The organism is Streptomyces sp. NBC_01092, assembly GCF_045039535.1.
Lineage (GTDB): Bacteria > Actinomycetota > Actinomycetes > Streptomycetales > Streptomycetaceae > Streptomyces.
Genome location: NZ_CP108659.1, coordinates 3301990 through 3359660 on the forward strand (window position 1 = coordinate 3301990; position 57671 = coordinate 3359660).

Sequence of the window (57671 nt, forward strand, 5' to 3'; positions counted from 1 at the left end):
CTCGAAGGCATCGACAAAATTACTCTTCCCTGCTCCATTCGCTCCGACCAGGACGGTGAGCGATCCCAGGCCAAGGTCGACCCTCTTGATCGACTTATAGCCTTCAACCACAATGCGCTGAACGTTTACTGCCATGACTACAACCTAGGAGATTCCGGGAGGCGTCCCCGCAGGACACGAACGGGTCGGGCCGGGGCAGTGGTCACTTCGTCGCCTCGGGGTGGCGGGGGCCGTGGCCGGGCGGTGGGGTGAGGGGGGACGTGTAGGTATCGCCATCGATCAATGGAGTGTCGAGCGAGACGCCAGCCGGAGCCATACGGTCGTACTCCGCGAGGACCAGGTCCTTGGTGCGGTACGTGCCGTACTTGGCGATCTCGTTGTTCTTCAGGCCGCCGGTGTCGGACTGGAAGGTCTCCAGAATGTAGTCGGCGTCGTCGCGACTGATTCCGTATAGGTGGAAGAAGTAGGCGTCGAGTTCGGCTCGGATCTGAGCGCGGCGGGATTCGCCCCACTGAAAGGGGGCGCCGTCGTCGTCCAGGTCGCGGGCGAGGGGGATCATGTCGTGGGCGGTGTAAACGAGTTCGAGGATGCGGGGGGTCAGGAAGGGGGTGTGGGGCCGCAGGGTGTCGGGCGCTGGTACGGGGAGCTGTTTCCACGTCATCAGGGCCATGTGGATGCCGCCGATCTTCTGGCGACCAACGAAGTCGAAGATCAATGAACTCTGGGTGGCTACCAGAGCTGCGCTGAGATCGGGGGTGACCTGCGGGAACATCAGCGGGAGTGTGTGGATGGCCGCCGCACGCGGGAGCAGGGCAGGGATCGCCGTTCGTTCATCCGTGGCGCGGCATACGTCACGCCAACCGAGCAGCCAGCGCTGTCGCCAGTTCGCACTGTGCAGGCGGGTAGCGACGCCCGGTTTCTTCGTCTGGTTGCCGCGCCTGTCGAGCTTTTCCATGGGGATATCGGCATCGGAGACCCAATAGCGAGGCAGGGCCAACACCTCAGGGTCCTGTTTTTCCGCAAGGTCGAGACGGCGACGGTCTTCGTTTCCTGTGCCGGTGTAGTGGTTCCACCGGTGGTCGAAGAGATGAACCAGTTTGCCTTCATACAGTGGCAGCATCAGCCGGCCATCGAGTTCGAAGGTGTTGCCGGTCAGGGTCCATCCTTCGGACTCCAGATCAGCGCGAGTGCGGAGGAGATCGCCATCGTTGGCGTTCCGAAAGAGATATTTGAAATCGATTTGCCATGGATTTCCATTCCGTGCAGCGTCATTGACCAGGACCGGAAGGCGCCTGCAGATGGAGAGTGTGAGATCGGCGTCGCGGCGAGAACGGAAAATGGGCAGAGAGCCAGTGTTGGGGCTGATGAGAGCAATCTCTTCGGGGCTGAGCTTGAAGACATTGTCGGCGTTGTCCAGATCGATGGTGTCCGTAAGGAAGAACGCGAAGCGGGCGGCCGGTTCGTGAAGGCCTCTGCCTACCAGGGACAGCAGGCAAAACTTGTAGCTTGAGTGCACGCCTTCGAAAAGAGGTTGACGGTTCTCGAAGTCGTACAACGTCTTAATCATGCCGCGTTGCGTGAACTTCTGGAAGAGGAACTGGGCACCAGCACCGGTCGCAATAGCCGTGGGGATGATCGCCCCGAACCGGCCCTCGGGAGCAACGATCGATGAGAAAAGCTCGGTGAAGAGCTGATCCACCTGCAACTTTGTCACGCCGCCTGCAGTGAGGCCCTTTTGGCAGAGCGGGAATGCTCCAGACCCTCCTGTGAAGATGAACGTGGACTTCACCGCGCGGCGGGCCGCCCGGTAGCGCTCGCTGCTCTCAGGGTTGCCTTTCTCCCACGTGGCGATGCGGGCGCTCCTGGCCGCTCCCGCAGCTGCCGCGATGGATGGTTCGACGACACTGAAGTACTTCGGATCTTCGAACTCGAGCCTGTCCCACGGCGGATTCCCCACCACGCACGAGAAGCCCCCGGCCCACCCCGTCACCGAGTCGGCATCAAGCGCCGTCTCACCCTCGCCCTCCGGAACCGCGAAAACCTCCGGAAACTCCAAGTGCCAATGGAAGAAGTTGTATTCACGCTTCAGCCGCACCACATGCTCATGCGTGGCATTCGACGCAGCCGTCCCCGCCGGATCCTGCAACCCACGGAACACCTCATCGGTGATGGCAGGCGGCGCCTCCTTCGTCTTCTCCCATACGAACGCCGCACACCACGCATCGGCGATGTGTAGCGCCCGGACGTATTCGGTGGACTGCGCCCACCCGTCGTACGCGGCCGCCTGAGCCCGGACCTCCCTCAGTCCGTCCGACGGCGCCGAAATGATCCTCCGCAGCCCGTCCGCGAAGACCGCGTTGGAGACCTGCAACCCGGCCTCCGTGTCGAACATGCTGATCTGCTGGCCGCGCTGCAGCGCATTGCGCTTTCCCAACTGCCGGGCAAACGCCGGATCATCACCCTCAACCGGCTTGAACGCCTCGTCCGGGATGCCACCCTTCAGCAGTGCCGGCGTCGCCCCGATCAGCCCGTTGCCCAGCTTGACGTGTGCGTCGAGGAAGCTCAGCGCCTTCCCGGGCTCAAGCGCCTCCAGCCACAGCGAAACCTTTGCCAGCTCCACAGCCATTGGGTTGAGGTCGACACCGAACACACACCGGGCGATGACCTCATGCAGCGCATGCCGCACCGCCACCGGAGTCGGCTCCGGGTTGCTCTCCCGAACTGCCGCCACCTGCTTGGCGATTCGGCGCGCCGCCGCGACAAGAAAGTGGCCGGAACCGCACGCCGGGTCGCAAACCGTCAGTGCCAACAGCTCAGCCACGACGGACTCCGTCGCGTCCACCTCGCCCGACGCCGTCCCCTTCTCCTCGCCCCGCTTCAACGCATCTGTGATGACCGGATCGAGCGTCGAGTCGAGCAGCGTCTCGATCAACGACGTCGGCGTGTAATACGAGCCGGTCTTCTTGCGGTCGTTGCCGAGGCGGTTGACGAGTTCGAAGGTGCGGTCCGACGCGCTGTGCTTGGGAACGAGTTCGAGCAACGACTCGTAGATGGAGCCGAGTTCTTCGGAACCCATGTTGCGGTAGTCGACGGGACGCCAGCGCGACGAGCCCTCGTCACGGATGCGGGAGAGGTGACGTACCGCCTCCAGGAGGTACGCGTTCGACAGGGACCGGCCGCGCAGCGGCGCATCCGCGTCCGTGTCGTCGAAGAGGCCGCCGAGGCCGGGCAGTCCTAGCTCCGGGCGGCCGTCCACGTCGCCGAGCGCGCCGAGGGTGATGTTCAGCGCAGCGTGAAGGTCCGTGTGTGCGGTGCCCCGGCGGCGGTTCGCCTGTTGCCGCAATCGCGCTGTCGAGAAGTACTTCGCGTACCGCAGCCGCGCCTGCTCTGTCGCCTCCGGCGGGTGAAGAGCGTCCCGGTCCTCGGCGACGAACAGGAAGATCAGCCGGTAGGCCATCCTCAGCAGCGCCGCGTGGAAGTCGTCGACGTCAAGGTCGCGGCGTAGCTCTGCGTTGTCGGGGTGTTTCAGGAACCCCGTGCCGAGTGTGGTGATGGCCTTCTGGACGCCGTCACGGTGGTGGTCGAGGGCCCGCGTGCCCGACGCGATCGCCTCCGTACGCCACTTCTCCAGCCAGCAGCTCGACGCCGCCGCGCCGTCCTCCACCTCGAACCGTGAGACGTGCAGGAGCCGGTAGAGGAGGACGAACTCGCTGAAGAGTTCGCCGTCGAAGATCGCTTCGAGGTCGAACTCGACGTACGAGGCGGTGGCGAGGGCGCTGGAGTCGCGCAGCAGGCGCAGTTGGCGGCCGTTGGTGAGGACCGCCCACAGGTGCTCCTCGGTACGGTTGAGGCATTCCTGGACCAGGGAGTGCGGCGGGACCGTGCCCGCACCGCCGGGGCGCTTGTCGAGGGAGGCGTTCCAGGGGGCCATGTGGACCGGCACATGCTGCCAGCTGTGAGTCACCTCGAAGGTCTTGGTGCCGTCGTCGGCGCTGATGCCGAGCGGGCCGACCGTCGCCAGGCGGCCGAAGCCCAGCTCGTTGAAGAGCGGTTCGAGCCACTGGGCGGTGGCTAGGCCCGTCGGGTCGAGCGGGGTCTCCGCCTCGGGGGCGACGGGAAGGTGGGTGCGCAGTTCCAGCCAGACGGACTTCAGGTAGTCCCAGTGGCGTTCGGCCTCGTCGCGTACCGAACGGGCGCCGATGATCCGGTAGTCGGCGGGCTTCGAGCCCACGACATCCTTGCCCTCGGAGATGCGGACCAGCATGTCGGCGGGGATCAGACCGCCGATGGTGTGGACGGCGGAGAACACCTGGTTGCGGGTGGTGACGGACATCAGGCGGTCTCTCCGGTCGTCATGGCGGGCTCGGTAGTCCCGGCGGGCGCGTACGGAAGGTAGACGTAGGCGCCGAGGATGTCGGCGGGCTTCTGCACGCTCACCCGCAAACCCCGGATGATCTCGCCGGAGGCGGTGCGTACGCGGCGATGGGCGTCGAGGAGTTCGGCGGCCAGCTCCTCGCCGTACTCCTCCAAGTGCGGTTTGGTCGCGTCGAGCTGGGTGAGGATGCGGGTCATAGTGCGCTCGCCGAAGTGCGGGTCCGTGTTCTCCGCGGCCTCGGCCCTCGCCACATCGAGCGCGGTCTGCTGGGGGAGCCAGAGCGCGTTCCTCGGCGCGCCCTCGAAGGCGACCAGTCGGGCATCCTCGGCCACGAGCTGCTTCTCGCCCGACCGGGACGGCAGCGTGAGGTGGAAGCGGTAGCGGACCAGGAGAAGTGTGGTGCGGACGGCCACGGCCGTCGTCGTGATGACACCGCAGCGGCGGGCGGGGCGGGAGCCGTCCGCCTCCGTGTCCAGGGCGGTGTTGAGGACGTGTCCCGCGAGTGCGCCGACGACCGGGTCGGTGCGGACCAGGGCGGCCTCTCCGCGGGCCACCGCCGATGTCGTACGGAAGGGGATCGGCCTGCCCCGCTCCACCGCTTCGCCGCCCGCGACGGACGCGAGCGCGTCGCGCAGGCCGGCCGGGGTGCCGCTCACGTCGGAGGTGAAGTCGCCCGTGCCGTCGTTGACTTCGCGCTGGACCGCGCCGAGGGCGTGCAGTGAGTGACGTACGAAGGAATGGATCTCACCCGCGTCGCCGAGGGTGTCCCGGATGGCCGCCACCTCGCGGGCGACCTCTTCGGGGTGGATGGCGCGCTGGGCGAACTTGGAGCGGGAGGTCGTCTCGCGCTCGGCCGCGGAGTTCCAGTCGGCCTCCAGCTGCGCGGCCTTCGTGTCGAGAGTCTCCAGCGCGTCGAGTCCGAACAGGCCCTCCTGCTCGGGTTGTTGGCCGCGCATGAGGAGCCACTCGACGATGGCGTCCGTGACGCCGGAGGACATCTCGTCGGGGACCGAGACGGAGATGCCGAGGTCCTTTCGGATCTGGCGGTGCTTCTTGATGAGGACTTCGAGGACCTTGCCGTCGATGCCGTTGTCGTTGCCGTAGAGGGTGATGACGCGGACTTCGTCGCGCTTCTGGCCGTACCGGTCGACGCGGCCTTCGCGCTGGTCGTGCCGGGTGGGGTTCCATGCGAGGTCGTAGTGGACGACGGCGTCGAAGTAGTGCTGGAGGTTGACGCCCTCGGAGAGGCAGTCGGTGGCGATCAGAACCCGGCGGGCCGCCGGGTCGTCGCCCGCCTCGGTCGCCAACTCCTCGATGCGGCCGAGGCGTTGCTGCGGGGAGAGGGTGCCGGTGACCGACTTGACGACGGTCTTCTTGCCTAGCTTTCCCTCCAGGTGGGCGGCCACGTAGTCAGCCGTCGGGATGTAGCGGCAGAAGACGATGGGGTTGTAGCCGTCGGCGACCAGCGCCTTCAGGTGCCTGAGGAGGGCCTTGAGCTTCAGATCACCCGTCGGCCCCTCCAACGCCTTCGCACGGTCGGCGAGTTCGGCGAGACGTGCGCCCGCTTCGGACACCAGGCCGGTCTCCGCGCCTGGCGCGACGTCCTGGCCCTCCATCGTGTCGTTCTCCGTGGAGTCCTGGGTGACGTGCGCGCTCAGCTTGTCCGCCTCCGCGGCGGTCGTGGCGGCGGCCGCGGCTGATCGTGTACGCAGCGTCTGCGCCGCCGCGCGCGGCGAGGAGACCAGCGAGCGCAGCAGGGCGATCGCCGACCACCAGGCGATACGAGCCTCACGCTTGCCCTGCGCACCGGCCGCCTCCACACGCTCACCGGCGTACGCGATGGCGTCGTCGAGCAGGGCGCGGTATTCGGGCGAGAGCTTGTACGTCTCGTCCTTGAAGAAGCGGTCGGAGGGGAACGCCGTCTTCTCGGCGAGGCGGTCGTCGCTGAGTCCGTCCTCCTTCGTCAGGTACTCGCGCACGTCCGCGCGCTTGCGCTGCACGAAGTGCTGAGCGAGCAGTTCACGACCGGCTCGTGAGTCGAGGCTCGCGTGTGCCAGCTCCGGCTTGACCAGGGCGAGCAGGTTACGGAAGGCCGATTCCTTGCCGCTGTGCGGTGTCGCCGTGACGAGGAGCAGGTGGCGGTTCTCGTCGGCCGCGACCCGCTTCAGCAGCTCGTAACGCAGCTGGTTGAGCGTGGAGGTGTTCTCGTCGGCGGCCACACAGGTGTGTGCCTCGTCGACGATCACCAGATCGGGGCAGTGGCGTACGAAGTCGTCGCGGTGGCGTGTGGACTTGATGAAGTCCGTCGAGACGATCACGTTCGGGTACTTGTCGAAGAGCGACTGGCCGAGGTCGAGGCCGCGCTCAAGGCGGGAGACCGTCGATGCCAGGACGAGTTCCGCGTCGATGCCGAACTTGCCGCGCAGCTCCTCCTGCCACTGCTCGGCGAGGGCCGGCGAGCACAGCACGGCGAGCCCGCTCGCCTCGCCCTGAGCCAGCAACTCGCTTGCGATCAGGCCCGCTTCGACGGTCTTGCCGATACCGACGTCGTCGGAGATCAGCAGGCGTACGGTCTTCTGCCGCAGCGCCATGAGCAGCGGTACGAGCTGGTACGCGCGCGGCTCGACGGCGATGCCCGCCAGCGACCGGAACGGGCCCGCACCCGCACGGAACCCGATGCGCAGCGCCGAGCGCAGGAGTCCCGCCGCCTGGGCGTCCCCCAGGTCCGACGGCACGGGCGCCTCGAACTCCGCGTGCTTGACGTCCTCGAACGCGGGGAAGACGGCGGCGATGTCGTCGTCGGCCCCGCCCAGCGGGCGCAGGACCAGCATGTCGTCGGCGCTCTGGGGCAGCACGACCCAGTCGCGGCCACGGGCGGTGACCAGGGAACCGGTGGAGTACGTGGACGTCGTCATCGGGGGTTTCCTCGGGTTGTCGCGAGCGGTTCCACGGGTCAGTGCCCGGTCCCGGAGCCGGTACCAAAGTAGCGGGAGTGCTCGGCCGCGACCTCGGCCCAGTCGTCGTCGTAACGGAAGCGGATGACGTCCCAGCGCTGGTCGTACAGGCGCTCTTCCGCATCCTCGTCGCGATCGGCGACCGCGTCGTGGTCATGGACGGGGCCGTCGACGAAGACGGCGACGTTCACGCCGGGCAGCCGGTAGACGTAGTCGGGGCGGGCGAGCGCCTCGGTGACAAAGGTCTGTGCCTCGTCGGGCAGGCGCAGGCCGTTCTCCTTGAGCCAGCGCACGAAGTCCCGCTCAAGTGTGGACTCCGACTGCTCGGCCAGGCGTTCCAGCTGCTCCGTGCGGCTCTCTCCGCGGCCGGTGGTCTCCGCTTCGGCGGTGGCGAGGCGCAACAGCAGGTCACGTACGGAATGGCGGTCGATGGCGCCGTGGTTGAGCTGGTTGCCGTAGGTGAGCAAGCAGTCGTAGCAGCCGCGAGCGCAGGGGCGTGCCGTTCCGGGGAGCGCGAGGTCGTTGCCGTCCTCGTCGAAGTGGCAGATCTCCAGGGCACGACTGGCCGCCTTGGCCAGGGCCTTGCCCTCGGACTGGAGGCGGCGCAGGACGCCAGCGCCGCCCTCCGCGGCCTCGGTGAACAGGAGGCGGTCGCGTGGTCCGTCGTCCGGGGGCAGCAGTTCGCTGGTGAGTTCCGAGTCCTCCAGCTCGTATGCCGCCTCGATGCCGCGCTCCAGCGCGTACATGAGGGTGAGCGCGACGGGCTCGTCGAGCGGTTCGTCGAGGGTGGTGACGAGGATGTTGCGGCGGTCCTCGACGTAGGGGATGACGCGCTTCTTGCGGCGCTTCTCGTTGCCGTCGGCGTCGATCACCGGCATCTCACCGGAGTCGCCCGAGGCGTCCGAGGCGTCGCGCTCGTTCATCCAGCGGCCGTCGCCCGGGTCGAGCCAGAAGCCGTCCGGTTCATCCGGCTTGGCACGCAGACGGCCCAGGTTGGTGATGCGGACGGTCGCCGAATCACCGTAGGAGAGAGTCGCGAGCTGTCCGGTCCTGTCGCCGAGGAGGGCGTCCTGGCGGCCGGGGCGGGTGCCGTGGTCCTGGAAACGGTAGGAGGTGACCAGCCGGAATCCCGCCCTGCGCCGCTCCTCCTCGTCGGAGGAGATGCGCTCGCGACGCTGGGTGTAGACCGTGTGCAGCGCGAGGAGGCCGTAGGTCGGAGGGGACAGCGGCTGCTTGCACATCTGGCAGCGGTCGGCACGCTCGCCCATCTCGTGGTGGTAGCCGCAGCTTCCGCAGCGACGCGCCTCGCTGGTGGTGACGTCACCGGTCGCGTCCGCGTCCGGGGGCAGCTGGATGCGGGTGACCTGGTAGCGGGCGCCTTCGTGGTAGATGAGCGCGCCGGGGCCGAACTCGCGGATGGCGAGGAAGCGCGGGCGCTGGAGGTAGTCACCATCGCCGAAGCGGCGACCCGTGATCGGGATGTACGCGGCGAGCGGAAGGCGAGGGAAGGAGTAGCCGGGCAGGAAGCCCTCGGAGGCGAGGTAGCGGTAGGGGTTGAAGTCGGAGAGGACCGACTTGCTGTCCGGGGTCTCGTTCTTGAGGAGGTTGAGCTGTGTCTCGGCTTCCTTGCGGCGGCTGACCGCGATCCTGCGGTCGCGCTCCGAGAGGGAGTGGTCGAGGACACGCTTGTTCTGCACGTACTGGTCACCGAGGGCCGCCCTGAACAGGTCGCGCCAGCGGTCGAAGGCCCGGTTGAACCGCTCACCGGCCGCACGGACCTTGTCGTCGATCCAGGACTCGTCCCACCAGGTGGTCTTCGCGAACTCAGGCAGCAGCTCACCCAGGACCTGCCGCGCGGCGGCGACGGTACGGGCCTGTGCGCCCGTGTCGTGCAGGGCTGCGGCGATGTGTTCGTGCAGCGCGAGTGCGGGATCGGGGCGGCCCGTCCCCTCCACGTAGCCGATGTCGACGACCTCGGGAACGGCACGACCCAGCTTCAGTCCGGCCTCGGCCAGCCAGATGGCCTGGATGTGGGAACGTACGAGATCCTCGTTGGCTAGGTCCAGGCGCGGCGGGGCGACGGCACCCGCGACCATCCGCTCCGAACGGCGGAAGTAGTACTGGTCGTGGCTGTTGCCCGTCGCGCAGTACGTGGTGACAAGCGCGGGCTGACCACTACGGCCCGCGCGGCCGCTGCGCTGGGCGTAGTTGGCGGGCGTGGGCGGGACGTTGCGCATCAGCACCGCGTTGAGCGAGCGGATGTCCACTCCCAGCTCCATCGTGGGCGAGCAGTACAGGAGCTTCAACTTGGCCTTGCCGAAGTCCTCTTCGCGCTGTGCGCGCTCGGCCGGGTCGACCTGCGCGGTGTGTTCGCGGGCGAGGAGACCGGCGAGTTCGGAAGCGGCGTTCTGGTACAGGTTGCGGAAGAACTCGTTGACGCGGGGGCCGTCGCCGCTCGCGTAGGTACGGGTCAGCGGGTCGTGGGCGCCGGTCTCGCCCGTGCCCGCGTGCCAGACCAGGGAGGCCGCGGAGACCCGGTAGCCGGTGACGGAGGGCCCTGTGGAGCGGCGGTAGCGGGCGGCGGCGTACTGCGGTGTGGTTTCGACTTTGGTGACCAGCCCGGCCTTTTCGAGGACCTTCAGGAGCTCCTCGATGATCAACTGGATGTCCGTGGTGTCGAGATCGCCGAATCTGGCGCGGTCCACGCGGCGCAGGTACTTGCCGAACTTGCCGCGCGCGGACAGGAAGAGACCGGAGCGGTCCATGCCGGGGCGCGACGGTTGCGGGTAGGCGGTGCCGACCTTGGGGGCGTCGCTCTTGCCGAGCACCCAGGGGTCGACGAGCCGCTCCTCACTGGCGCGCTGCAGCGTGTCGAAATCGTCGCGGAAGTACTGGACGTCGACGGCGAGGGCGCGGCGCATCTCGTCGAGGAGCGCCTTCATGATCTCGGCGCGCAGGCCCGTGTCTGCGCTCTTCAGCGCGGCATGAGTACGTTCCCAGCGCTCATCGCGGCCTGCCACCCAGTCGAGGTCCGCGTAGCGGATCTCCAGGAGGCCGGTCTGCTCCAGGTTCGGCATGGTGATCCGCCAGCCGCGTTCCAGGTCCAGGTAGAGCCGGAAGGCGATGACGTCACGCAGCGTCTTGGCCGCGTTGCGCAGCATGTTGGGCGGGAGGTCGTCATTGCCGGTGTAGTCAACCGCGTCGAGGCCGAGCGCGCCCGCGACGCGCGAGGCGAGCTCCTCGTGTGTGATGCCCTCCTCGCCGGCCTGCGAAGCGGCCTGGTAAAGGGCACCCCGCAACTGTGTGACCTGCGCGAAGTCATTGAAGTGACCCGCCTGGAGTGAGGCGTCCTGGCGGTTGTCGACGAACGTGAGGAGCTTGCGTGCTTCCTTGTCCAGAGCCTCCTCGGGCACCGCCTTCAGGGATCGCACGATGGAGGCGGAGATCAGCGAGGTCGCCGAGGACCGGCCCTCCTGGTCGAGCGTGGCCAGCTTCGCGAAGTCCCGGCCGCGCGTCTGCTCGTAACTGACTCTGCAGTGCGGGCAGAAGAGGAAAGGCGAGGGAATGTACGCCGCCTTCAACTCGCCCTGTCCCTCGGTGCCGTAGGGGTCGACGGTGACGGCTCTCGGCAACCGGTCGCGGTAGGTCTTCTTGACGACTTCCTGGCCCTTGTCGTCGGCCTCCAGCCAGGACTCCGGCAACCGCCCCTCGGCGATGGCCTGTTCGGGAGAGGACGGCCAGGGGTTCTCGGGGTCGATGTACAGGTAGCCGTCGCCCGCCCGGCCGCCGGTGGCGGAGGTGTCGCGGCGCGGCTCGTAGAAGTAGTCGCCGTTCTTCTCCGAGCGCCACACCGTCAGATACTCCTGGCCGCACTCACGGCAGAAGGCCAGCGGCATGAGGACCTTGCCACCGGAGCCGGGCTGCTCGCGCTGGTAGTCGCGGGTGAGGTGGCGGTCGGACTTGCTCTCCAGGGTGACGTAGACGGTGTCGCCCTTGGAGAGGAACTGATGGAGGCGGAAGGCGAACAACGGACGCCCTGTGACAGGGTGTTCGGCCTGTGAGCCGGCCTCCAGGGTGGCGCGGATCGCGGAAGCGCACTGTTCCTCGGACAGTCCGCTTTCCGCAGCGAGTCGGGCCGCTGCCGTCTCGATCCGGGCCGGCTTCTGCCGCACGAGGTGACGCGTTCCCTCGTCGTCGGCCTCCTCCTCGACCAGACCGAAGTACGCCTCGATCCAGCGGGCGAGTGGGTCCTTCACCAGTTCGTTGTAGGCACGTGGGGCAGTGGCCGCCGTCAGCCGCTCGACGGGCACGGTCCGAGGGGGCTCGCCGGTGGCGCGCACAAGCGTCTCACCGATGACCTGCTCGGGGCGCACCGTCGTACCGAACAGTTTGGAGGCGACATCGGCAACCACCTCCTTCTGGTCCTCGGTCGTGCCCTCCGTGGACATGGTGGCCGAGGTTCCGATGCACTGAAGGTTCTCTGCCCTGCAGGCTTCCCGGACCCGGCGGATGAGCAGGGCGACATCCGCTCCCTGGCGGCCCCGGTAGGTGTGCAGTTCGTCGAAGACCAGGAACTCCAGCCCCTCCGCCATCTTGATGAGGGAGCGACGGTCGTCGGGCCGGGTGAGCATCAGCTCCAGCATCACGTAGTTGGTGAGGAGGATGTCGGGGCGCTGGTCGCGGATCTCCTTGCGCCGGGTGTCGTCCTCCTGACCGGTGTAACGGGCGAAGGTGACCGGCTCCCGGCCGTCCCCGTACCCGTCACGGAGAAACTTCTCCAGTTCCTTGAGCTGGCTGTTGGCCAGGGCGTTCATCGGGTAGACGATGATCGCTCGGACTCTCTTGCGGGCCTTCGGGCCTTCCTCCTCGCGCGCCTTCAGCACCCGGTCGACGATCGGGACGATGTACGAGAGGGACTTACCAGAGCCGGTCCCCGTGGTCAGGACATACGACCCGCGGGAGGCCGCGGCGTCGATCGCCTCACGCTGGTGCCGGTGGAAGGTGAGCGGGCGGCCGTCGCAGCTGGTGCCACCGGGAGTCTTGCCAGCTTGGAAGATCTTCGCGCATTCGTCGTGGAGCACCCCCTTGGCGGCCAGCTCCGTCACGGTGCCCGCGGACGCGAAGAACGGGTTCAGCGAGAGCCAGGGGTGTGGCCACTGGGACTTCGCGTTGAGGTCGTCCTGGACGAACGCGTTGATCCGTTCGTCACGGATGACCGTGCTGCCCTCGGTGAACTCACGGTATTCCTCGATCAGTTTGCGGTGCACTCCGAAGACGTCCATGCCGGAGCCGGAGGGACGAGCGCTCTCCTCAGGCTCCTCCTCCCCGGCCCTCGCTGTGCGCTGCTCGGCCTGCACGGCCGCCAGGTGACGTACGGGATCGAACTCGTCCCAGCCAGGGATGCGAGTCTCCCGGGAGTCCCGGACCGCGAACGGCCGCAGGGCGTCACGGACCGCGATGGCGTCGGCAGGCCGGTCTGCCGGGCTCTTGGCAAGCAGCCGTTCGACGAGCCGGGCGAGGCTTTCGGGAATGTCCTTGCGGATCAGCCGCAGAGGCGGCGGATCGTCGTTGACGTGCTTGGTGGCGAGCTCGAAGGCGCTCTGCTCGACGAAGGGCGGATGCCCGGTCAGCATCTCGTACAGGCCGCAGCCCAGCGCGTACAGATCAGCGGCCGGCGTGACCCTGCTGGCCTCGAACTGTTCGGGTGCCATGTAGCGCGCCGTTCCGACTGTGACGCCGGTGCTGGTGAGGTTGCCCGTGCCAGGATCGTCGATGAGCCGCCCCATGCCGAAGTCCAGAACCTTGACCACCCCGCCCCGGGTCAGCATCACGTTGCCCGGCTTCAGGTCCCGGTGGATGACGCCGACCTTGTGTGCTGCTGCGAGTCCTGCCGAGATCTGGGCTCCGATGGCCGCCACCCAGTCGACGGGCAGTTGCGGCTGTTCTGCGATGAGGTCGGACAGGGAGTGACCGTCGAGCAGTTCCATGGCCAAGTAGGGCAGTCCGTCGTTGCTCTCGTCGACTCCGCCGTCGATGATGCGAGGCAGATTGGGGTGATCGGTGAGCTTGCGCATGATCCGCACCTCGCGGTCGAAACGATCGACCGCCTTGGTGTCCGTACGAGTGTCGATACTGTCGCCGGACCGGCGGCGCAGGATGGTCTTGACCGCGACCTTTCGATCCGCGGCACCCTCGGGCGCCTGAAGATCCTCGGCGCTGTGGACCTCACCCATGTTGCCCCGGCCGATCATTCCCCCGAGGCGGAACCGACCCGCAACGTCCTCGCGCAGCACAAGCACTCCTTCTCCCCCATCGACACGCGTGGTGCCGAACGCACGGTCCTCTCTCTATGGTGACCGATGATCCGTTGTTTACCGCCCTGAAAGCTGGGGTGCTCACCTCTAGCGCAGCGCTCTCTCGACGGCAGCGAGACAAGCCAGCGGGGACGACACTTACGCATCGCTCAGGGTCGAGCGCCCTGCTCCGTATGGATTGCCATGCCCGACGCGAGCAGATGAGACCGAAACTCGGCGTGTTCGAAACACAAACAGGAGCATGGCCTAAACCCAAGGCACTGCGCCGGGTACCTCCTCGGGCAGAGCCAAAATGGCAGACGAGTCGGGCTGTACGCCGGGTTCTGTTCCCCCAGGTCCTCGCGGACCCGGAGGCGACGGCCATCCATCTAGGGCCGACGTTGCCGTCGGCCTCGTGCGGTCTACCCGCGGACTCGGGCGGGCAGCCCTCGAACGTCCGCGCAGAGCCGCCTGTCTCCAAGCGGCTCCTCTTGACCTTGCTCCGGGTGGGGTTTACCTAGCTGCCCAGGTCGCCCTGGGCACTGGTGGTCTCTTACACCACCGTTTCACCCTTACCCAGCGCCGAAGCGCTGGGCGGTTTGCTTTCTGTGGCACTGTCCCGCGGGTCACCCCGGGTGGCCGTTAGCCATCACCCTGCCCTGTGGAGCCCGGACGTTCCTCGGGAAGCCCCCTAAGGGGACTCCACGCGGCCGTCCGCCCGGCTCGTCTGCCGTGTCGACCATGGTACCGGGCGAGCGCCCTTCCTCGGCCCGCCACCCGTCTCCCCGCCCGCCGCCTTCGCCGGCCCGCCGCCCGTCGCCAGCACCGACCCCGCGAGGATCAGGGCGAAGGCCACCGCGATGCCCGCCGTGAGGGGCTCGTCCAGGAAGACGGCGCCCGCCGCGACCGCGACCGCCGGATTGACGTACGTGAAGACCGTCGCCCGCGTCGGGCCCACCTCCTTGATCAGCTCCAGGAAGGCTACGAAGGCGACCGCCGTGCAGATCGCGCCCAGAGCGGCGAGGGCTGTCAGTGCCTCGGCCGACGGCATCGCGGCGGGCCGGGTCAGCGCCGCCGCGGGGGCGTAGACCAGGGCCGCGAGCGTCAGGCAGGCCGCGGTGAGGTGGAGGGACGGGACGTCCTTGAGGTGCCTCGCCGCGATCAGGGGGGCGGTGGCGTAGCCCAGCACCGTCAGCAGCACCTCCGCCAGCGACCGGGCGTCGCCGCCCGTCAGGTGGGGGACGGTGAGGGTCGCCACGCCTGCCAGGCCCAGGGTGAGGCCGGTCAGGCGCCGGGCGCCCAGGTGCTCGGCGTTGCCGAAGAAGCGGGCAAGGGCGACGCCGACTATCGGTACGCCCGCGATGAGCAGGCCCGCCGTCGAGCTGGACAGGTGGCGTTCCGCGTCCGTCAGGGTCCACCACGGACCGATGATCTCTATGCATGCGAAGGCCAGCATCGGTCGCCAGTGCCGTCGTACCGTACCCGGCAGGCCTCCCTGGCGGATGGCGAACGGGAGCAGGAGGGCGGCGCCCAGGGCGCAGCGCGCGAACACCACCATCGACGGGGACACCGCGTCCACCGCCACCTTGATCATCAGATACGGGATGCCCCAGACCACGCTCATCAGGGCGAACAGAAACCAGCCACGTGCAGTCATGCGGGAAGTTTCGGCCGCCTCACACCCCGGTGTCTTGAACGCTGTTGCGGTACGCCGCCGGGGTGACGCCCAGGACCCGGCGGAACCAGCGCGTCAGGTGCGCCTGGTCCGCGAAGCCGACCAGACCCGCGACCTCCGCCGGGCGCAGGCCGGCCTCCAGCAGGCCGCGCGCCCTGCTCACCCGGTACTGGGCCAGCCAGGCGTACGGCGGCACCCCCATCGTCGTACGGAAGGCGCGCAGCAGCTGGTAACGGGAAAGGCCCAGGTCAGTGGCCAGGGACGCGAGGGAGGGCGGTGCCGTGAGCTCGTCGGCCAGGCGGTCGCGGACCGCCCTCGCTATGTGATCGGCCCCCGCGACCGTGTCGCTCGCCGCCCGGCTCGTGGAGTGGCGGCGGGCGAGGGCCGTGAGGAGCCAGGGGATACGGGACTCGGCCTCCAACGGGTCCGGGCAGGCAGCCAGTTCGGCGTGCGTGAGGCGCAGGGCCGTGGCCAGGTCGGGGTCGTCGAGGAGGGGCTCGCGGAAGTGCGGGGCGGCGGTGCCGAGGGTGCCGTCGGTCAGCAGGGAGGTGTCGGCGTACAAGGCTCGGTATGCATAGCCGCCGGTCTCGGCCGGGCCGCCTGTGTGCATCTCGCCCGGTGCCAGTACGACGATGGAGCCGGGGGTCGGGCGGATGCGGCCGCCCCGGTAGTCGATGATCTCGCTGCCCCCGACGCACACACCGATCGTGAACTCGTCATGGGCGTGGGGGGCGTAGACGTGCCGGTCGAAGCGGGCGGTGAGCAGATCGAGCGGCGGGCCGTCCCGGCCGAGCCTCGCCCTGGTCCACAGTGCCTGTTCCCTCACGCACACCACCTTGCGTCCTTGCCTGAGGGGGCAACACCTGGGAGCTCAGAGAAAGTCCTTCGTCTCGAGTGCGAAGCCGAAAGGCTCCGGGAGGGCGATCGGCCGGCCGAAGGCTACGGCGCGCAGCTCCTGGTAGTCACCGAGCTCCGGGGCGCTGAACAACGTGATCCACGAGGCCTCACGGTCGACGAGCAGGTAGAGGGGGATGCCGGCACGGGCGTAGCAGCGGCGCTTGATCTCAACGTCGGTTCGCGGCTTCGGGGACGTCACCTCAAGCACCATGGCGACTCCCTCACACGACATCCAGGGATCGGCTCCCCGGAAGAGGCGGAGCTCCTTGGGGGCGAATGTGCCGTCCGGGATCACGTGGTCCTGTGGGTAGCTGTCCGCGCTCTTGAGCTTCAGGCCCTTGTTTCCCGAGAACTGCGTGTCGGTCGCGGTCCGTCGGTACATCTGGCCCACGATCCTGCTGATGCAGTGCTCGTGGTGGCCGTCGGGCACCGGGGTCACGACGAGTTCCCCCTCGATGAGCTCCGCCCGGAGTCCCTCCGGGGTCTCCAGGTCGGCAAACCAGTCCAGCAGCAGCCTCTGCGTGATCGGATCCTGTGACATGGCGTCCATGGAACTCCCCCTCAGTGGCTGACCGGCACAGAACAGCGGCGGATCACCAGTACGGGAGTCCACCGGAGGCGTCGGCTTGACCTTGCCGCAACGTCAACGTCTCTACTGGTCCCATGCGGATCGGAGAACTCGCCGCCGCCGTCGGGGTCACCACCCGCACGGTGCGGCACTACCACCATCAGGGGCTGCTGCCCGAGCCGGAGCGGCGGCCGAACGGTTATCGGGAGTACACGCTGCGGCATGCCGTCGTGCTGGCGCGGATCCGGCGGCTGACGGAGCTGGGGCTCGGGCTCGCGGAGGTGCGGGACGTGCTCGCCGAGGACGCCGGGAAGGATCTTGTCGAGGTGCTCACCGAGCTCGACGAGGATCTCGCCCGGCAGGAGGACGCCATCCGGGAGCGGCGGGCGCGGCTGCGGGCGCTGCTGGAGACGGAGGGCGCGGTGACCGCCGAGGGGCCCGTGTCGCCCCAGCTCGCGGCGCTCTTCCAGGACATGGCGCATGTCTCCGACTCCCCCATGGCCGCCAAGGACCGCGAGATGCTCGCGCTGATCGAGACCACGGCGGATCCCGAGGGAAGGGAACAGCTCATGGGCGCGCTGGGGGACGCGTTCACCCGGCCGGGCGGCAAGGACCGGGCCCTGGCCGCCTACGCCTTTCTGGACGAGCTCGCCGACGCGGAGCCCACCGACCCGCGCGTGGACGAGGCGGCCCGCGCCCTCGCCGACTGCCTGCCCCGCGACCTGTTCCCGGACCCGGTGGACGTCGACCCCGACAACAGCTTCCTGCGCGCCTTCTACGCCGACTTCGCGCCGGCCCAGGCGGAGGCGATCCGCCGTACCCTGCACATCCTCATGGAAGGAGACGGACCGTGATGCGCACCGCGCTCGTCCTCGTCCGGCACGAGCTGCGGCTCCTCGCCGGGATCGGGCTGTGGGTGGCCGGGCGGCGCAACGGAGTCGGCTCGGGCACCGGCTTCGCGTACTCGCGCGGGCAGGGCCCGATGATGCTGGGCTTCGGGTTCGTGATCGTGATCGAGTCGATCATGATGTCCGTACTGCTGCGGAACCACCCGACCGTCCAACGGGTGTGGTTCACGGTGGACCTGTACACCCTCGTGCTCATCATCGGGATGCACGCCGCCTCCGTCGTACGCCCGCACGTCCTCGATGCCGGCCACCTGCGCGTCCGGCGTGCCGCGCACGTCGATCTGCGCATACCGCTGGAGAAGATCGCCCGAGCACGGCGCGAGCTGCGCACCACCCATGAGCGGACCGAGGGCGAACTGAACCTCGCCATCGGCTCGCAGACCACCGTGACGCTCGAACTCACCGAGCCCGTCGCCCACTTCACCTTCCTCGGCCGCCGTCAGGACATCCGTCTCGTGCGCTTCCACGCCGACGACGCCGACAGCCTCGTCAAGGCGATCGCACGGGCTCGAAGCGCACCTTCGCCGCTCCCGGATCCGACTGGGTCAGCCTGACCCGGATCCGCTCCCCCAGCGGCAGGGGGTCCCCGTCCGGGTTCTCGATCCGGCCGATGACCGCCGGGGACACCAACTGCACGGTCCCGACGGCGGGTCGGCGTTCCTCCACCTCCACCACGCAGCCGTCGAAGACCTCCCCCACCCGGTCCTTCAGCAGCGCCGCCTCCACGATGTCCAGGCACTCCCGCTCGACCGTGCCCGCGCGCCGGGCGCCGTCGGCCATCTGGGCGGGCAGGGTGTCCAGGGCGGCCGTCACCCAGTCGGGCACCGGCGTGCCTGCCGCGGCCGCGAGGCAGATCTCGGCGGTGTACCGGTCGGCCAGGCGGCGCAGCGGGGCCGTGCAGTGGGCGTAGGGGGCGGCCACCGCGGAGTGGGTGGTGATGGCCGGGAGGGCACCGCCTGTGAAGACCGTGTAGCCGGCGCCGCGCAGCAGCGTCGTGCACTCCTGGAGGAAGGCCGCGTGGTGCGGGCGGTGCGGGTCGAGGGAGCGGACGAGTTCGGCGTACGACACGTGGTGCGGCCAGTCGATGTGCAGGGCCTGCGCGGTGTGGCGCAGCCTGCCGACCGCGCCGTCGGGGGCGGCGGGGAGGGTGCGCAGGACGCCCGTGCCGAGGGCCAGCATCAGGTCGGCTGCCGCCATGCCGGTCAGCAGGGAGATCTGGGAGTTCCAGCCGTCGGCGGGCAGCGGTGCGCGGTAGGCGAGCTCGTAGGCGTGATCGCGCTCGACGATCTCCTGCTCGGGCACGCTCAGCGAGATCCCGCCCCGCTCCACCTCCAGCCGCTCGCGCAGCTCCCCGATCTCCTTCAGCAGCGCCAGCGGCTCCTCGGCGGTCCCGCCGTCGATCTCCTTCTGCACGCCCGCGTAGTCCAGCTTGGCCCGGCTGCGGACCAGGGCCCGTCGGACGTCGACGGCGAGCGTACGGCCGTCCGCGTCGAGGTCGATCGTCCACAGCACGGCGGGCCGGTCCTGGTCCGGCAGCAGGCTCGCCGCGCCCTCACTCAGCGACTCGGGGTGCAGCGGGACCCGTGTGTCCGGGAAGTAGAGCGTGGTCACCCGGCGGTGTGCCTCCCGGTCGAGCGCGCCCGACGGTACGACGAAGGCGGCGACGTCCGCGATGGCGTACCGGACGCGGTAGCCGGTGCCCTGCCGGGACAGGTGCATCGCCTGGTCGAGGTCGGTGGAGGTGGGCGGGTCGATGGTGAGGAAGGGGATGTCGGTGGCGTCGTAGGAGGGAGGGGCGGGAGCCTTCGCTGCTCGCTCGGCCTCCGCCAGGACCTCGGGCGGGAAGCCGCCTGGGACGCCGAGTTCGTTGCGCAGCGCGGTGAGGGCGGCCCGGAGGGGGGCCTCGGGGGCGCCGGTCACGCGGATGTGGCGGCGGGGCATGTGTCGAGCGTAGGGCGAGGGCCGCCGGGTGGCACGCCGTACGCTGTGGCGGAGTTCGAGTGAAGGAGTACGTGTGCTTGTCCTGTTGCCGCCGTCCGAAGGCAAGGCCGCGTCCGGTCGTGGTGCGCCGCTGAAGCTGGAGTCGCTGTCCCTGCCGGGGCTGGGCGAGGCCCGCGAGGCCGTGCTGAACGAGCTGGTGGAGCTGTGCGCGGCCGACGAGGACAAGGCGCGGGACGTGCTCGGGCTGAGCGAGGGGCTGCGGGGCGAGGTCGCCAAGAACGCCGGGCTGCCGTCCGCGGGGGCACGGCCGGCCGGGGAGATCTACACCGGGGTGCTGTACGACGCCCTGGACCTGGCCTCGCTGGACGCTGCCGCGAAGAAGCGGGCGACCCGGTCGCTGCTCGTCTTCTCGGGGCTGTGGGGTGCCGTGCGCGTCAATGACCGCATCCCCTCCTACCGCTGCTCGATGGGCGTGAAGCTGCCCGGCCTCGGGGCGCTCGGCACGCACTGGCGGGCGCCGATGGCTCAGGTGCTGCCGGAGGCGGCCGGGGACGGGCTGGTGCTGGATCTGCGGTCGTCGGCGTACACGGCGGCCTGGAAGCCGAAGGGCGAGGTGGCCGGGCGGACGGCGTCGGTACGGGTGCTGCACGCGCCGACGCGGAAGGTCGTCAGCCACTTCAACAAGGCGACCAAGGGACGGATCGTACGGAGCCTGCTGACGGAGGGCGCCGTGCCCAAGGGTCCGGCGGAGCTGGTGGAGGCGCTGCGGGACCTCGGGTACGAGGTGGAGGTCGAGGCGCCGGCCAGGGCCGGGAAGGCGTGGACGCTGGACGTGCTGGTGGCGGAGATCCACTAGCCCTGGGCCCAGACGTTGCAGTATGCGCAATGCCCTTTGCGCACACTGCACACCGTGGGCAGGATGACGCCATGACTCCCTCAGTCCTGGATCTCGCGCCCGTCGTCCCCGTGGTCGTGGTCGACGACCCCTCCGACGCCGTACCGCTCGCGCGGGCCCTGGTCGCGGGCGGGCTGCCCGCCATCGAGGTGACGCTGCGGACGCCGGCCGCGCTGGAGGCGATCCGGGCCGTCGCGGACGCCGTGCCGGAGGCGGTGGTCGGCGCGGGCACGGTGATCACGCCCGAGCAGGTGACGCGGGCGGTCACGGCGGGGGCGCGTTTCCTGGTCAGCCCGGGCTGGACGGACCTGCTGCTGGAGGCCATGCGGGCGTCCGGGGTGCCGTATCTGCCGGGGGTGTCGACCACGTCCGAGGTGGTGGCGCTGCTGGAGCGCGGGGTGCGGGAGATGAAGTTCTTCCCGGCCGAGGCGGCGGGCGGCACCGCCTATCTCAAGTCGCTGAACGGACCGCTGCCGCAGGCCCGGTTCTGGCCGACGGGCGGGATCGGTCCGGCGATCGCGCCCGACTATCTCGCCCTGCCCAACGTCGGCTGCGTGGGCGGCAGTTGGATGCTCCCGGCGGACGCGATCGCGGCGCGGGACTGGGGGCGGGTCGAGGCGCTGGCGCGGGAGGCGGCCGGCCTCGGACGCTCACGCGCGCAGGTGTGAGGTCTCGTTGAGGAGCCGCACGCTCGCGTTGCCGTCGGCGTAGTACGCCACCGCGGAGAGGGAGGCTGCCGAGAGTTCCATGCGGAACAGGGACTCGGGCGGGGCGCCCAGGGCGAGCCGGACGAACGTCTTGATCGGCGTGACGTGCGTGACGAGGAGAACCGTGCGGCCCGCGTACGCCGCGATCAGCTTGTCGCGGGTGGCGGCGATACGGGTGGCCGTGGCCCCGAAGCTCTCGCCGTCGCCGGTGGGACGGGCCTCGGGGTCGGCGAGCCAGGCGGTGAGGTCATCGGCGTAGCGCTCGCGGACCTCGCCGAAGGTGAGGCCCTCCCAGGCGCCGAAGTCGGTCTCGCGCAGGCCCTCCTCGACGGTCACGTCCAGGCCGAGGCGGGCGGCGACGATGCCGGCGGTCTCCCGGGTACGGGCGAGCGGTGACGCGACGATGTCCTGGATGGTGCCGCGCCGGGCGAGGGCGGCTCCGACGCGCTCGGCCTGGTCCCGGCCGACGTCGGACAGGGACGGGTCGGTGCCGCCGCTGCCGGAGAACCGCTTCTGGGGCGTGAGGGGCGTCTCGCCGTGCCGGAGCAGCACGAAGGTGGCGGGCGCCCCCATGTCGGCGGGACCCCAGCCGGTCGAGGGAGCGGCCACGGTACGCGCGGCCCTGACATCGGCGTCGGCCTTGGTGGGAGCTTCGGCCCTGGTGGGAGCTTCGGCCTTGGCGGCGGCAGCGGGTACCGAGGGAACCGCCTCGGCGGCCGCACGCGCGTCAGCCGCCTCCAGCTCCGCCGTGGAAGCCGACGCCTGCCACTGCTCCCCCCGCTTCCCGGCATCCATCGCCTCGTTGGCCAGCCGGTCCGCGTGCTTGTTCTGCTCGCGGGGGATCCACTCGTACGTCACCTGGGGCGCCGGGAAGACCCGCGCCGCCTCCGCCGCCAACGGCTTCATGTCCGGGTGCTTGATCTTCCAGCGGCCCGACATCTGCTCGACGACCAGCTTGGAGTCCATACGGACGTGGACCACGGCCGTCGGGTCGAGGTCGTACGCCGCGCGCAGGCCCGCGATCAGGCCCCGGTACTCGGCGACGTTGTTCGTGGCGATGCCGATGTACTCGGCCGCCTCGGCCAGCGTCTGCCCGGTCGCCGCGTCGATCACGACCGAGCCGTAGCCCGCGGGCCCCGGGTTGCCCCGTGACCCGCCGTCGGCCTCGACGATGAACTCCCGCACGGCGCAGCCTCCTAGAGGCCGGACTCGGCCGTACGCACCAGAATCCGGCGGCAGTTCTCGCAGCGCAGGACCGTGTCGGGCGCCGCCGCGCGGACCTCGCTCAGCTCGGTGATGGCGAGCTCCTGGCGGCAGCCCTGGCAGGTGCGCTGGTAGAGCTTGGCCGCGCCGATGCCGCCCTGCTGCTGGCGCAGCTTGTCGTAGAGCCCCAGCAGGTCCGCGGGGACCGACCCGGCGATGACCTCGCGCTCCTTGGTGACCGTGGCCACCTCGCCGTCGATCTCCTCGAACGCGGCGTCCCGGCGGGCGGTCGCGTCATCGACCTTCCCCTGCACGGCACCGACCCGCTCGGTCAGCTCGGCGACCCGCTCCTGCGCGGACTCGCGGCGCTCCATGACCTCCAGGACGACGTCCTCCAGGGCGCCCTGCCGCTTGGCGAGGGAGGCGATCTCGTGCTGGAGGTTCTCCAGGTCCTTCGGGGAGGTGACGGCGCCGGAGTCCAGGCGCTGCTGGTCGCGGACGGCGCGCTGGCGCACCTGGTCCACGTCCTGCTCGGCCTTGGTCTGCTCGCGGGCGCAGTCGCTCTCCTCGGTCTGCGCGGCCACGAGCAGGTCGCGCAGCTGGGTGTGGTCCTTGGTCAGCGACTCGATCTCGGCGTGCTCGGGCAGCGACCTCCGCTTGTGCGTGAGCTGCTGGAGGCGGACGTCGAGGGCCTGGACGTCGAGGAGTCGGATCTGGTCGGCGGGCGCGGCGTTCAGTTGGGGGCTCCAGATGTATCGGTGATGGCGGATGCCGCGTGGGCGGTCCAGGGGTCGGTGACCGTGTCGGAGACGTGGACGCGCAGGCCCCATCCGTTGCGGTCGGAGATCTCGTCGAGCTGGGCGGCGGCCAGCTCGCACCAGGGCCACTCGGTGGCCCAGTGCGCTGCGTCGAGCAGCGCGAGAGGACTGTGGGCGCGGGCCTCGGACGCCGGGTGGTGGCGCAGGTCCGCGGTGAGGAAGGCGTCGACGCCTGCGGCGCGTACGTCGTCGAAGAGGCCGTCGCCGGAGCCGCCGCTGACGGCGATCGTCCGTACGACCGCCTCGGGGTCGCCGGCGACGCGGATGCCCTGCGCGGTGGCGGGCAGGCGCTCGGCGGCCTTCAGAGCGAGCTCGCGCACGGTGAGCGGGTGGTCCAGCTCGCAGACACGGCCCAGCCCGCGGCGGCCAGACGGGTCCGTCGGGTCCGGCACCAGCGGTCCTACGACGCGCAGGTCCAGCGCGCCGGCGAGGGCGTCCGAGACACCCGGGTCGGCGGTGTCGGCGTTGGTGTGCGCGACGTGCAGGGCGATGTCGTTCTTGATCAGCGTGTGCACCACGCGGCCCTTGAAGGTGGAGGCCGCGACCGTCGTCGTACCGCGCAGGTAGAGCGGGTGGTGGGTGACCAGCAGGTCGGCGTCCAGCTTGACCGCCTCGTCCACGATCTCCTGGACCGGGTCGACGGCGAACAGGACCCGGGAGACCTCCTGGTCGGGGTCGCCCACGACGGTGCCGACCGCGTCCCAGGACTCGGCCCGCGCGGCGGGCCACAGGTTCTCCAGCGCGGCGATGACTTCAGACAGACGGGGCACGAGGGCAAGGCTACCTGGCTGGTCCCCACGGCTGTACCGGCGCGGAAGCGGCCCGATCGCCCCGCCGGCTCCCCGCGGTCAGGACCGGCTCCGCTCAGCACATCCACCCCTGTTTCCTCAGGCGAATCGTTCCTGGGCCACCCCTTTGTGTGAAGCGGAACGCCCTCGATCCCACGCCTGTGCGTGCGAAAACTAGCTTCGTGACCGGAGGTGACCGGACCATGACGGCCTGTGCCATCGAACCCGAGGCGGAGCATGAGGACGGCGACGTGCCTCGGGCGCAATGCTCCATCACGGCGGACGGTTCCTACGCCGCCCGCCTCGCGCTGGACGGCGAGAGCTGGTTCCCGGAGCGCTGGACCCTGGACGGGCCCGAGCCCTACGCCGTGCCGCTGCCCGCGCACCAGCCGGAGGAGCCCGGCACCGAGGTGCAGCCGATGGGCGACGGGCGGGTCCTCATCCGCCGCCCGACCGACGGACGGCACGTGTTCTCGCTGCTGTATCCGACCGGGCCCGGCACGGGCGAGCTGTCGCTGGGCGCGGTCCAGTGCCCGGAAGAGGGGACCCGGATGCGGATGCTGCCCCCGGCGCCGGGCGGCGAGAAGGCGTACGCCCTCGCGGTGGGCCGGTCCTCCAGCGCGGTGTGGCTGGTGGCGGGGGGCGCCTTCGGGCCGGAGCACGTCGCGCGGATCCCGGGGCGCTGCTCGGGCGGGGTGTGGCTGGACCGGGAGGGGCGGATGCTGGCCCTCGACCGTCTCGACCCGGAGTCCGGGGGCCGTACGAAGGCCGTCGTGGTCGATCTGGGGCGGGGCGGCGAGGTGTCGCCGTTGCTGCAGATCTCGGACGACAGCGACGACCGGGTGCTGCTGGCGGACCCGGACAGCGGGCTGCTGCTGATCCGCTCGGACGCGCCCTCGCCGGGGCGGGAAAGGCTGGGCTGGGGGGTGCTGGGCAGCACGCTGCCGGTGCGCTTCCCGGAGTGCGTGCGGATGCCCGAGTGCGTGGTGACGCCGTTCGCGATCCAGCCGGGGCAGGTGCTGACGCCGGAGAGCTGCGGGGTGGCGCTGCGCATCGACGGGCCGGTCGGCAGCTGGGTCGGGGTGTGGCGGCCCGCCGAGCGGGAGGTACGTCATCTCGCGGCGCCCGAGGGGTGGTTGGCGGGTGCCGGGCTGTGGACGCGGGACGGGGTGCTCCAACTGCCGTATGCCACGGCGGAGGTGCGGTGCGGGGTGGCTCGGGTGGGGGTGCCTTCCGCAGCGGAGGGGGTGGCCTCGGAAGCGGATCCGGCGCCCTGCGCACCGGTGGAAACGGACCCTCCGGATCCCGTCGTGGCCCGCCCTGTGCCCTTGCAGCAAGCCCCGTTGGGCGGTCTTGTAACGAAGTAGTGGCGGTTGGCGTGGCCGTCTGGATTCGTCCCGTGGTCGTCCGGTTAAACTCGCCCGGCTGTAAGAAAGATCATGTTGACGGGGTGAGTTTTCCGATGAGCAACGCCAGCACGACCCAGCCGGGGCCGGCCGACGTTCACGACGTTCAGAAGGCCTCCGGCCACGGCAGGCACCGGGGCCAGATCTCGGTCCACGACAGCGAGTCGGCCCCGCGCGGGCGGCACCGCAAGCCGGTCGAGGAAACCGAGACGGCAGCCTGACGCCACGCGCGGGCCACGGCGTACGGCCCTGTTCCTCAAGGAGGAACAGGGCCGTTGCTGTGTCTAGTCCCGCTTCAGGCCGAGCACCTCAGCGGCCGCGAACGTCTCGCCCGCCGGCCGGTCCGCGTAGTGCTGCGTGAGTACGGTGTCCAGCTCGTCGTAGGTGAAGGTGTCCTGCTTGCTGTCGAACTTGGCCTGCACTCGCGGCCGTTCGACGACGGCGACCATGCCGCCGTGCACGACGAGCAGCTGCCCGTTGACGCGGGCGGCGGCCGGTGACGCGAGGTAGCCGACGAGGGGGGCGACGTGTTCGGGGGCGAGGGGGTCGAGGCCGCCGTCGGGGACGTCGGTGAAGACGTCCTCGGTCATCCGGGTGCGGGCGCGCGGGCAGATGGCGTTGGCGGTCACGCCGTACTTGGCCAGGGCGAGGGCCGTCGATGTGGTGAGGCCGACGATTCCGCCTTTCGCGGCCGCGTAGTTGGGCTGCCCGGCGGACCCGGCGAGGAACGCCTCCGAGGAGGTGTTCACGATCCGCCCGTACACCGGCCCTCCGGCCGCCTTGGACCGCTCGCGCCAGTGCGCGGAGGCGAAGTGGGTGGTGTTGAAGTGGCCCTTGAGATGGACCCGGATCACCGAGTCCCACTCGTCCTCGGTCATGGAGAAGACCATACGGTCACGCAGGATGCCGGCGTTGTTGACGAGGATGTCCAGCTTGCCGAACTCGGCGACGGCCAACTCGACCAGCCCTCGCGCCTGTTGGTGGTCGGCGACATCGCCCGTGTGCGCGAGCGCGGTGCCGCCCGCCGCACGGATCTCGGCGGCGACCTCCCCTGCGGGTCCGGCGGAGGCCTCGCCCGAGCCGTCCCGGCCGGGTTGCCCGTAGTCGTTGACGACGACGGCCGCGCCGAGCCGGGCCAGCTCCAGCGCCTCGGCCCGGCCCAGGCCCCGGCCCGCACCCGTGACGATCGCCGACAGTCCTTCGAGTGGCAGTGACATCAGGCTCCTAAAGAAGCGGGGTCCTCAGATCTCTATGCAGGTGCGCAGGGCGGCTCCCGTGCGCATCTGGTCCAGGGCCTCGTTGATCTCGGCCAGCGGCACCCGGTGGGTGATCAGGCTTTCCAGGTCGATACGGCCGGCGCGCCAGAGCGCGATCGTCCGCTCGTAGGAGCGCAGGACGTCGCCGCCGCCGTACATGGACGGCAGGATGCGCTTCTCGTCGAAGAACAGCTCGAACATGTTGAGCTGGAGGAAGTCGTCCATGGCGCCCGCGCCCACGACGACGAGGGTGCCGCCGCGCCGGGTGTTCTCGTAGGCCGTGCGGGCGGTGGCGGACCTGCCGACGACCTCGAAGACGTAGTCGAAGCCCTCGCCGGCGGTGATGTGCTGCTTGGCGTCGGCCAGTTCGTCCGGTGAGACGGCCTTGGTGGCGCCGAATTTCAGCGCGGCCTCGCGGCGGGAGGCGACCGGGTCGACGGCGACGATCTCGGCGGCGCCCTTGAGCCGTGCGCCCTGGATCGCCGAGATGCCGACGCCCCCGCAACCGATGACGGCGACGGACGAACCGGCCTCCAGATCGGCGGTGTTGAGGGCGGCGCCGAGTCCGGTGGTGACGCCGCAGCCGATCAGGGCCGCGATGTCGAAGGGCACGTCGTCGGGGATCGGCACGGCGCAGCCCGCGTCGACCACCACCTCCTCGGTGAAGGTGCCGGTGCCGGCGAAGCCGAAGAGGTCACCGCCGGGGCGCTTGAAGTTGGGGGCGCCGGCGTTCATGAACCCGGCCAGGCACAGCTGGGTCTGGCCGCGCTTGCACGCGGGGCACGCGCCGCAGGCGGGCAGCCAGCACAGCACGACCCGGTCGCCCGGCTTGAGGTTCCTTACGCCCTCCCCGACCTCCAGGATCTCCCCGGCGCCCTCGTGCCCGGGGACGAAGGGCGCCGGCTGGGGCAGGACGCCGTTCATCGCGGACAGGTCCGAGTGGCACAGCCCGGTGGCCCGTACCCGGACCCTCACCTTCCCGGGGCCGAAGCCCACCGCCTCGACGTCGTCGAGGACCTCCAGCTTGTCCTGGCCGATCTCGTGCAGTACGGCTGCGCGCATGGTGCGGCTCCCCTCGTACGGCGTTGTAGGACTCATGTGTGTTCGACGACGGTGTCGGCGAGGACGGGCGCGTCGTCCCGCTCGATCGCACTCACGGCGACCCGCACGCTGCCCTCCCCCGCCCACATACGGATCCGCAGGGTCTCCCCCGGGTACACGACCCCGGCGAAGCGGGTGACGTACGAGCGCACCCGGGTCACATCGCCGCCGAGCAGCGTGTCGACGACCGCCTTGAGGGTCACCCCGTAGGTACACAGCCCGTGCAGGATGGGCCGCTCGAACCCGGCGACCTTGGCGAACTCCGGGTCGGCGTGCAGCGGGTTCCAGTCTCCGGAGAGGCGGTAGAGCAGGGCCTGGTCCTCGCGGATGGGCCGTTCGACGATCCGGGCGGGCTCGCCGGCAGGGGGGTCGAGGCGGGCGGAGGGGCCGCGGTCACCGCCGAAGCCGCCTTCCCCGCGGATGAAGATCTGGGAGTCGTTCGTCCACAACGGGCCCTCGGCGTCGGCGACTTCGGTGCGCAGCACGAGGACGGCCGCCTTGCCCTTGTCGTACACGGCGGCGATGCGATGGGTCGCGGTGGCCGTGCCGGTCGCCGGGATGGGCCGCTGGAGCACGACGCTCTGGCCGCCGTGCAGGACCCGGGCGAGGTCGACCTCGATGCCGGGCATGGACAGGCCGCTGATCACGCCGGGCGAGCCGGAGCCCGCGACGGTGGCGAAGCTCGGCAGGACGTGCAGCCGGGACTCCAGGGTGTAGCGCAGTTCGTCGGGGTCGGTGGCGGGGCTGTCCTTGTCGGGGTTCGCGCCGGCGCCGATGCCGAGGTGGTACAGCTGGACGTCCTTGGAGTTCCAGGAGATCTCGCCGGTCCGGGGCTGCGCGGCGAGGGCCTTGGCTGCGTCGATGGGCATACGGCTCCTGACAGTGGCGGGAGTCTGGGCAGTGGCGGGCAAAGACCTCGGTACGGCCGTCCGCACCGTCGGCCGCACCGAGGTCGTCACGGGCCGTTCTAGAACGCGTTCCAGTCCGGCGCCCTCTGTATAGCCGAGCGCACCGCAGTTGTGAAGGCTCCTGACGCTGCATCAGATCCGGTTCGCCGGTTCGGCGTGCCGTGACATTTGTCCTGCCGAATCGCGTACGAGCACCTCTGCCGTGCGGCGGCGCGTGTCCGTACCGTCGGTGTCATCGGTTCGTACCCGACAGGGGGCAGGGGCATGGCCTGGTTGTTCAAGACCCGCAGGACCTCGTGCGAGCACTACAAGGACGAGCGGAGCCCCAACGGTTACAGCCTGCTGCCCTGGCTGCTGATGGGGATGGGCGCCTTCTCCAACCTCTTCCAGGGGGAGACCCCGGACCCGTGGATCGGCGGGCTCGGCCTGCTGACCTTCAACTCGCTCTACATCTACGTGGCGTTCCGCTCCTTCGTGAAGGAGCGGCGGGAGGAGACCTCGACCCGGGTGGCGCTGGTGCTGATGGGCCTGGTCACCTGCGCTCTGGCCGGGGCGTACGGCGGCAACTGGCTGCTGTTCTTCCCGCTGCTCGGGCTGGCCACGGGCGCGGCCGTGCGGATGCCGCAGCTGCGCACGGCCGGGCTGGTCGTGGGTGTGCTGGCCGGGGTCGTCTCCGTGGCCCACGACGGCTGGGGCGGCCTCGACATCGCCTACGCCACCTGGATCTCCACGATGGTGACGGCGGCGATCCTGTCCCTGTCGGAGGCGGTACGGGAACTGCGCGCCGCCCGCGAGGAGCTGGCCCGGCGCGCCGTCGAGCAGGAGCGCCTGCGCTTCTCCCGCGATCTGCACGACCTGCTCGGGCACACGCTGTCGGTGATCGTCGTGAAGTCGGAGGCGGCGCGGCGCCTGGCCGCCGGGGATGTGGCGGCGGCGCAGGACCAGCTGAACGACATCGAGGCGGTCGGCCGCCAGGCCCTCACGGAGATCCGCGAGGCCGTGACGGGGTACCGGACGGGCAGCCTGAGCACCGAGCTGGACCGCGCGGTCTCGGCACTGCGGGCCGCCGGAATCGAGCCCGTCGTACGCCGCTCGGGCCCGCCGCTCGTGCCGCAGACCGAGGTCCTGCTGGGCTGGGTGGTGCGGGAGGCCGTCACGAACGCCGTACGGCACAGCCGCGCGGACCGCTGCGAGATCGTCGTGTCGGGCAGCGGGGAACGGGTGGCGCTGACAGTGACGGACGACGGGGGCGGGTGCGGGGGCGAGCGGGCCGAGCAGTCGGGGATCGTCGGCGGTACGGGCCTGAAGGGGCTGGCGGAGCGGTTGTCCGCGGCCGGGGGCACCCTGACGGCGGGCCCCGGTCCGCGCAACGGATTCGTGGTGACGGCGGAACTGCCGGTGGAGCCGGCGTCCAGGGAGTTGGCGGTCGAGGAAATCCGGCTGCCCGTCGGATAGACCCGCCGGCGGAGCGGCGCGGGCACCCATGCCGCACACCTACGACCCCGAGTCCGGCCAGGCCTGGACCCGCCGCCGTGACCTCTACCTGGTCCACGACATGCTGGCCCAGTGGACGACCCTCCGCGCCAAGCTCATCACGGCCGCCTACCCCAACGGCCGACCGCTCAGCGGGCCTTGCGCGACGCCGGGCGACGCAGAGCTCTTCCGGTCGGCGGCCTGCGCCCCCGTCAGGCGCAGACCGCCACCACCCCTCGCGCGGCTCCTCGCGGAGCAACCCGCCCCAGGGCCCGGGGCCGGGCGGGCGCACCGCCGCGGCCCTCCGGCCGGACCACGACCGACGTGGCCATCGAGCCGGGTCCGCTTGCCCCGCGCGCCCTACTCTTGGCCCGTGAACGAGATGCCGCGGGACCATCGGCCCGCCAAGTCCATCCGGGTTCTGCTCGCCGAGGACCAGGGGATGATGCGCGGGGCACTCGCCTTACTGCTCGGGATGGAACCGGACATCAAGGTCGTGGCGCAGGTGTCGGCCGGCGACACGATCGTGGACGCCGCCCTCACCCACCGCCCCGACGTCGCCCTCCTCGACATCGAACTCCCCGGCCTCAGCGGCCTCGACGCGGCGGCCGAGCTGCGCGACCAGGTCCCCGACTGCCGGGTGCTGATCCTCACGACGTTCGGCCGCCCCGGCTATCTGCGCCGGGCTATGGAGGCGGGCGCCGCCGGTTTCCTCGTCAAGGACGGTCCGGTGGAGGACCTGGCGGTGGCGATCCGCCGGGTGCTGACCGGCGAGACGGTCGTCGACCCGGCCCTGGCCGCCGCCGCGTTGAGCGCCGGCCCCAACCCCCTCACCGCCCGCGAACGCGACGTCCTGGGCGCCTCGACGGAGGGCGCGACGGTCGCCGACATCGCCGCCAAGCTCCACCTGTCCGAGTCCACCGTCCGCAACTACCTCTCCTCCGCCATCGGCAAGACCGGCACCCGCAACCGGATGGAGGCACTGCGGGAGGCCCGACAGCAGGGGTGGCTGTGAACCGGCGTCGAGCCACCCCCGCATCCGCTCTCAGCGACCCCTATTTCGTCACCGCCACCGACTGGAACGCCGTCCCCTGGGGGGCCAGGCACACGAACCAGTTCACCGGCGACCCGTCCGCCGGGCGGATCACGAAGTCGTCGCTGTTCACGTCGTAGGCCTCGGACACCACCGGGACCTCGGTCGTCGAACCGTCCTTCCAGGTGCAGGTGACGGACCGGGCGGTCACGGCGACCTGGCCGACGACCAGGCGCTCCGGACCGTCGGCACCCGGCTCCAGAGGCACCGCGGCCGCCTCTATGTCCTTGCCGGACATGGTGTCCTCGGCGGTGAACGCATCCTCGATCAGCACCTGTTCGCTCCCCGTGTCGCCAAAGCTGCGGCGCACGAAGTACGAGCTCTTGCCGATCAGGTCGGAGGCGTCGCGCAGGTCGGACGGGATCTGCCCGAACTCCGCCATGGCGCCCCGCTCGGCCCGCGCCTCGCGCTCATTGCGCGGCGCCTCCCAGACGTCGATGAAGACCCGCCAGTCCTTGCCCCGGTCGGTCCCTGCTGCGAGCAGCGTCTGCGAGGGCGTGCGCACGTCCGGCGCCGGCGCGGTGGGCGCGCTGGTCGCCACCGAGGAGCCCCGGTCGCCGTGCCCGCCCGGCATCCCCGCCACCGCCAGGGTGCCCGCCGAGCCCACCAGCACCACGGCCGTCGCCGTGGCCACGGCCCAGCGGCGGGCCTTGCGGCGGCGGCCGCCCCGCAGCACCGCGTCATAGGGGGCTATGCCGATCTCGACCTCGTCCGCGGCGTCGGCCAGCAGGACGGCGATGTCCGTGTGAGTCATGTCGTGGCTGGTCATCCCGTGGTTCGTCTCCCGGTCCGCGCTCATCGGCTGCGCCCTCCCTGCGTCACCATCTCGGCCAGTCCCGGTATGGCGCGGAGTTTCGCGATCCCCTTGGCCGCGTTGCTCTTCACCGCGCCGACGGAACAGCCCATCGCCTCCGCCGTCTGTGTCTCGGTCAGGTCCTCCCAGTACCGCAGGACCACCGCCTCGCGCTGCCGTGGCGGCAGTTGGGCCAGCGCCTGCAGCAGGGCGCCCCGGTCCTCGGCCTGGGCGATGCGGTCACCGGTGTCCGCCACCTCGCGCAGGAAGCCGGAGTCGTCCTTCGGTGCGAGGAACTCCCTGAGCCTTCTGCGGTGCTTTCGTGCGTGTGCGTTGATCATCACGCGCCGTACATACGCCTCCGGGTCGTCAGCCGAGCCGACCTTGCGCCAGGCCACAAAGACCTGTTCGAGCGTCGACTGGACCAGGTCCTCCGCGGCGTGCTGCTCCCCCGTGAGGAGAAATGCCGTCCGCAGCAGGCGTGGCCAGCGGCCGATGACAAAGCTCTGGAACTCCGAGTCCCGAGCCGCCTTGCGATCCCCCATGGGCACCTCCCTAGATATTCAAAGGAGTCCATGAAGCCCCCGGATCGTTGCCTCGGGCCGCGGGCGTCTTTCTCGCCCGCCCGATTCCCCAAGAGAAGGTCAAGAATTCGTTAGTGACCCAAAGCATCGGAATAGTTGCCCAGGCAGACGGAGTTCGATGTACACATGACACGAACGACGAACGAACAGCCCGTCGGCAAGGCCGCCACGGGCGCTTCCGGCGCCCTCGTCCCGGTCCTCGCCTTCGCGGGCATCGTTGTCGCGGTGATGCAGACCCTGCTCGTCCCGGTGATCAAGGACCTGCCGCAGCTGCTGAGCACCGCGCCCAGCAACGCCACCTGGGTCCTGACCTCCACCCTGCTCTCGGGCGCCGTGGCCACCCCCATCATGGGCCGCCTCGGTGACCTCTACGGCAAGCGGCGCATGCTGATAGCCAGCCTGTCCGTGATGGTGATCGGTGCCCTGATCAGCGCATTCACCAGCACCCTCCTCCCCATGATCGTCGGCCGTACCCTCCAGGGCTTCGCGATGGGCGCGATCCCGCTCGGCATCGGCCTGATGCGCGACATGCTGCCCCGCGAGAAGCTCGGCTCGGCGATGGCCCTGATGAGCTCCTCGATCGGCGTCGGCGGCGGACTCGCACTGCCCGCCGCCGCCCTGGTCGCCCAGCACTCGAACTGGCACGCCCTCTTCTACGGCGCCGCCGGCCTCGGCGTCCTCGCCATCGTCCTCACCCTCATCGTCGTACCGGAGTCCAAGCTCCGTGCGGAAGGCACCTTCGACCACCTCGGCGCGCTCGGCCTCTCCGCCGGCCTCGTCCTCTTCCTCCTGCCGATCACCAAGGGCAGCGACTGGGGCTGGACGTCCGCCACCACGCTCGGCATGTTCGGCGCCTCGGCCGCCGTCCTCCTCCTCTGGGGCGTCTACGAGCTGCGCACCAAGGCCCCCCTGGTCGACCTGCGCACCACCGCCCGCCCGGCCGTCCTCTTCACCAACCTCGCGTCGATCATGGTCGGCGTCAGCTTCTACGTCGTCTCCCTGGTCCTGCCCCAGCTGCTCCAGCTGCCGAAGGAGACCGGCTACGGCCTCGGCCAGTCGATGGTCGTCGCGGGCCTGCTCGTCGCCCCGCTCGGCCTGACGATGATGTTCACCGCCCCGGTCTACGCCCGTATCTCGGCGAAGTACGGCCCCAAGACCACCCTCATCCTCGGCATGCTGATCATCGCGATCGGCTACGGCGCCGGCCTCGGCCTGATGACCGCCCCCTGGCAGAGCCTCGTCATCGCGGTGATCCTCGGCGCGGGCATCGGCCTCGCCTACTCCTCCCTCCCCGCCCTGATCATCGGCGCGGTCCCGGCCTCGGAGACGGGCGCGGCGAACGGCCTCAACACGCTGATGCGCTCCATCGGCACGTCGGTCTCCAGCGCCGTCATCGGCATGGTCCTGGCCAACACCGCGAACGACGTCGGCGGCGTCGCGGTCCCGACCATGCACGGCTTCCGCGTCTCCTTCCTGATCGCGACCGCCGCAGTCGCCGTAGGCCTCCTGCTCGCCCTGTTCCTGCCGAAGCAGCGCCCGGCCGCCCACCCGCAGCTGCGCGCCAGCAGCGAGGAGGACGCCAACCTGGAGCGCGCCGAGGAGGCCCTGCGCGGCTTCCGCGGCAAGGTCCTGGACGCCGAGGGCACGCCGGTCGCCCGCGCCAAGGTCACCCTGATCGACCGGCGTGGCCGCCAGGCAGGGGCGACCCTCTCCTCGAACGACGGCAGCTACGCCCTCGCCGTCCCCGCGCGGGGCGCCTATGTCCTGGCCGCGCGGGCCGACGGCCATGGGCCGCTCGCGTCCTCGGCGACGCATGCGGGGGACGACAGGGCGGTGGATGTGGACCTGGCGTTGCCTGGGACGGCGACTGTGACTGCGTAGTGCGCCCCAAGGGGGTGCTGCGACAGGCCGTCTGGCGGCTGCGGCTGCGTCGTGGCTTGTCGCGCCCGCGCGGCGGTAGCCGCAATTCCAACACAGCCCCGCGCCCCTGAAGGGGCGCTGCCGCACCCCCTGTCAGATGGCTGACGGGGGGTGCGGCAGCATGGGCGCCCAAACGCTCGTACGACTGGAAGGACCCCCATGGCCCCCGCCCCCAAGCCCGAGATCCTGGCCGCGTTCGAGGCGGCGAAGGGCTTCATGCCCCGGGGCGAGGGCCTGGCCCTGTACGCGGCGGCCGTCGAGGCCGGGCGGCTCGGCCTGCCGCTGCTGGAGGTCGGTACGTACTGCGGCCGCTCCACCATCCTGCTCGCCGACGCCGCCCGCGAGGCCGGTGTGACGGCTCTCACGGTCGACCACCACCGCGGCAGCGAGGAGCAGCAGCCGGGCTGGGAGTACCACGACCCCGAGACGGTCGACCCCGAGATCGGCCTCATGGACACGCTCCCGACGTTCCGCCGCACACTGCACGGGGCCGGCCTGGAGGACCACGTGATCGCCCTGGTCGGCCGCTCCCCGCAGGTCGCGAAGATCTGGGGCACACCTCTCGGCCTGGTCTTCGTCGACGGCGGCCACACCGACGAACACGCGGGCGCCGACTACGAGGGCTGGGCCCCGCATGTCGCCGAGGGAGGCCTGCTGGTCATCCACGACGTGTTCCCGGACCCGAAGGACGAATTCACCGGCCAGGCCCCGTACCGCGTCTACCTCCGGGCACTGGAGTCCGGGGCGTTCACGGAGGTGTCGGCGACGCAATCGCTGCGGGTGCTGCGCCGGACGGGGACGGGCATCTGAACTCGGAGCCGCTCGGCCGTGGCCTCCCCGCGCGGGCCACGGTCGGCCCGTAAGGTGTCAGGCGTGTCGTACGTAGGTCCGGACTTCGATCCTCCCCAGCCCCGCCGCGGCCGCCGCCCGCGAGCCCTGACCGTGGCGGCCGCCGCCCTCGTGCCGGGGGCGCTGCTCGGATGGGTGGTGTACGAGGCGGTGGGCGGCGGGACCGGCTCCGGCAACGCGGCCGCACGGCCGTCAGGGGCGCTGTCGAGCACGGAGCCGACGGACGGCACCACGAGCGACGACAAGCCTCCGGGCCCCACCCCCACCACGGACTCCACGTCCGCGCCGGCCGCCTCCGGCTCCCTCAAGGGCAAGGTCGTCGTCATCGACCCGGGCCACAACCCGAACAACTTCCGGCACACGTCCGAGATCAACCGCAAGGTGAACATCGGGACGAACCGGAAGGAGTGCGACACGACCGGGACGTCCACCAACGACGGCTACTCCGAAGCCGAGTTCACCCTCGACGTCGCCCACCGCATGCGCACCCTGCTGGAGAAGCAGGGCGCCACGGTCAAGTTCACCCAGGACGGGGACCGCCCCTGGGGCCCCTGCGTCGACGAGCGGGCCGAAATCGGCAACAAGGCGCACGCCGACGCCGTCGTCTCCCTCCACGCGGACGGCGCGGGCGCCGGCCAACGCGGCTTCCACGTCATCCTCCCCGGCAAGGTGAACGCGGGCGCCGCGAACACCGGCCCGATCGTCGCCCCGTCCCGCAACCTCGGCGAGCGCATCGCGGGCTCCTTCCTCCGCGTCACGGGCAGCGCCCCCTCCAACTACCTCGGCAACGGCACCGGTCTCGTCACGCGTAAGGACCTCGGCGGTCTCAATCTGTCAACGGTTCCCAAGGTGTTCATCGAGTGCGGCAACATGCGCGATAGCAAGGACGCGGCACAGCTCACCAACGGCGCCTGGCGACAGAAGGCGGCGCAGGGGATCTCTGAGGGAATCGTGGACTTCCTGCGCGGGTAGTGGTCCACGGGCTGATCCCGGCGGACACCCTTGTCGGTCGGACGATAAGGTCGTCCGTACGATGAGGGGCCACCCCCGCGCTTCACACCGGGGCCTGACGGCGACATGGTGACAGCGACGCCTCCAGCGATGCCGACGACGAGACGATTGACAAGGACCTGAAGTGAATATCCGCTCCCTCACTCGAGGCGACGGCGTGGTGATCGGAGCAGCGGTGTTGCTCTTCATCGCGTCGTTCCTCGGCGTTGCCAGCTGCGACGGCCCGGACGCCTATTGCGAGAACGTCGACGTTCCGAACGCCTGGGACGTGAGCATCGGCCTCGGGCTCGGTACGTACATGACCGGCGTGATCGGCGCCGCACTCATCGTGGTCGCCCGCCTGCTCCCCCAGCCGCGCAAGGTCGTCGGCCTGGACATGGGCCCCCTCGGTGTCGGCCTGTCCGTGGCGTCCGCCTGGTCGCTGTTGTGGTGGACGATCGACGCGGAAAACACGGGCGTCGGCCTCATCCTCGGTCTGCTCGCCACCCTCGCTCTCGCCGGCGGCGCCATCGCCACCCCCCTCGTCCCCGCCCTCCAGGCCGCCCTTCTCCCGGCCCCCCGCCCCGCCGCCCCCCAGCCCTACGGCGGTCAGCCGCAGGGTGGTTACGGGTACCCGGGCGCCCAGCAGCCGCAGCAGCCCTACGGTGGGCAGCCGCAGGCCGGGCAGCCCTTCGGTGGTGGGCAGCCACAGGCGCCGGCCCCCACGCCCGCGCCCGCCGGGGACTTCTCGCCGTTCTGGTTCGCCGTGCCCGTGCCGCGGCCGCTGTTCGGGGAGGACGGTTCGCCGACCCCGATCGCCGAACTCGCGCCGGGCACCTGGTACCTGGCCGTCGAGCAGCGCGGTGCGGTCCTGGTCGCGCAGACGCAGGACGGCCGTCGTGGCGTGCTGCAGGACACCTCGGGTATTCAGCGCGGCTGAGCCCCTGACCGTCCCGTACGGCCCCTCACCCTTCCCGGTGAGGGGCCGTTGTCGTACAGTCGCCGTTCAGCTGACACACCGTCAGGAAGGGGCAGGCTCATGCGGCTCGGGCTCGCACTCGGCTACTGGGGGCGCGGCCCCTCCCCGGACCACGTACCGCTCGCCCAGGAGGCCGAGCGGCTGGGCTACGACTCCGTGTGGACCGCCGAGTCCTGGGGCTCCGACGCCTTCACCGCGCTCACCTGGATCGCCGCGAAGACCTCGACGATCAAGCTCGGTACGGCAGTTGCCCAGATGGCCGCCCGCTCCCCCACCACGACCGCCATGCACGCCCTCACCCTCGACCATCTCTCCGGTGGGCGGATGATGCTCGGACTCGGGCTGTCGGGACCGCAGGTGGTGGAGGGGTGGTACGGGCGGCCGTTCCCGAAGTCGCCGCTCACCGCGACGAGGGAGTACGTCGATGTCGTGCGGCAGGTGCTGCGGCGCGAGGCTCCCGTCGAACTCGAGGGGCGGTTCCACTCCCATCCGTACCGCGGGCCGGACGCCACCGGCATCGGCAAGGCGCTCAAGCCGATCACTCACCCCCTCCGGCCCGACCTCCCCGTCCTCCTCGGCGCCGAAGGGCCCAAGAACGTCGCGCAGACCATCCGTATCGCCGACGGCTGGCTGCCGTTGTACTGGTCGCCGAGCAGGCCGGACGTGTACGGCGACGCGGTGCGCGATCTCCCGCCGGGCTTCCTCGTCGCCCCGCTGGCCCGCGTCCAGGTGTGTGACGACGTCTCCGAGGGGCTCCTGCCCGTCAAGGCCATGCTCGGTTTCTACATCGGCGGCATGGGCCACGCGGCCCGCAACTTCCATGCCGATCTCATGGCGCGGATGGGGTACGAGGAGGAGGCGCGCCGGATTCAGCGGCTCTTCCTGGACGGACACCGGGAGGAGGCCGTCCTCGCCGTCCCCGACGCCTTCGCCGACGAGATCTCGCTGGTCGGGCCCCGTGAACGCATCGCCGAGCGGCTGGAGTTGTGGCGGAAGGGGCCGGTGACCGATCTGCTGGTCCTCGCGCCCGATCCGCACACGCTGCGGGTGCTCGCCGAGCTCAACTCGTAGCAACTGGCAGGGATGGTCACCAGAAGATCGCCAGCGGCTCCAGTGTCGCCTCCCGGGTGTCCGCGCTCCAGCCCGTCATCTTGCCGAGGCAGCGGGCCGTGAACGTGCCGGCGGGGATCGAGCGGCGGGCGTTGCCGGAGGCCACGACGCGCAGGTAGACGGGGGGTTGCTCGTCGCCGTACTCGGCGCGCAGGACGAAGCCCTCCGTCGCGTCCGGTACCCGCGTGAACTCCGCTCGCACCGAGACGAACTCCCCTACGCGGCTCAGGGAGACCTCGCGGTCGTCGCCGAGGCGGTCGGCGAGTACGCGGTTCGGGACCACGGTCATGGTGGGCAGGTCGGCGTGGACGATGACGTCGGCGCGTTCGAAGGCGTCGATGAGCATGCCGATGACGTTGATGGGCTTGTCCTTGCGGACGAACTTGCGGAAGGTCTCCTGGCTGACGTCCCGTTTGGCGCGGAACAGCCAGGCCAGGAAGCGGGTCCAGAGGCCGATGCTCGTGTCGACCTTCGTCCGCAGCTCCACGGCCTCCTCCAGCGCGGACCGGTAGTTGCCGATCTCGTAGAGGTCCATGACGGACTGCTCGTCCAGGTACAGGCAGATGCTGTACGCCGACTGCCAGCGGCGCATCCGGCGGCGCCGCTCGCGGGAGTGGCGTACCAGGACCGCGACGAGCACCACCACGCCGACGGCCGTCGCCAGCCAGGCCGCCATCCACGGCCACCATATGCTCCACCACAGTGCGTCAGTGACAGCCACGGATCTCCTTGAAGGCCTCGGAAAGGGAGGAGCGGGAGGAATCAGCGGCGTCCACCATCCGGCCGCCCGTCTGCGCCGCCGCACGCCGCAGTTCTGCCGCGTCGGCGTCGCCGAAGTGGACGGGGTAGGTGTGGACGCCGGTGCGGACGGGGGCCGGGAGTGCTGTGTGGCGGCGTACGAACTCCGTGTAGGGGATGCCGGCGTTGTTCTCGCCGTCCGTCATGAGGACGAGGGAGACGGCCCGGTCGGGGTCGTCCGTCAGTTCGCGGGCCGCGGTGCGGTAGCCGTGGTCGAGGGCGGACCATACGGCCGTGGAGTCGCCGTAGCCGCCGCGGGCGACGGTGTCGGCCAGGGTCCGCAGGTCCTTCGGGCCCGTGACGGTGACCGTCCTCTCCTCCAGGACGCGGCCGCCGAAGCGGACCACCGTCAGCCGCTCGCCCCGGTAGAAGCGGGTGAACTTGCCGGAGGCCGTGGAGTCGGCGCCGCTCAGGTCGGCGAAGGCCTCGCGGAGCGCGGCCATCCGGTCGCCGCGCATCGAGCCGGAGAAGTCGAGCAGGAAGACGACCTGGCTGGCGGTGCGTCGGCTGGGGTCGCCGTAGTCGGCCAACAGGGTTTGGATGACCTTGAGTTGGTCCGGAAAGTAGAGCGCGTTGCCGACCGGCTCGCGCAGCTGTGGGTCGCGGGTGACCGTCGCGCTGACCGGGCGACGAAGAGTGCGCCTCATGATTTCCTGCTGCACCGAGTCGCGCTGGAGCCACTCGGTGACCTTCGCGTAGGCGGCGCGGTGCGAGGCGTCGAGGAGGAGCAGGGGGAAGTCGGCGAGGACCATGCCGTCCTGGGGGCGGACGACCTCCAGGCGGTCGTCGAGGCGGTCGGCGGCGTTGAGGGCGAGCAGGTCGGACTCGTAGGTGATGAGGGCGTTGGCCTTGTCCTGGTGGTCGACGTAGGTGTCGACGAGGGCGGGCGAGGTGTCGGCGGTGAGGGTCTGACCGGAGCGGAAGCCGCGGAGCCGGTCACAGGAGACGTCGCCGGGGCGCAGTGCCCCGCCGGTGCCGGCCGCGGCGGTGGCGACGCCGACCAGGGCGGCGAGGCCGCTGGCGGACTGCCGGGGATCGGCCATCCCGAAGCGGACGGTGCCCGTGGCGGCGGCGTCGGCGATGTCGGCCCAGGTGAGCCGGCCGCCGGGGACCTGCGCGCGCAGTTCGCGCGCCACGTCGGGCTTCAGCCCTATGACCACCGGGGATGTCATGGTCGCCGTGCGCTGCAGCCCCTGGACGGCGCTCTTGGCGGTGAGCCGCAGATAGCGGTCGGAGGACAGCCAGGCGAGGTCATAGCGGCCCTGGTCCGGCGCTTTCGTCTCGGCGTCGGGCTGGAGGTCCAGCCGGAGGTCCACGCCGGTCGCGTCCTTCAACTCGCCGAGGAGTGGGGTGAGTACGGCCAGGTCGGGGCCGGCGAGAACGCGCAGCCGGACGGGTTCGTCGCCGTCGTCGCCCGAGCAGGCGGTGAGTACGGCGGCCATGAGCGCCAGGCAGAGCGCCAGACAGGGCACGAGCGGGCCCGCCCCGCGCCTCATGGGAGGTCGCCCTTGCGGTCCGGGCAGTCGCCGACCGTCTTGATCATCTGTTCCAGGAGGGACAGCGGGGGCAGGACCGCCCGGGTGTCGTTGGACGAGGTGGTGGGCACGGGGATGTGCCGTGCGGTGAGGAACTCGGTGAGTTCGTCGCCGGTGGTGCCGCCGCTGCTGCTGTTGCGGGCGCGGAAACCCAGTTCCATGGCGCGGTGCTGGAGTTCGGGATCCTCGTTGACCAGTTCGCCGAGCCGGGCGCCGTCGCCGGTCAGGGCGACGAGCTGGGGTTCGGTGACGAAGCGCGTCGAGGGGTAGAGCAGGACGCGTTCGTCGTCCGTGGCGCCCTTGTCGGCCTGATGGCGGATCTGGTGGGCGAGGAACTGGTGCTCGTAGATCACGGAGATCGGGGCGATGCTCTGCCCGTCGGGGGACAGATACGTCTCCGCCCGCTCGGAGGACGGCAGGCCCTGTTCGACGAGGAGCGGCTTGATGTCCTTGGCGACCGTGGCCGCCTCCGCCTCGTCGTTCGGGGCGTCGTTCTCGTTCTGGACGAAGGCGACGAGGCCGAGGTAGGTGCCGGCGGAGTTGGACTCGCAGATGTCGGAGGTCTGGGCGAGGATCTTGTTGGAGTTGCGGACTCCGTGCCCTTCGATGTCGATGTCGCTCCAGCGCTTGCCCTCCTCGGTGAGATCCACGAAGGGGGTCATGTCGAGCGTGTAGTACATCGGTCGGCCGTCCGGGTTCGGCTGGGCCTCAGCGACGCGCGCGCCGACGAGCGCCTCGGCGTAGCTCCGGTAGGTGGCCAGGACTATGGGGCTGACGAACGGGCGGTACAGCAGCACCGGGCGGTTGGCCTCGGCGCGTTCACGGCTGATCAGGTCGGCCGCGGGCTGGCCGGAGGGGAAGACGACGTCGTATCCCTCGAAGTCCTGGTTGGCGATCTCGCGGGAGCCCATGCTCGTGATGTGCACGCGGAATCCGTGCTTCATCAGGAGCCGCTCGACCTCGGGATCCTGGAAGAAGTCCCGCTTGGAGGCCATTTTCGCCTCGATGGTGACGACCTGCCGCAGCGGTAACAGCAGGTTCCCGGTGGCCAGAAGGAGGATCAGGCCGAGGATCGGGACGGGCAGCGCGAACGCCAGCACTCTGCGACGCGGGCGGACGCGCGTGGGTCTGGTGACGGATAAGCGGGGCTCTCCGGAAGCGGGTCTGTTCGCGGGCACCTGCGTCTCCCCCCGTGGCTGGGCCAGGATCGTCGGTGATCACGATGACGAGTGAACGGCCTTACGGGAAACGCCCGTTGAACGTGAGGACCCGTTCGGGTACCGGCCAGGGACTCGGGAGCGGGATTTCGGCCATGGGTTTCGGTCACGCCGCGCGGGCTACCCGGAGGGCATGTCCCCTCGATATCGCAACGGTACCAACCAGGCCGGCACGGCCATCGCGATCGTCGCCGACGTCATGGCCGTCATCCTCGGCCTGTGGATCCTGATGTACCTACTGGACGCCAACCAGGCCAACGACTTCGTCCAGTTCGTCCATGACTCGGCCCGCTGGCTTGCGGGCTGGTCGCACGACCTGTTCACGTTCGACGAGGAGTGGGCGAGGGTCGTGGCCGGCTACGGCCTGGCGGCGGTGGTCTACCTGTTCGTCGGACACGCGATAGCGAACCGGGTCCACCGCCACTGACGGCCCCTCAGACGCAGCAGTCCGGGTCCAGGCCCAGCGGCAGGCGGTCCCCGCCGAACACGGCACAGGTCGCCTCGTGCCCGCCCAGCGCCGCGACGGCCAGCAACAAGGACCCGGCCGTCCAGGTCGTGAGTTCGCGCGGCCAGACGGCGTCGTCGTCGAAGACGTACCCGGTCCAGTACAACCCGCTGTCGGCGTCCCGCAGGTGCTGGATCGACTGCAGGATGTCCAGCGCCCGGTCGGACTCGCCCATCGCCCACAGGGCCAGGGCGAGTTCGGCCGACTCCCCGCCCGTCACCCACGGGTTGGGCACGACACACCGCACGCCGAGTCCCGGGACGACGAACCGCTCCCAGCCCTCCTCCATACGGGACTTGGCCTCGGCACCGGTCAGCGCACCGCCGAGCACCGGGTAGTACCAGTCCATGGAGTAGCGGTCCTTGTCCAGGAACCGCTCGGGGTGCCGGCGAATCGCGTGCCGGAGCGCGCCCGCGGCCAACTCCCAGTCCGGCTGGGGCTCTTCGCGCTGCTCGGCGATGGCCAGGGCGCACCGCAGGGCGTGGTGGATCGAGGAGGAGCCGGTGAGCAGCGCGTCCCGCGTCGCCGTACCGTCCTCGTCGCGTCGCCAGCCGATCTGCCCACCGGGCTGCTGGAGTTGCAGGACGAACTCGATGGCGCCGTAGACGGACGGCCACATGCGGTCGAGGAAGGTGTCGTCGCCGGTGGAGAGGTAGTGGTGCCACACGCCGACCGCGATGTAGGCGACGAAGTTGGTCTCGCGTCCGGTGTCGGTGACGTCGTCGAAGGCGCCGTCCGCGTAGGCGGCGTACCAGGAGCCGTCCTCGTTCTGATGCGTCGCCAGCCAGGTGTACGCCTGCTCGGCCGCCGCGTGTTCACCGGCGGTGTCCAGCGCCATCGCGGCCTCGACGTGGTCCCACGGGTCGAGGTGGTGCCCGCGGAACCACGGGATCGCCCCGTCCTCCCGCTGTACCGCGAGAATGCCGGCCACGGTCGCGGCGGCCTGCTCGGCGGTGAGGACCCCGGGCAGGACGAGGTGTTCTGTCCGGGGGGTGGTCACTTGGTGGCCGCCTCGGAGGTCTCGGACAGCCGCGGCAGGTGCGGCTTGGTCGCGTACGCCACGAAGCTCTTGCCGATCAGCGGGTTCAGCGCCTGTTCGGCGACCCGGGTGGCCAGCGGTTTCTTCATGATGTCCCAGACCAGCAGCTTGTGGTACGCCCGCACGGGCAGCGCCTTGTCGTTGTCGACGCCGAACGCGCACTTGAGCCACCAGTACGGGGAGTGCAGGGCGTGCGCGTGGTGGGTGCCGTACGGCTTCAGCCCGGCCTCGCGGATCTTCGCGAGCAGTTCGTCCGCCTTGTAGATGCGGATGTGGCCGCCCTCGACCTCGTGGTACGCGTCGGACAGCGTCCAGCAGACCTTCTCGGGGCCGTAGCGCGGGACGGTGATGGCGATCCGGCCGCCCGGCTTGAGCACCCGCACCATCTCGGCGAGTACGCCCTTGTCGTCCGGGATGTGCTCCATGACCTCGGAGATGATGACGACGTCGAAGGACTCGTCGGGGAAGGGCAGTGCGAGCGCGTCGCCCTCCATCGCCGTGGCGGTGGCGCCCTCGGGGGCCTCGCCGGCCTCCTTCATCGCCGCGAACCACTTCGCGACCTCGCGGATCTCCTCACCGTTCTGGTCCAGCGCCACGACCTGGGCGCCGCGCCGGTAGCACTCGAACGCGTGCCGGCCGGCACCGCATCCGAGGTCCAGGACGCGGTCGCCCGGGGCGAGCGGGAACCGGGAGAAGTCGACGGTCAGCACGGGGGCCTGCTTTCGCGGTCGGAAGGGTGGGCGGGGCGGGGGCGAAGCTCGGTGGCCGGCTGCCCGGCGGTCACTGGGCGGCCTCGGTCACGCGGGTGGCGTTGCCGGGCTCGGCCTCCATTGCCGGTAGGGCGTGGCCGACGTCGGTCGCGGTCGCGGAACGGTCGGCGACACGCACCCGGGAGCGTTCGGCCGAGCGGGCCATCGCCTCTCGGTAGCGGGCCACCGTGCCCTCCGCCGCCTTCGCCCAGGTGAAGTGGCGCAGGACCCGCTCGCGTCCGGCCGCTCCCAGCCGGCGGCGCAGTTCCGCGTCCCCCAGCAGCCGGCTCAGGCCGGCGGCCAGCGCGCCGGAGTCACCCGGGGGCACCGCCAGACACGTCTCGCCGTCCCGCCCGGCGACCTCGGGAATCGCCCCGCCGGTCGTGGCGACGAGCGGCGTCCCGGTGGCCATGGCCTCGGCGGCCGGCAGGGAGAAGCCCTCGTACAGCGACGGCACGCACGCGACCTGCGCCGAGCGGACCAGGTCGACGAGTTCCGCGTCGGAGATGCCCTTGACGAAGTCGACGGCGCCTTCTAGGCCGTAGCGCTCCATCGCCTGCGCGACGGGCCCCTCCTCCGGCCGCTTGCCGACGACCACGAGGTGGGCGTCGGGGTGCTCGGTGCGGACCTTGGCGAGCGCCTCGACGAGGAAGACCAGGCCCTTCAGGGGGACATCGGCGCTGGAGGTCGTGACGATGCGGCCGGGGATCCGCCGCACCGACGGATCCGGCGAGAAAAGGTCCGTGTCCGCGCCGATGTGCACCACGTGGACGCGATCCTGCTCGACGCCGAGATGGTCGACGATCTCCTGGCGTGACGTGCCGGAGACGGTGAGGACGGACGGCAGGCGGCGCGCCACGCGCTTCTGCATGCGCGTGAAGGCGTACCAGCGGCGCACCGACATCCGCCGTCGCCGACCCTCCGCCGCGTCCAGCTCCAACTGGCGGTCCACGGTGATCGGGTGGTGGATGGTGGTGACGAGGGGCGCGCCCACGTCGCCCAACAGCCCGTATCCCAGGGTCTGGTTGTCGTGCACGACGTCGAACTCGCCGCGCCGGGCGCGCAGCAGACGGCGGGCGCGCAGCGAGAACGTCAGCGGCTCGGGGAACCCGCCGGTCCACATCGTCGCCACTTCCAGCGCGTCGACCCAGTCGCGGTACTCACCGCGCCCCGGCGTGCGGAAGGGGTCGGGCTGGCGGTAGAGGTCGAGGCTGGGGAGCTCGGTGAGGGTCAGACGGTCGGCGTAGTCCGCGCCCTCGTCGAGGACGGGGTAGGGCTGGGAGCCGATGACCTCGACGCGGTGGCCGAGGCGGGCCAGCTCGCGGGAGAGATGACGTACGTAGACGCCCTGGCCGCCGCAGAACGGGTTCCCTTTATAGGTGAGAAGCGCGATGTCGAGCGGTCGCCCGCCGTCGGCGGCAGGGTCCTGTGGGGACCCGGCCTCCCTGGCCTCAGCGGTCACTCTGGGCCCCCTTCTCCCTGCACTGTCCCGCGAGATTACGCCGGGACGCTAATCTAGAACAAGTTTCAGACTTGATCGTTCAAGAGGCTCTGAATCTACCGGCAGGTAGCGCCGCTGTGAGCGATGGATCAGGTGATTCACGCCACGACCGACGCGCTGGCATGCTCTGTCCGGTCACTCACCCTCACCGACTGTCACGGAACGGGATCCATGCCTGCGGAAGTCAGTAGCGCGAGCCCCTCCTCACCGCCACTCACCGAGCGGCAGGAGGCCCGCCGCCGGCGCATCCTGCACGCCAGCGCGCAGCTCGCGAGCCGGGGCGGCTTCGACGCCGTACAGATGCGAGAGGTCGCGGAGTCCTCGCAGGTGGCGCTCGGCACGCTGTACCGCTACTTCCCGTCCAAGGTGCATCTGCTGGTCGCCACGATGCAGGACCAGTTGGAACACATGCACGGCACGCTGCGAAAGAAGCCGCCGCAGGGCGCGACGGCGGCGGAGCGGGTCGCGGAGACCCTGATGCGGGCGTTCCGCGCCCTGCAACGCGAGCCGCACCTGGCCGACGCGATGGTCCGCGCGCTGACCTTCGCCGACCGCAGCGTCTCCCCCGAGGTCGACCAGGTGTCCCGCCAGACCACGGTGATCATCCTGGACGCGATGGGCCTGGAGAACCCGACGCCCGAGCAGCTGTCCGCCGTCCGCGTCATCGAGCACACCTGGCACTCGGCCCTGATCACCTGGCTGTCCGGCCGCGCCTCGATCGCCCAGGTGAAGATCGACATCGAGACCGTGTGCCGCCTGATCGACCTGACGGCACCCACGGACACATGAAGACCTACGAGACGGGTTCCCTTCGCCGGCATGGTCCGGATCAGGTGGTGGGGGTCGCCTTCCGGTCGTGCGCCGCGCACGACCTTCCGGCCTCTCAGCCCGACCGTCGACGTCGGCCCCAGCGGAAACCGTGTGCCTCTCGCCAGAGTCGGCTACTCCGGTCGGACTCCCTCACTCGCCTCGTAGGCCGACTTCCAGAATAGAACAGTCAGCCGAAAATGAAACCTCCCAAAGGGGATTTTTCGGCACTATTCCTGTACTACTCCTGCACTATTCCTCCGGTGGGAACACCGGTTCCCCGCTCCCCAACAGCGTGATCACGATCGCCTCGACGGGGCAGCTCTCCGCCGCCGCGAGGATCTGCTCGTTCGCGTCGGTCTCCGGGTCGGCCGGATGGGACTGACGGCCGGTGTCGAGGCGGAATCCGTCGGGGGCGTGGTGGACGCACTGGGCCGAGCCGATGCACACCGACCGGTCGACCTCGACGTGCCAGCGGTCACCCATCCCCTACGCCTCCCAGCCGGCCGGGAGGTGGATCATCTTGTGCTCCAGATACTCGCCGAACCCCTCGGGTCCGAACTCCCGCCCCAGACCGGAGTTCTTGTAGCCGCCGAACGGGCCCAGCATGTCCAGGCTGAAGGTGTTCACCGAGTAGGTGCCGGTGCGGACCTGACGGGCGATGTCGATGCCGTGCGCGGTGTCGGCGGTCCAGACGCTGCCGCTCAGGCCGTAGTCGGAGTCGTTCGCGATCTTCACCGCCTCGGCCTCGTCGCCGTACGGGAGCAGGCAGATGACCGGGCCGAAGATCTCCTCGCGAGCGATCCGCATGGAGTTGTCGACGTCCCCGAAGAGCGTCGGCTCGACGTACCAGCCCTTCTCCAGTCCCGCCGGACGCCCACCGCCGGTCAGGATCTTCGCGCCCTCTTCCTGGCCGATGCGGATGTAGTCGAGGTTCCTGCGCTGCTGGCGCTGTGCGACCAGGGGGCCCACCTGGGTCGCCGGGTCCAGCGGGTCGCCGACCACCAGCGCGCCGGCCGCCGCGGCGAAGGCCTCGGCGAACTCGTCGTAGCGGGAGCGGGGCAGCAGGATGCGGGTCTGGGCGACGCACGCCTGGCCGTTGTTCATCCAGGCCGCCGGCACGACACCGGCGACGGTGGCCTCGACGTCCGCGTCCGGCAGGACGACGGCCGCCGACTTGCCGCCCAACTCCAGGGTGACGCGGGTGAGATTGCGGGCGGCGACCTCCATGACGCGCTTCCCGGCCGCCACCGACCCGGTGAAGGAGACCTTGTCGATCGCCGGGTGCCCGACCAGGTACTCGCTCACCTCGCGGTCCGCCGGGAGGATGGAGAGAACCCCCTCCGGCAGCCCGGCGTCCTTCGCGATCTCGGCGAGGAGATAGGCGTCCAGCGGGGACTCCGGCGACGGCTTGAGAATCACCGTGCAGCCGGTGAGCAGCGCGGGCGCGAGCTTGGCGGCGGCGACGAACTGCGGGACGTTCCAGGGGACCACGGCGGCCACGACCCCGACCGGCTCGCGCCGCACGAGGATCTTGCCGAGGACGCCGTTGCGCGTCTCCTCGTACGTGAAGTTCCGCGCCACGGTGATCGCCGCGTCCCAGACCATCATCGCGCCGAGTGCCTGCGCGAGGACGCTCCAGGAGTACGGGGAGCCGTTCTCGGAGGATATGACCCGGGCGATCTCCTCGTGCCGTGCGGCGATCCCGTCCTTGATGCGGGTGACCACCTCGATCCGTTCGTCGAGGGTGGCCCGCGGCCAGGGCCCCTCGTCGAACGCCTTGCGCGCCACCGCGACAGCCCGGTCGACGTCGGCGGGCGAGGCGTGCGGCACGCGTCCGATGACCTCCTCGGTGTGCGGCGAGATCACCTCGATGACGCCCTTGCCGAGGGGGTCGGTCAACTCCCCGCCGATGAACAGCTGTCCGTGTTCCACGAGCTCGGTCATGGCCGACTGCCTCCCCGGAGCGTGACTCTGACGATCCATCAGATACACGGAACTGATACCAGTTCCATCCAGAGGAGTCCACGGACCGCACACAGCTCGGCCCTACGCTGATCACGTCAGAGAGGGGGCACGGGATGGCAACGCGCAGGCGCGACTGGGCGGCCTTCGCCGCGGTCGGCACGGTGGCCGTCTGCGGCGCCGCATGGATGGCGTCGGCCTGGGACGACGTGCGGCGCGGCAACGGGGTGTCCGTCGACAGGGAGACCAGGAGCCCGGAGGAGATCAGGAGGTACTGGACTCCCGAGCGCATACGGCAGGCCGAGCCCGCCGACATGCCGGCCTGGAACCCCTGCGACCACTTCCCTTCCTCCCTCTCGCCGGACTGCTGGTAGATGACTCGGGCTCCCATCGGAACCTGTTCTAGTTATAGTGGGGCACGGTGGCCGGAACGTGTCGCGGCGATTGGGGAACCCATGGCGCAGATGTACGACCACGGCGGCGGAGTCCGGTCCATCGAGGTCCCCATCCCGGACAACCCTCTCGGCCACACGCTCGTGTACGTCGTCGACACCGACCGGGGCCCGGTGCTCATCGACACCGGCTGGGACGACCCGACCTCCTGGGACACCCTCGCCGAGGGCCTCGCGGCCTGCGGTACGGCGCCCCGAGAGATCCACGGCGTGGTGATCACCCATCACCACCCCGACCACCACGGCCTGTCGGGCAAGGTGCGCGAGGCCTCCGGTGCGTGGATCGCGATGCACGCGCTGGACGCGGCGATCGTACGGCGCACCCGCACGACCCGGCCCGAGCGCTGGTTCACGTACATGGCGGCCAAGCTCACGGCGGCCGGCGCCCCCGAGGCCCATGTGGCCCCGCTGCGCACCGCCCGCCGCCCGAGCACCATGCCCGGCTTCTCCCCCGCGGCACCCGACCGCGAGATCGTCCCCGGCGAACTCGTCGACCTCCCCGGCCGCCGCCTGCGCGCGATCTGGACCCCGGGCCACACCCCCGGCCATGTCTGCCTGCACCTGGAGGAGGACCATCCGGCCGGGCTCCCCGGCCGCGGCCGCCTGTTCTCCGGCGACCATCTGCTGCCCGGGATCACCCCACACATCGGCCTGTACGAGGACCCCGACGACACGACAGTCACCGACCCGCTCGGCGACTATCTGGCCTCCCTGGAACGCGTCGCCACGCTGGCCCCCGCCGAGGTCCTCCCGGCCCACCAGCACACGTTCACCGACGCACCCGCCCGCGTGCGCGAGCTGCTCACCCACCACGAGGACCGCCTCACCGACCTCCTGACCCTCCTCGCCGCTCCCCTCACCCCCTGGCAACTCGCCGAACGGATGGAGTGGAACCGCCCCTGGTCCCAGATCCCGTACCCCTCCCGCAACATCGCGATCGCGGAGGCAGAGGCGCATCTGAGGCGGCTGGTGAAACTGGGGAGGGCGGAGGCGGTGCCGGGGAGTGAGCCGGTGGCTTATGTGGCGGTGTGAGAACAGAAGGTCTGCAGGGCCGCAGTGCTCACGTCGAACAGCAGTGCTCCTACCTGCGCTCACAAGGCCGTTCCCCTCGAACGGGGTTGGCCGGAGGTCGTCTTGTCATGGGCCTTGCGCGAATGCAGCATGAAGGTGTCGAGTTGCCGACGCCGCTGCCGGAATACCCAGTACGGGACGCGACACAGTGCGGGTTTTCAAGGTGCTCCGGGGCGCATCACCCAAGGGGAACTGTCATGCACAGCGACGTAGAGAACCGCGCCGCCGCACGCGCAGTGGGTGAAGCCCCTCGTGCCGCGTGGAAGGCAGACCACCCCAGTCGCGAGCAGCTCACGAAACTGAGTCTCCGAAGTGAGTCAGTCGTCATGCGCGCCACGTCGATCGGCGACAACGCCTCCGCAGGATTCAACTCCCACATCTGAAACGGAGCGGGACGACGTGCCGGCGCCAATGGCAGCACGGCCCTTCCGGCAGTTCGTAGTGAAGGTTCACAGTCGGTGCGATCTGGCCTGTGACCACTGTTATGTCTACAAACACGCAGATCAGAGCTGGCGCCGCCGTCCCCGGGTAATGGCGCCGCGCGTCGTCAGGGCCACCGCCGAGCGCATCGCCGAGCATGCTAGGGCGCACCGGCTCAAGCGGGTCACCGTCGTGTTGCACGGCGGGGAACCATTGCTCGCCGGTCCCGAACGCCTGGCTGCCCTGGCACACGAACTGCGCCGCTCGCTGGACGGCGTCGCGGTGCTCGACCTCCGTATGCAGACCAACGGGCTGCTCCTCGACGACGAATTCTGCGCGCTCCTGGTACGTGAGCGCATCCACGCGGGCGTCTCCCTGGACGGAGACAGGGTCTCCCACGACCGTCACCGGGTGCGGGCCGACGGGTCCGGCAGCTATGACGACACGGTGCGGGCGCTGCGACTGCTCGGGCAGCCCGCCCACCGTCCGGCGTTCGCGGGTCTGTTGTGCACCGTGGACGTGAACAACGACCCGGACGCGGTCTATGACGCGTTGGCCGAAGTACGGCCTCCGCGCGTGGACTTCCTCCTTCCCCATGCCACATGGGACCACCCGCCGGCCCGACCGCGCGGCACCACGGACTACGCGGACTGGCTGATCGCCTCGTACGAGCGGTGGAACGCGGATGGCCGACCGTTCAGCATCCGCGTGTTCGAGTCGGTAGAGGCTGCGGCGACGGGCGAGCCCGGCTTCACCGAGGCACTCGGGCTCGGCAGTCCCGACCTCCTGGTGATAGAGACGGACGGGGCGATCGAACAGGCCGACTGGCTCAAGACGGTGGCCGAGGGCGCGCCGGAGACCGGCTATCACGTCCTGGTCAACAGCTTCGACGAGGCCGCTCGACACACCGGCTTTCAGGCCCGGAGCCTGGGCCTGGACGGGCTGTCCGCGCAGTGCCGGGCATGCCCGGTGGTGAGCATCTGCGGCGGCGGCCTCTACGGGCACCGGTTCAGAACCGGCACCGGATTCGTCAACCCCTCCGTGTATTGCGCCGACTTGCTCAAACTCATCCAGCACATACAGTCGGCCGCCCCCAAGACACAACGACACTCCGTGCCGCCGGCCGACATCGGCGCGCTCACGGGCGGCGGCGCGCCGGAGTACGCTGCCGTACTGCGTCTGTCGGAAGCACAGTTGGACCTGCGCCGCGCGATGCTGGCCTATCTTCTCCGCGCCGGCATCGGCTCGGAGGACACGTGGCAAGCCTTGCTGGAGTTGGACGGCCCGGATCTGGACGTCGTACTCGCGGACCCCTCGGTCCATTCCTGGGCGGTGGCGGCGTGCTCCGCCGACGCACACGGACAGGCAGTACCTGACACCGAACTCCTCGAAGGGCTGGTTCTCGCGACAGCCGTCCGCGCACGGCGTCGTCTGGAGCTCGCGGTTCGCGTGGACGCCGATGGCGTCGTGCCTCTGCCGTCGGTCGGCCGACTGCGTCTGCTGCCCGCCCGCGGGTCCCTCGCGGTCGGAGACAGAGTCAGGTTGGGCACGAACGGCGGGCGCGTGTGGCGGACCGACGGCGGCATGGCGAGCTGGGAACCCGTGCAACGCCTGTCGAGCGAAGGGTTGGAGGTGAGACTGCAGCGAAACGATTCCCGCACGACGGGCGCCGGCACTCCGGCCGACCTCACGGCGACTTGGCGAAGGTCTCTGGTAGCTGCTTGGGCCGTTCTTGCCCGTCGGCACCCGCACCAAGCCGCCGCGCTGGCGGCCGGGGTGAACACGCTGGTGCTCCTCGACAGCGATCCGTCGGAGGACGCCTCCCGCCCGCCTTTCGGCGCTCTGGCGCTGGCGCCGACCGACACCGAGCAGGACCTCGTCGCGGCCATGCTCCGAGAGTGGCAGTACGCGAAGTTCGCAGCCCTCCGCGACCTGCTCGACCTGGGCGGCACAGGCCAGGAGGCGGCATTGCGACGGGCGTACGCCCGACTGGCCGTGGCCCGAGCATGGCACGCCCGTCGGGGACAGGCTGCCCGGGCCGAGGCGGAACTCTGGGGGAAGCAGACGCTCGCCGCGCTGGACGCCTTCGCCGCCGAGGCCGACGCCCCCACTTCGGCCGGCCTGCGCATGGCAAGGGCCATCAGAACGGCCGCTCACTCGCTGGTGACCGGCCCATGACGACGCCGTACACGGGCCCCGGGCTCGCCGACGACCTACAGGCACTCGGATTGCGGTCGGGCGACATCGTCCTGGTGCATTCCTCGCTGCGCCGCATCGGCCGTACCGAACACGGAGCGGCGACGGTCGTCGAAGGCTTGCGAGCCGTCATCGGCCCTGCGGGCACTGTCGTCGTGCCGACGTTCACGGCGGCCAACTCACTGTCCTCCTCCACCTACCGCAAACAAATCCAGGGCATGACTCAGTCGGAGATCGCCGCGTTCCGGGAATCGATGCCCGGGTTCGACGCGGCCACCACGCCCAGCGATGGCATGGGAGCGGTCGCCGAGTGGGTGCGCCGTACGCCGGGGGCGCGGCGCAGCACTCACCCGCAGACGTCGCTGGCCGCGTCGGGGCCACTGGCCGCTGCCCTGACTCGGGACCACCCGCTCACCTGCCACCTCGGGGAGTCCTCTCCGCTGGGACATCTCTATCGGCTCGACGCCCGGATCTTGTTACTGGGCGTGGGCTTCGAGTCGTGCACAGCATTTCACCTCGGCGAGTACGGATTGCCCGACTCTCCCCTGCGCCGCTACGACTGTGTGGTCGCCCACGGACGACAGGCGGGCGGGGAACCCGGGCGGCAATGGCTGTCGTTCGAAGATGTGGCCTTGGACGACGGGGACTTCGCGCACCTGGGGGCCTGGCTGGAGCGCCGACGTTCGGACACTGGGGCGAGCATCGTGCGGTGCGGTCGGGTCGGCGGAGGAATTGCCCGGCTCCTCCCTATGGCTCATTCGGTGGACTTGGCTGTGGAATGGTTCAAGGAACACCGCACGGCTGGAGGGGGCAGCACAGGTGACCGAATCCCACTTATCCGGCCGCCCGGCTGACAGCCAGGATCTGTACTTTTTCCACAGCTACGCACAGTTACCCGGCGTCGCCGCCGGCCTGCGCGCGCCGGACGAACGGCAGGAGGCATTCCATCAACTGCTGTGCCAGTTCGTCCTGCAACTGACCACGCACGACGGGGAAACCCCGATCGGCTTTCTCGACAAACGCATGCCCCTGGGCGGCGAGTGGGAGAAGCATCTGAAGGAAGCGCTGGCGACCTGCCGGGTCTTCATGCCTGTGTACTCGCCTCGCTATTTCGCCAGCCACTGGTGCGGGATCGAGTTCGACGGCTTCCTCCGACGGCAGACCGAGCACCACCGCAGTGAGCGCTACACCGTCAGCGCGATCGTCCCGGTGCTGTGGACGTCTCCCGGCAGGATCGTGCTGCCCGACGTGGTCCAGCAGTTCCAGTACCACAGCCTCGATCTCGGAGACGACTACCGGCACATGGGGCTGCTGGGCCTGATGGAGGCGGGCAAGTGGCGCGTCTACCGGCGAACCGTGTGGCGGCTCGCCGAGCGGATCGTCGACGTCGCCACGGCAGCTCGGCTCAAATCCTGCGACGTCAAGCTGTTCGACGATCTGAGCAATGTCTTCGTGCCAGGTACTCAGGGGGACTCATGACGGACTCGACTCCTGTCTTCTTCCTCAGCTACGCCCGCACGCCGGGGGCTCACGGGTCCGACGCCGACAAACCCGTCTTCTCCTTCTTCGAGGAGCTGAGGGAGCAAGTGGCCCAGCTGACCGACGTGCCGACGGAGCATGTCGGTTACGTCGACCGTCGGGACGCTGCGTCCGATGGATGGCTCTCGACGCTGGCAGCGAGCTGTGTCTTCGTCCCCCTGTACGCTCCACGTTATTTCACCGACCCCCTCTGCGGCCGCCAGTGGACCGCCTTCAAGCGACGCGTCGGCTCCGACTACGGCCGTGCCGTGGTCCCGGTCTTATGGATCCCTCCCACCCAGGGCACCACTCTGCCGATGGCCGCCCTGGACATCTCCACCCACCTGCCGCACGAGGGCGGGGACGAGGATCAGCACGCACAGGACCGCTACGCCGAGTCGGGCCTCTACCAGCTCATGGAAATGGAGGAGGACGACCAGCGCGGCTACCGCGCGGTCCTGGGACGGCTGGCCCAGCGCATCGCACGGTCGTGGGAGGACACGCCTGCGCGGCCGGTCAGCATCGAGCGACTGACCGATCGGCGCGGTCTGACGGACGCGTTCGCACTCCAACCGTCGAAGCCGACCCTGCGGATCACGGTGGTCGCGCCGACCGCCAGCCGACTCCCGCCGGGGCGTGAGGCAGCCTCCTACGGACCGGACATCGAGTCATGGCGGCCTTATCGCACGGCGCACGGAACGCTGACCCAGCAGGCCTTCGCTCTCGCCCGCAATCTCGGATTCGAGCCGGAGCTGGTCCCGGTCGAGAAGGCCTACGAGAGCATTGCCCACAAAGGCTCCGCGCGAGAACCCGCCAGGCCGATCGCTCCCTCAGTCCTCGTGGTCGACGCATGGGTGCTGGGCGATCTCCGGATCGCGGAGCAGGTGCAGCACATCGTCCGGGCCAACCGGCCCTGGCTGGCGGTGATGGCAGTGCTGGCCGAGGACGACCCACAGACCCAGCGCGACGAGACACGGCTGCAGTCACTGCTGGAGACGACTCTGTCCCGGCACCGGCATCTGCGGGAGATGCCCCACACCGCTCGCGGTACCGCCGCACGAGGCATCCGGAAGGCCGATGCCTTCGCCTGGCTATTCGCCGAGTTGGCGAAAAGCTGCTATTTGCGGTATCTCGATTCCATCCAGGATGTTTCCCCGCGCCCGTCGTCCGACCCGGCGCGGAGTCACGGGGTTCGGAGGCCAACCAGTGACTGACGAGAACGGCGCGGGTGAAGTGGCGGGGATGCTTACTTCAGGTCCGGAGGAAACGACCCGAGGGAAGGTCATCACCTTCTATTCGTACAAGGGCGGCACCGGCCGCACCATGTCCCTCGCCAACACCGCCTGGATCCTGGCATCGGGGGGCAAGCGGGTACTGGTCGTCGACTGGGACCTGGACGCACCCGGCCTCGACCGCTTTCTGCATCCCTTCCTTGACCAGGACCGGTTACGGACCGCGCAAGGCATCATCGACCTCTTCCTGCACTTCAACCAGACGGTGATGGAACAGCGCAGGCAGCCGGAGACACACGCACAGGACGAGTGGGAGACCGCCGAAGCCGCCTGGGTGGCCACACAAGCCCACTTCAATCACTGCGTCATTCCGATCGACTGGGCGTTTTCCAACGGTGGCCGGCTGGACTACGTCTCGCCCGGTACGCAGAACAAGGAGTACCTGTCGGCGTACTCGCAGTTCGACTGGATGCGCTTCCTGGACCACACCTGGCACGGGCCGGTCTTCGTCGAAGCCCTGAAGCAGGAACTGACCCAGAACTACGACTACGTCCTGATCGACAGCCGCACCGGCCTGAGCGACGTCTCCGATGTGTGCACCGTGCTGCTGCCGGACGTCCTGGTCGTCGCCTTCACCCCCAGCAGTCAGGGGATGGACGGTGCACAGGCTGTGGCGCAGAAGATCGACAGCCTCTACGGATATCGGGGGATCCGCATCATCCCGGTCCCCATGCGCGTGGAGGACGCAAACGGCGAGGCCGACCGGCTGGAGGCGGCACGGGAGCAGATGCGGGCGAAGTTTGCCGACATCGTGCGCCGGCACTGCTCCCTGGACGCCCAGGAGTACTGGGGCAAGGTGGAGATTCCCTACCGCCCCTTCTACGCCTACGAGGAACTACTGGCCCCCTTCAGGGACGCCCCCGGCAGCCCTACCTCCATGCTCGCCGCTTGCGAACGGCTGACAGAAGTCATCTCCGGCGGCGACGTCACCGCGTTCCCCCGTTTGGACGACACGGAGCGCAAGCGGGTCCTCGCGCTGTACAAGCGGCCCAGGCCGCTGCAGAACACCGACATCCATGTCAGCTTTGTGCCAGAGGACCGCACCTGGGCCGACTGGATCGAGTTCACGCTCAAGTCCGTGGGTTTCCAGGTGCATCTGTTGTCCAGCAGTACGACCCACCCGTCCGAACGCTCCGCCCCTGATCCGACAGGGAAGTCGGCTACCCGAACTCTCGCCGTCCTGTCCCACGCCTACCGAGACTCCGTGGAAGCACGAGCGGCGTGGGAGACGACCGACGCCGTCGACGGTCTGGGCAATCGGCGCACCCTGGTCACCGTCCGCGTGGACGACGTACGGATGAGCCCTCCCTTCTCCGATCGCGCCGCCGCCGATCTGGCCCGTTGCGGTCCCAATGAGGAGGCGGCGAGGCAAGCGCTGCTGAATGCCGTGGAGGCCCCGACACAGCCGCTGTTCAGCCCGGCCGCCGCGAGCGACAGAGGACCGCGTTTCCCCGGGGCCGAGCCCTTCGTGTTCTCCCTGCCGATCCGCAACCCGTCCTTCACCGGACGCGAGGAGTTGCTCGGGCACGTGCGCGAACGACTGCGGGCCGGTAACGGCACGGTACTTCTGCGCGGCATGGGCGGCGTGGGCAAGACCATGCTGGCCCTGGAGTTCGCCCACCGTTTCAAGAGCGACTACGACGTCGTCTGGCACATCCAGGCCGATCAGCGAAACCTCGCAGTGGAGCAGTTCGCGGGGCTGGCAGGCCATCTGGAGATCTCCGAGCGCAAGAACCCGACGGCGACGGCGGCCGCGGTCAAGGATGCGCTGCGTCTGGGCCGGCCCTACAGCCGCTGGCTGCTGATCCTCGACAACGTCGAGCACGTGAACGATCTGTCCGATCTGCTGGTGAGCAGCAAGGCAGGCCACGTCCTGATCACCAGTCAGCGCTCCGAGGGCTGGGAACGGTACGCGGAGATCGCCGATGTCGGTGTGTTCGAACGCGAGGAGAGTGTGGCGCACCTCAAGCGCCGGCTCACCGAGTGCAGCACCGAGGAGGCCGACGAAGTGGCCTCCGCCCTCGGCGATCTTCCGCTGGCCGTCGAGCACGCGGCCGCCGTGCTCAAGGAGAGCGGCCTTCAGACCCAGGAGTACGTCAAACTCCTCGAGCGCCAGCCCGCC

45 protein-coding genes, 1 other RNA gene and 1 pseudogene (2 of these 47 only partly in view) are annotated in these 57671 nt (G+C 70.1%); 22 read left to right on the forward strand and 25 right to left on the reverse strand.

Annotation, left to right across the window (positions count from 1 at the left end):
* From OG254_RS14810 to OG254_RS14845, 8 genes and pseudogenes are all read right to left on the reverse strand, one after another.
* Positions 1 to 135 carry the start of an AAA family ATPase gene (locus OG254_RS14810; RefSeq protein WP_405581677.1) on the reverse strand. Its footprint begins 987 nt before the window's first position, so the window shows 135 of its 1122 coding nt (coding positions 1-135); the start codon lies at positions 133 to 135; its stop codon lies beyond the left edge, outside the window.
* Positions 136 to 202: 67 nt separating this feature from the next.
* The gene (locus OG254_RS14815) at positions 203 to 4333 is read right to left on the reverse strand and encodes an Eco57I restriction-modification methylase domain-containing protein (protein ID WP_405581679.1); all 4131 of its coding nucleotides are present in this window, start codon (positions 4331 to 4333) and stop codon (positions 203 to 205) included.
* The gene (locus OG254_RS14820) at positions 4333 to 7290 is read right to left on the reverse strand and encodes a DEAD/DEAH box helicase (RefSeq protein ID WP_405581681.1); all 2958 of its coding nucleotides are present in this window, start codon (positions 7288 to 7290) and stop codon (positions 4333 to 4335) included. Before OG254_RS14820 ends, OG254_RS14815 begins: the two co-directional genes overlap by 1 nt.
* Before the next feature lie 38 nt (positions 7291 to 7328).
* The gene (locus OG254_RS14825; protein WP_405594997.1) at positions 7329 to 13580 is read right to left on the reverse strand and encodes a protein kinase domain-containing protein; all 6252 of its coding nucleotides are present in this window, start codon (positions 13578 to 13580) and stop codon (positions 7329 to 7331) included.
* 359 nt (positions 13581 to 13939) lie between these two features.
* An RNA gene (gene rnpB, locus OG254_RS14830) (RNase P RNA component class A) lies at positions 13940 to 14348 on the reverse strand.
* Positions 14349 to 14499: 151 nt separating this feature from the next.
* A pseudogene (locus OG254_RS14835) lies at positions 14500 to 15279 on the reverse strand (DMT family transporter); the annotation flags it as partial.
* A gap of 19 nt (positions 15280 to 15298) precedes the next feature.
* Complete coding sequence (locus OG254_RS14840) at positions 15299 to 16123, reverse strand: AraC family ligand binding domain-containing protein (RefSeq protein ID WP_405581683.1); 825 nt, start codon at positions 16121 to 16123, stop codon at positions 15299 to 15301.
* Between the two features lie 45 nt (positions 16124 to 16168).
* Complete coding sequence (locus tag OG254_RS14845) at positions 16169 to 16744, reverse strand: Uma2 family endonuclease (RefSeq protein ID WP_405581685.1); 576 nt, start codon at positions 16742 to 16744, stop codon at positions 16169 to 16171.
* Between the two features lie 113 nt (positions 16745 to 16857).
* Here OG254_RS14845 and OG254_RS14850 point away from each other — a divergent pair, with 113 nt between their 5' ends.
* Together OG254_RS14850 and OG254_RS14855 are read left to right on the forward strand one after the other, a co-directional pair.
* Complete coding sequence (locus OG254_RS14850; protein WP_405581688.1) at positions 16858 to 17616, forward strand: MerR family transcriptional regulator; 759 nt, start codon at positions 16858 to 16860, stop codon at positions 17614 to 17616.
* Entirely contained in the window at positions 17616 to 18224 is a 609-nt protein-coding gene (locus OG254_RS14855; RefSeq protein WP_405581691.1) for a hypothetical protein, read from the forward strand. The genes OG254_RS14850 and OG254_RS14855 overlap by 1 nt, the downstream gene beginning before the upstream one ends.
* Here the strand turns inward: OG254_RS14855 and OG254_RS14860 are convergent.
* Positions 18160 to 19611: an RNB domain-containing ribonuclease gene (locus OG254_RS14860; protein ID WP_405581694.1), complete on the reverse strand. Its 1452-nt coding sequence runs from the start codon at positions 19609 to 19611 to the stop codon at positions 18160 to 18162. The two genes, OG254_RS14855 and OG254_RS14860, sit on opposite strands and share 65 nt — an antisense overlap.
* Positions 19612 to 19684: 73 nt before the next feature.
* Here OG254_RS14860 and yaaA point away from each other — a divergent pair, with 73 nt between their 5' ends.
* Together yaaA and eda are read left to right on the forward strand one after the other, a co-directional pair.
* Positions 19685 to 20467, forward strand: coding sequence for a peroxide stress protein YaaA (gene yaaA / locus OG254_RS14865; protein WP_405581697.1), 783 nt, complete (start codon positions 19685 to 19687; stop codon positions 20465 to 20467).
* A 71-nt stretch (positions 20468 to 20538) separates the two neighbouring features.
* A complete protein-coding gene (gene eda, locus OG254_RS14870; RefSeq protein WP_405581700.1) occupies positions 20539 to 21174 on the forward strand; it encodes a bifunctional 4-hydroxy-2-oxoglutarate aldolase/2-dehydro-3-deoxy-phosphogluconate aldolase in 636 nt (211 codons plus the stop codon).
* Here eda and OG254_RS14875 read toward each other — a convergent pair.
* From OG254_RS14875 to OG254_RS14885, 3 genes are read right to left on the reverse strand one after another with little or no spacing between them, the layout of a single operon-like run.
* Positions 21157 to 22398, reverse strand: coding sequence for a bifunctional RNase H/acid phosphatase (locus OG254_RS14875; protein WP_405581703.1), 1242 nt, complete (start codon positions 22396 to 22398; stop codon positions 21157 to 21159). The genes eda and OG254_RS14875 overlap by 18 nt on opposite strands.
* Before the next feature lie 11 nt (positions 22399 to 22409).
* Positions 22410 to 23153, reverse strand: a complete 744-nt coding sequence (locus OG254_RS14880; RefSeq protein WP_405594999.1) for a zinc ribbon domain-containing protein — start codon at positions 23151 to 23153, stop codon at positions 22410 to 22412.
* On the reverse strand, positions 23150 to 24004 hold the full coding sequence (locus tag OG254_RS14885; RefSeq protein ID WP_405581706.1) for a Nif3-like dinuclear metal center hexameric protein: 855 nt from the start codon (positions 24002 to 24004) through the stop codon (positions 23150 to 23152). The genes OG254_RS14880 and OG254_RS14885 overlap by 4 nt, the downstream gene beginning before the upstream one ends.
* Before the next feature lie 221 nt (positions 24005 to 24225).
* On the opposite strand from OG254_RS14885, the gene OG254_RS14890 reads away from it, so the two are divergent.
* Positions 24226 to 25389, forward strand: coding sequence for a hypothetical protein (locus tag OG254_RS14890; protein ID WP_405581708.1), 1164 nt, complete (start codon positions 24226 to 24228; stop codon positions 25387 to 25389).
* Positions 25390 to 25484: 95 nt separating this feature from the next.
* The gene (locus OG254_RS14895) at positions 25485 to 25649 is read left to right on the forward strand and encodes a hypothetical protein (RefSeq protein ID WP_351187601.1); all 165 of its coding nucleotides are present in this window, start codon (positions 25485 to 25487) and stop codon (positions 25647 to 25649) included.
* A 63-nt stretch (positions 25650 to 25712) separates the two neighbouring features.
* Here the strand turns inward: OG254_RS14895 and OG254_RS14900 are convergent, their stop codons facing one another.
* The 3 genes from OG254_RS14900 to OG254_RS14910 are packed head-to-tail and all read right to left on the reverse strand — an operon-like array spanning position 25713 to position 28654.
* Positions 25713 to 26645 (reverse strand): 3-oxoacyl-ACP reductase, encoded by a 933-nt coding sequence (locus OG254_RS14900; RefSeq protein ID WP_405581711.1) that lies wholly within the window; start codon positions 26643 to 26645, stop codon positions 25713 to 25715.
* Positions 26646 to 26669: 24 nt separating this feature from the next.
* The gene (locus OG254_RS14905; protein ID WP_405581714.1) at positions 26670 to 27746 is read right to left on the reverse strand and encodes a Zn-dependent alcohol dehydrogenase; all 1077 of its coding nucleotides are present in this window, start codon (positions 27744 to 27746) and stop codon (positions 26670 to 26672) included.
* 32 nt (positions 27747 to 27778) lie between these two features.
* Positions 27779 to 28654, reverse strand: a complete 876-nt coding sequence (locus tag OG254_RS14910) for a MaoC/PaaZ C-terminal domain-containing protein (RefSeq protein WP_405581717.1) — start codon at positions 28652 to 28654, stop codon at positions 27779 to 27781.
* Between the two features lie 303 nt (positions 28655 to 28957).
* Here OG254_RS14910 and OG254_RS14915 point away from each other — a divergent pair, with 303 nt between their 5' ends.
* Both OG254_RS14915 and OG254_RS14920 read left to right on the forward strand, forming a co-directional pair.
* Positions 28958 to 30148 (forward strand): sensor histidine kinase, encoded by a 1191-nt coding sequence (locus tag OG254_RS14915; protein WP_405581719.1) that lies wholly within the window; start codon positions 28958 to 28960, stop codon positions 30146 to 30148.
* Between the two features lie 400 nt (positions 30149 to 30548).
* The gene (locus OG254_RS14920) at positions 30549 to 31181 is read left to right on the forward strand and encodes a response regulator (protein WP_405595001.1); all 633 of its coding nucleotides are present in this window, start codon (positions 30549 to 30551) and stop codon (positions 31179 to 31181) included.
* A 40-nt stretch (positions 31182 to 31221) separates the two neighbouring features.
* On the opposite strand, the gene OG254_RS14925 is transcribed toward OG254_RS14920, so the two are convergent.
* Together OG254_RS14925 and OG254_RS14930 are read right to left on the reverse strand one after the other, a co-directional pair.
* Positions 31222 to 32058: a hypothetical protein gene (locus OG254_RS14925; protein WP_405581721.1), complete on the reverse strand. Its 837-nt coding sequence runs from the start codon at positions 32056 to 32058 to the stop codon at positions 31222 to 31224.
* Positions 32055 to 32597, reverse strand: a complete 543-nt coding sequence (locus OG254_RS14930; protein WP_405581724.1) for a SigE family RNA polymerase sigma factor — start codon at positions 32595 to 32597, stop codon at positions 32055 to 32057. Before OG254_RS14930 ends, OG254_RS14925 begins: the two co-directional genes overlap by 4 nt.
* A gap of 165 nt (positions 32598 to 32762) precedes the next feature.
* On the opposite strand from OG254_RS14930, the gene OG254_RS14935 reads away from it, so the two are divergent.
* The 5 genes from OG254_RS14935 to OG254_RS14955 all read left to right on the forward strand — a co-directional run bounded on the left by OG254_RS14935 (position 32763) and on the right by OG254_RS14955 (position 38445).
* Complete coding sequence (locus tag OG254_RS14935) at positions 32763 to 34517, forward strand: MFS transporter (RefSeq protein WP_405581727.1); 1755 nt, start codon at positions 32763 to 32765, stop codon at positions 34515 to 34517.
* A 198-nt stretch (positions 34518 to 34715) separates the two neighbouring features.
* Complete coding sequence (locus OG254_RS14940) at positions 34716 to 35366, forward strand: class I SAM-dependent methyltransferase (RefSeq protein ID WP_405581729.1); 651 nt, start codon at positions 34716 to 34718, stop codon at positions 35364 to 35366.
* 63 nt (positions 35367 to 35429) lie between these two features.
* On the forward strand, positions 35430 to 36377 hold the full coding sequence (locus tag OG254_RS14945) for an N-acetylmuramoyl-L-alanine amidase (RefSeq protein ID WP_405581732.1): 948 nt from the start codon (positions 35430 to 35432) through the stop codon (positions 36375 to 36377).
* Positions 36378 to 36540: 163 nt separating this feature from the next.
* Positions 36541 to 37335 (forward strand): hypothetical protein, encoded by a 795-nt coding sequence (locus OG254_RS14950; RefSeq protein WP_405581734.1) that lies wholly within the window; start codon positions 36541 to 36543, stop codon positions 37333 to 37335.
* A gap of 99 nt (positions 37336 to 37434) precedes the next feature.
* Positions 37435 to 38445 (forward strand): LLM class F420-dependent oxidoreductase, encoded by a 1011-nt coding sequence (locus OG254_RS14955; protein ID WP_405581737.1) that lies wholly within the window; start codon positions 37435 to 37437, stop codon positions 38443 to 38445.
* A gap of 16 nt (positions 38446 to 38461) precedes the next feature.
* Here OG254_RS14955 and OG254_RS14960 read toward each other — a convergent pair whose 3' ends face one another.
* Genes OG254_RS14960 through OG254_RS14970 form a run of 3 tightly spaced genes read right to left on the reverse strand, consistent with a single transcriptional unit; the run spans position 38462 to position 41917 of the window.
* Complete coding sequence (locus tag OG254_RS14960) at positions 38462 to 39205, reverse strand: hypothetical protein (RefSeq protein WP_405581739.1); 744 nt, start codon at positions 39203 to 39205, stop codon at positions 38462 to 38464.
* Positions 39192 to 40778, reverse strand: coding sequence for a substrate-binding domain-containing protein (locus tag OG254_RS14965; protein ID WP_405581742.1), 1587 nt, complete (start codon positions 40776 to 40778; stop codon positions 39192 to 39194). Before OG254_RS14965 ends, OG254_RS14960 begins: the two co-directional genes overlap by 14 nt.
* Complete coding sequence (locus OG254_RS14970) at positions 40775 to 41917, reverse strand: hypothetical protein (protein WP_405581745.1); 1143 nt, start codon at positions 41915 to 41917, stop codon at positions 40775 to 40777. Before OG254_RS14970 ends, OG254_RS14965 begins: the two co-directional genes overlap by 4 nt.
* A 250-nt stretch (positions 41918 to 42167) precedes the next feature.
* Between OG254_RS14970 and OG254_RS14975 the strand changes: the two genes are divergently transcribed.
* Entirely contained in the window at positions 42168 to 42461 is a 294-nt protein-coding gene (locus OG254_RS14975; RefSeq protein WP_405581748.1) for a hypothetical protein, read from the forward strand.
* Positions 42462 to 42468: 7 nt separating this feature from the next.
* Here OG254_RS14975 and OG254_RS14980 read toward each other — a convergent pair whose 3' ends face one another.
* The 3 genes from OG254_RS14980 to OG254_RS14990 all read right to left on the reverse strand — a co-directional run bounded on the left by OG254_RS14980 (position 42469) and on the right by OG254_RS14990 (position 45789).
* Complete coding sequence (locus OG254_RS14980; protein WP_405581751.1) at positions 42469 to 43539, reverse strand: prenyltransferase; 1071 nt, start codon at positions 43537 to 43539, stop codon at positions 42469 to 42471.
* The gene (locus tag OG254_RS14985; RefSeq protein ID WP_405581754.1) at positions 43536 to 44288 is read right to left on the reverse strand and encodes a class I SAM-dependent methyltransferase; all 753 of its coding nucleotides are present in this window, start codon (positions 44286 to 44288) and stop codon (positions 43536 to 43538) included. Before OG254_RS14985 ends, OG254_RS14980 begins: the two co-directional genes overlap by 4 nt.
* A 70-nt stretch (positions 44289 to 44358) precedes the next feature.
* Positions 44359 to 45789, reverse strand: coding sequence for a glycosyltransferase family 4 protein (locus OG254_RS14990; RefSeq protein WP_405581757.1), 1431 nt, complete (start codon positions 45787 to 45789; stop codon positions 44359 to 44361).
* 210 nt (positions 45790 to 45999) lie between these two features.
* Here OG254_RS14990 and OG254_RS14995 point away from each other — a divergent pair, with 210 nt between their 5' ends.
* Positions 46000 to 46617: a TetR family transcriptional regulator gene (locus OG254_RS14995; protein ID WP_351187641.1), complete on the forward strand. Its 618-nt coding sequence runs from the start codon at positions 46000 to 46002 to the stop codon at positions 46615 to 46617.
* A gap of 270 nt (positions 46618 to 46887) precedes the next feature.
* Here OG254_RS14995 and OG254_RS15000 read toward each other — a convergent pair whose 3' ends face one another.
* Together OG254_RS15000 and OG254_RS15005 are read right to left on the reverse strand one after the other, a co-directional pair.
* Complete coding sequence (locus OG254_RS15000) at positions 46888 to 47121, reverse strand: ferredoxin (RefSeq protein ID WP_093745839.1); 234 nt, start codon at positions 47119 to 47121, stop codon at positions 46888 to 46890.
* 3 nt (positions 47122 to 47124) lie between these two features.
* A complete protein-coding gene (locus OG254_RS15005) occupies positions 47125 to 48582 on the reverse strand; it encodes an aldehyde dehydrogenase (protein WP_405581762.1) in 1458 nt (485 codons plus the stop codon).
* Positions 48583 to 48716: 134 nt separating this feature from the next.
* On the opposite strand from OG254_RS15005, the gene OG254_RS15010 reads away from it, so the two are divergent.
* The 7 genes from OG254_RS15010 to fxsT all read left to right on the forward strand — a co-directional run.
* Entirely contained in the window at positions 48717 to 48974 is a 258-nt protein-coding gene (locus tag OG254_RS15010) for a hypothetical protein (protein ID WP_405581765.1), read from the forward strand.
* Between the two features lie 81 nt (positions 48975 to 49055).
* Positions 49056 to 50084, forward strand: a complete 1029-nt coding sequence (locus OG254_RS15015) for an MBL fold metallo-hydrolase (RefSeq protein WP_405581767.1) — start codon at positions 49056 to 49058, stop codon at positions 50082 to 50084.
* A gap of 450 nt (positions 50085 to 50534) precedes the next feature.
* Positions 50535 to 52721 (forward strand): FxsB family cyclophane-forming radical SAM/SPASM peptide maturase, encoded by a 2187-nt coding sequence (locus OG254_RS15020; RefSeq protein ID WP_405581770.1) that lies wholly within the window; start codon positions 50535 to 50537, stop codon positions 52719 to 52721.
* Complete coding sequence (locus OG254_RS15025; RefSeq protein ID WP_405581773.1) at positions 52718 to 53593, forward strand: aminoglycoside N(3)-acetyltransferase; 876 nt, start codon at positions 52718 to 52720, stop codon at positions 53591 to 53593. Before OG254_RS15020 ends, OG254_RS15025 begins: the two co-directional genes overlap by 4 nt.
* Entirely contained in the window at positions 53559 to 54218 is a 660-nt protein-coding gene (locus OG254_RS15030) for a TIR-like protein FxsC (RefSeq protein ID WP_405581776.1), read from the forward strand. The genes OG254_RS15025 and OG254_RS15030 overlap by 35 nt, the downstream gene beginning before the upstream one ends.
* On the forward strand, positions 54215 to 55471 hold the full coding sequence (locus tag OG254_RS15035; protein WP_405581779.1) for a TIR-like protein FxsC: 1257 nt from the start codon (positions 54215 to 54217) through the stop codon (positions 55469 to 55471). The genes OG254_RS15030 and OG254_RS15035 overlap by 4 nt, the downstream gene beginning before the upstream one ends.
* A protein-coding gene (gene fxsT / locus OG254_RS15040; protein ID WP_405581782.1) for an FxSxx-COOH system tetratricopeptide repeat protein crosses the window boundary here: on the forward strand, positions 55464 to 57671 show its 5' portion. The gene runs 1854 nt beyond the window's last position; 2208 of the gene's 4062 nt are visible here — the first part of the coding sequence; it begins with the start codon at positions 55464 to 55466; its stop codon lies beyond the right edge, outside the window. The genes OG254_RS15035 and fxsT overlap by 8 nt, the downstream gene beginning before the upstream one ends.

Bases quoted from the DNA above. Each gene is read 5' to 3' on its own strand.
- OG254_RS15015 (WP_405581767.1), top strand. From the start codon at position 49,056: ATGGCGCAGATGTACGACCACGGCGGCGGAGTCCGGTCCATCGAGGTC.
- OG254_RS15010 (WP_405581765.1), top strand. From the start codon at position 48,717: ATGGCAACGCGCAGGCGCGACTGGGCGGCCTTCGCCGCGGTCGGCACG.
- OG254_RS14935 (WP_405581727.1), top strand. From the start codon at position 32,763: ATGACACGAACGACGAACGAACAGCCCGTCGGCAAGGCCGCCACGGGC.
- OG254_RS14905 (WP_405581714.1), bottom strand. From the start codon at position 27,746: ATGCGCGCAGCCGTACTGCACGAGATCGGCCAGGACAAGCTGGAGGTC.
- OG254_RS14920 (WP_405595001.1), top strand. From the start codon at position 30,549: ATGCCGCGGGACCATCGGCCCGCCAAGTCCATCCGGGTTCTGCTCGCC.
- OG254_RS15020 (WP_405581770.1), top strand. From the start codon at position 50,535: ATGGCAGCACGGCCCTTCCGGCAGTTCGTAGTGAAGGTTCACAGTCGG.
- OG254_RS15035 (WP_405581779.1), top strand. From the start codon at position 54,215: ATGACGGACTCGACTCCTGTCTTCTTCCTCAGCTACGCCCGCACGCCG.
- OG254_RS14940 (WP_405581729.1), top strand. From the start codon at position 34,716: ATGGCCCCCGCCCCCAAGCCCGAGATCCTGGCCGCGTTCGAGGCGGCG.
- OG254_RS14815 (WP_405581679.1), bottom strand. From the start codon at position 4,333: ATGTCCGTCACCACCCGCAACCAGGTGTTCTCCGCCGTCCACACCATC.
- OG254_RS14965 (WP_405581742.1), bottom strand. From the start codon at position 40,778: ATGAGGCGCGGGGCGGGCCCGCTCGTGCCCTGTCTGGCGCTCTGCCTG.
- OG254_RS14895 (WP_351187601.1), top strand. From the start codon at position 25,485: ATGAGCAACGCCAGCACGACCCAGCCGGGGCCGGCCGACGTTCACGAC.
- OG254_RS14850 (WP_405581688.1), top strand. From the start codon at position 16,858: ATGCGGATCGGAGAACTCGCCGCCGCCGTCGGGGTCACCACCCGCACG.
- OG254_RS14915 (WP_405581719.1), top strand. From the start codon at position 28,958: ATGGCCTGGTTGTTCAAGACCCGCAGGACCTCGTGCGAGCACTACAAG.
- OG254_RS14900 (WP_405581711.1), bottom strand. From the start codon at position 26,645: ATGTCACTGCCACTCGAAGGACTGTCGGCGATCGTCACGGGTGCGGGC.
- OG254_RS14955 (WP_405581737.1), top strand. From the start codon at position 37,435: ATGCGGCTCGGGCTCGCACTCGGCTACTGGGGGCGCGGCCCCTCCCCG.
- OG254_RS15025 (WP_405581773.1), top strand. From the start codon at position 52,718: ATGACGACGCCGTACACGGGCCCCGGGCTCGCCGACGACCTACAGGCA.
- OG254_RS14975 (WP_405581748.1), top strand. From the start codon at position 42,168: ATGTCCCCTCGATATCGCAACGGTACCAACCAGGCCGGCACGGCCATC.
- OG254_RS14925 (WP_405581721.1), bottom strand. From the start codon at position 32,058: ATGAGCGCGGACCGGGAGACGAACCACGGGATGACCAGCCACGACATG.
- OG254_RS14995 (WP_351187641.1), top strand. From the start codon at position 46,000: ATGCCTGCGGAAGTCAGTAGCGCGAGCCCCTCCTCACCGCCACTCACC.
- OG254_RS14825 (WP_405594997.1), bottom strand. From the start codon at position 13,580: ATGATCGGCCGGGGCAACATGGGTGAGGTCCACAGCGCCGAGGATCTT.
- OG254_RS14930 (WP_405581724.1), bottom strand. From the start codon at position 32,597: ATGGGGGATCGCAAGGCGGCTCGGGACTCGGAGTTCCAGAGCTTTGTC.
- OG254_RS15005 (WP_405581762.1), bottom strand. From the start codon at position 48,582: ATGACCGAGCTCGTGGAACACGGACAGCTGTTCATCGGCGGGGAGTTG.
- OG254_RS14910 (WP_405581717.1), bottom strand. From the start codon at position 28,654: ATGCCCATCGACGCAGCCAAGGCCCTCGCCGCGCAGCCCCGGACCGGC.
- OG254_RS14820 (WP_405581681.1), bottom strand. From the start codon at position 7,290: ATGACGACGTCCACGTACTCCACCGGTTCCCTGGTCACCGCCCGTGGC.
- OG254_RS14860 (WP_405581694.1), bottom strand. From the start codon at position 19,611: ATGCCCCGCCGCCACATCCGCGTGACCGGCGCCCCCGAGGCCCCCCTC.
- OG254_RS15000 (WP_093745839.1), bottom strand. From the start codon at position 47,121: ATGGGTGACCGCTGGCACGTCGAGGTCGACCGGTCGGTGTGCATCGGC.
- eda (WP_405581700.1), top strand. From the start codon at position 20,539: ATGACTCCCTCAGTCCTGGATCTCGCGCCCGTCGTCCCCGTGGTCGTG.
- OG254_RS14845 (WP_405581685.1), bottom strand. From the start codon at position 16,744: ATGGACGCCATGTCACAGGATCCGATCACGCAGAGGCTGCTGCTGGAC.
- OG254_RS14890 (WP_405581708.1), top strand. From the start codon at position 24,226: ATGACGGCCTGTGCCATCGAACCCGAGGCGGAGCATGAGGACGGCGAC.
- OG254_RS14855 (WP_405581691.1), top strand. From the start codon at position 17,616: ATGCGCACCGCGCTCGTCCTCGTCCGGCACGAGCTGCGGCTCCTCGCC.